Below are 56,711 nucleotides of genomic sequence, written 5' to 3'. Positions count from 1 at the left end.
GCGGTCGTGGCGGTCGCCCTGGCCGCGGGATGCGGCGGCCCTGGAACCCCGCCGGAGCCGAGCGCCGGTCCCACGAGCGCCGGGCCGGCGAGTGCGGAGCCGGGCGGCGGCGCGGTGGTCTCGCTCACCTTCGACGACGGCCTGCGGCGCCAGGAGCGGATGGCACGGGAGCTGACCGAGCGCGGCATGGCCGGCACCTTCTACGTCCACAGCACCCGCGTCCAGGCCGACGGCTACCTCGACCGGGCCCAGCTGGCGCGCATGGCGCGGGCGGGGCACGAGATCGGCGGGCACACCCGCACCCACGCCCGGCTGCCCGAGCTCCATCCCGACGAGCAGCGCAGAGAGGTGTGCGGCGACCGGGCGGGGCTGGCCGCGCTGGGCTTCACCGCGAGATCGTTCGCCTACCCGTTCCACGCCGTCGACGCGGCGGCCGGGGCCGTGGTGAAGGAGTGCGGCTACAACAGCGGCAGGGGCCGGGCGGGCGCCGCCGGGGAGCGCACCGCGCCGGCGGACCCGTACAACCTGAAGACGCCGCTGTCGGTCGGCGCGCGCACCACGCTCGCGCAGGCCCAGGAGTACGTGATCGCGGCCGAGCGGCGCAAGGGGTGGGCGATCCTCGTCTTCCACGACTACTGCGCCGGCTGCGGCCCGCTGGGGGTCGACCCCGCGTTGTTCACCGGGCTCCTCGACTGGCTGAAGGGCCGCGCGGTCGCCGTGCGCACCGTCGGCGACGTCATCGGCGGCGACGCGCGGCCCGTGCCGCCGGTCAGGGCCCCGTCGATCGTGCTGAACGCCTCGCTGGAGAACTATTTCGGCAAGGAGGGGCTCCCCGACTGCTGGCAGCTCTACGGGAGATCCGCGACGGCCGCGTTCGGCCGCGTGGCGGACGCGCGCAGCGGGCGCTGGGCCGGCCGCATCGAGGTGACCGGGAGCGACCCGGCACGGCTCAGGCTGGCGATCAAGCAGGACGACGGCTCGTGCGCGCCCCGGCCGGGCGGCCAGGCCCCGGCCCGGCCGCCCGGCCTGTCCGTCTGGTACACCTCGACCGCCCCCGTACGGTTCGCGGTCAGCACGCGGTCGGGCGACGGGGTGTGGTCGGGCTGGATCACCGGCCCCGAGTTCCCCGCCACGCGGACCTGGCGGCAGGCCACCTGGAAGCCCCGGCTGCCCGACGCCGCGGGGATCAGCTTCGGCCTGGTGCTGGCAGCGCCCGGTCAGGCCACCTTCGACGACTTCGCGCTGCGCTGAAGCACGTTCGCGAAGGCGGCCAGCGCGTACTCCGGGTGCGTGCGCTCGCGCACCAGCGAGGCCGTGCTCTGCAGCGCGGCGCGGAAGTCGCGGTCCGACAGCGCCTTGAGCGCCTTGGCCGCCGCGGCCGCCCAGTCGCCTGGCGGGTAGAGCGCTTCCTCGGGGAGGATCTCGGGCAGCGCCCCGACCGACGGCGCGATCACCGGGCAGCCCCGCACCAGCGCCTCGGCGACCGACATGCCGAACGACTCGTCGGTCGTCGTCGAGACGGTCAGGCCGCCGTTCGCCCCGATGGCGGAGTAGAGGGCGGGCATCTGGTCGTAGTCAACGCGCGGCAGCCAGCGGGCCGCGCCGAGGGCGGGCGAGGTGGCGAGCTTGGTGGTCAGCGCGGACACCTCGCTCGCCGGGGCGGTGTACCCGCCGACGAGCAGCGGCGTGACCCTGGGACGCGCGGAGGCGATCCGGTCGAGCAGGTCGGCGGCGGCCCGCCAGCGCTTGTGCCCGTCCAGCTTGCCGATCCAGGCCACCGGGGTGGAGCCGAGCGCGGGCGGAACGGTCTCGGCGTACCAGCGCTCGTCCAGGCAGTTGGGCACCACGCTGATCGGCGCCAACCCCAGCGCTCCCAGCTTGGCGCGCATGTACTCGCTCACGGTCACGATGTGGCCGGGGCTGACGGAGAGCTCGCCCAGGTAGGACAGGTTCGCCGTGGTGGTGTGCACCTCGAGGATCAGCGAACCGGGGGAGCCCGCGCGCTGCCACGCCGACAGGAAGCTGGGGCTGTCGATCACGACGAGCACGTCGGGCGCGGCCTGCCTGATGGCCGCCTCGCGAGCCTCGTCGGTGGCCGCCACCCTGGCCACGCCCGGCGGGAAGTGGCCGACCATGCCGTGGTCGGCCTCGTAGAGCACGCCGATCTCGAACTCGGCGGAGAAGTGCGTGTAGCGGTTGAGCAGCTGGGTCGACACACCGCCGAGCACGCCGTAGCGGTAGCAGAACAGTACCTTCACCGGCACTCCAGCAACGTCAGCAGCCCCTCGCGGCCCTTGCGCGCGACACGCTCGGCCATCTCGGAGTACGCGTCCACCCGGCACTCCCAGGTATTGACCGCGAGCCAGGCCCGGATCCCGGCGGCGTCGGGCGCCGTGCCGGCGACCTGCGGCAGCGCGGCGACGAACTCCGCCGCGGACTCGGTGACGTGGACGCCCGGATAACCGGCGCACTGCGGGAAGTAGGTCGTCAGCACCGGCAGGCCGAGATGGAGGTACTCGTACACCTTGATCGGGTCGACGGCGTCGGCCAGCGCGCCGTTCTTGAACGGGATCAGCGCCAGCGCCCAGCCGGTGCTGAGCTCGGCCAGCTCCAGGTGGCCGAGCAGCCCGAGCAGGCGTACGTTCTCCGGCAGCCGCAGGTCGGGCTGCTGGTGGCCGGCCAGCTCGAAGGTGAACTGGGGGTGGGCCCTGGCGGCGCGGAGCACCAGGTCCCAGTCGAACCACTTGTCCGTCAGATGCCCGAAGTAGCCGATCCTGGTGGCGCCGGGCCGGCGCGGCGATGGCGGCGCGGGGAAGGCCGGGTCGAGAGCGTTGGCGTTGACGCTCACTGGGCGGCCGCCCAGCGTCTCCATCTTCCTGGCCAGCGGCGCGGAGACCGCGGTGACCACGTCGGCGTGTGCGACGAGGTAACGCTCGAAGCCAGGGTGGTACCACTTCGCCATGCCGACCTTGGCGAACTCCTCCCAGTCGTCGCGCGCGTCGTAGATCGTCACCCAGCCGTGCGAGGCGGCGTGGGTCAGCGTCCGCACCATCGTCTCGTGCGGGAACGATGCGAACAGCAGCTTGCGCTTGCCGCCGAAATCCGCGCCCAGCACCTCGTCGAGCAGCTTGGGCGTGAGGTCGATCGGGCTCTGGAACAGCAGCGGATCGGGGTGCGACGGCAGCGGGTCGGTGTCGCGCCAGCGGTAGTAGTTGAAGAAGACCGGGCAGTCGCGGCCGAGGTAGACGCGGGTCAGGCGGATGGGCCGGTTGCCCCGGGCCTCCTGCACGAACGTGGTGCCCGAGAACATGAGCACCACCTCGTCGCCCGCGGCCGCCCTGGCACGGTCGATCCACTTGCCCAGCGCGATCCGTATCTCCTGCTCCTGCTGCGCCGGCGCGGTCGCCGCGGGCGGCGGCTCCGGGGCGGGGGAGGCGGAGGAGATCACGTCACGAGAGGGCGGGAGCGCGACGATCGTGCGGGTCGGCTTGGCAGAGGCGGCCGAGGCCGGCGCCTTCCTGGCCGGCTGTCCCGGATCGGGCCGTCCCGGGCGGCGCAGCTGCCGGTAGACGGAGAGCACGCGCCAGGCTCGCGAAGCACGGATCCTGCTGACCTGCTCGCGGTAGTCCGCCAGCCGGCCGGTCACGGTCTCCAGCTTGTCGCGTAATCGAGCGTTCTCCTGGCGCAGCTTCGACTCGGCGGTGACGAGCTTGTCCAGGCGGTGCTGGGTGAGGGAGTGGCGGTGCCGCTCGCCGTTGTAGACCGTACGGACCCTGGACAACTCCGCGCGCTGCGTCCGGTGCTCCTCGTCGAGCTCGGCGATGCGCGCGTGCAGGCCGCGCAGCGTCCTCGCGTGCGCGTCCTCGGCGGTCCGCGTGGCCTCACTGTGGGCCGCCTCCGCCGCCCGCAGGTCCTCGGCCTGGGCGCGGACGAGAGCGCGCAGCTCGTCGCGCTGGGCGGCGACGGCGTCGGCCGTCTCGCGGAGCGCATCCATGCCGGCGGTCAGCCCGTTGATCGACTCCAGCAGCCGGTCGCGCTCCTCCTGCGCGGCTCCGGCCGCCTCGCGCAGCAGGCCGAGCTCGGTCTCCGCCGCGCGCAGACCGGCACGGAGGCGGTCGCGGTCGTCCGCGAGCGTGTCGAGCCGCTCCTGCAGCTCGTTGCGTTCCGCGGCCGCGCTGCCGGCGAGCTCGGTGGAGAGCCGGGTGACGGTGTCCTGGAGCGCCGACAGCTGGTCGAGGACCTGCTGATTCGCGCCGCTCTCGCCGAGCCGCTCCTTCAGCTCGGCGTTGGCCGCGGTGACGTCGCGGTAGAGGCGGTTGGCCCGCGCCAGCTTGTCGCGCAGGCCGCGCGCCTGCTCCTCCAGACGCTCCTCGCGCCGGAGGAAGTCGGCCTCCTCCTGGCTGAGCTGGAAGGCGGGGACACCGAGCGGCGACTCCCGCCGTACGGCCACCGCGGCGATGTGCCGCTCCAGCAGGGTCAGCTCGCCGACCTCGAACAGGGGCTCGATCAGGCGGCGCAGGCCGGCGCGGTAGAAGGTGCGGCGATGGTCGTGGTGCGGCATCATCCCATGAGGTACGGAGACCAGCAGCGTCCCGCCGGGCGCGAGCACCCGGTGCAGCTCGGTCAGCACCGCCCCCGGGTCCGCCACGTGCTCCAGCAGCTCCCCGGCGACGGCCGCGTCGAAGCAGCCGTCGGGGAAGCCGAGGCGCTCGCCGTCGCCGCGCAGGAAGGCGAGCCGGTCGGCTGTGTCACCGGGTGTGTCGGCGCCCGTGTCACCGGCTGTGTCACCGGCTGTGTCACCGGCTGTGTCACCGGCTGTGTCGCCGGGCAGCCCGGCGGCCTGCCGGGCGGCGAAGGCGACGGCCTCCTCCTCGACGTCGACGCCGATCACGTGGTCGCCGCGGCGGGCGGCGAGAATGGACAGGGTCCCCTGGGAGCAGCCCAGGTCGAGGATCCGTCCCGAGGGAAGACGATCGAGCAGCCAGTGCAGCCGGTTCCTGGTCAGCTCCTGGGTCTCGGGGTCGACATCTATCCCGTTATAGGCAAAATGGACGCGATCGTGGTTCATGTGGGCTGGGACCCCTGAAGGATGATCAGTGAGGGCCCGACATTACCATTTTCACGAAATAGCCGTTAAGGGCGGTATGCATGGTGCCTGTGGTGCGTAAGCTCATCGTCGCGGTGATCGGCCTGGGCTGCCTGAGTGGTTGCACCACCTCGGAGCCGCCTGCGGCGCGCAAGCCGTCCTCGGTCGCGGCGACGCAGGCCCCGGTCAGCCTCCTGCGGGAGACCGTGTCCGGCCTGCGCGTGGACGACCAGCTCTACGTGCCGCTCGACGCGCTCGCCAAGCGGCTCGAACTGGCCGTCTCCACCGGCGCCGACGGAGTCGTCCGGGCCGAGTACGTCGAGGACGAGACCTCGCTGATCACGAAGCACGATCCGCGCGGCCCCTGGCTGCACTTCGCCGACGTGGACGTCACCACCTGGCGGCGCATCTCCGTCGGGCCGGACGGCATCCCGGTCAGCACGTACGACTTCGGCACCTTCCAGTATCCGGTCGAGGTCGTCCAGTACGGCATGGAGAACTACAGCAAGTGGGTCGCCACCGGTGACGAGAAGTACCGGCCGAAGGCCGAGACCGTGGCCCGCTGGCTGCTGGAGCATCAGGACGACAAGGGCGGCTGGCCGGTGCCCTTCGCCTACTCCTACCGCGACGGGATGGCGGGCGAGTTACGGGCCGGCTGGTATTCGGGGATGGCCCAGGGCATCGGGGCCGCCTTCCTGGCCAAGATGTACGGCAAGACCGACGAGTCACGCTACGGCGACGCCGCGCTGCGGGCGCTCGGCCCCCTGACGACCACGGTGGAGAAGGGCGGCGTGCTGCGCAGCTTCGAGGGGCACGACTGGTACGAGGAATACCCGACGCCCACCCCCACGCACGTGCTCAACGGCTACCTGTTCGCCCTGCTCGGCGTGTACGACGTCGGCGAGCTCATGGACGACGCGGCGGCGCGCGAGATGTTCAAGGAGGGCCTCGAAACCCTGGACAGGGTCCTGCCGCTCTACGACCTGTCGTCCAGGACCAGCTACGACCTCCTCCACTACACGCGGACCCCGGCCACGGCGCCCAACCCCGCCCGGTGGAGCTACCACGCGCTGCACGTCACCCAGCTGTCGGCGCTGGACGCGATCACCGGAGGGCGCTACCACACGATCGAGGAGCGCTGGCTCGGCTACCTCCACGGCAAGGCCCTTCCCGGCAACTAGCTGTACAGTCCACTGACCGATCTTGGGAGGTATCGAGGGATGCGCCGCTCGCTTCTCGTGCTGGGGGTATCCCTGGGCGCGCTGGTGGTGCTGGGAGGGCTCGGCGCCGGCGGGTTCCTCGTCTACACGGCCAGCCTCGACAGCGGCATCACCCGCCAGCCCGCGGCCCTGCCGACCTCGAAGGAGGAGGAGAAGCAGCGCCCGCAGCCCAAGCCCGGCCACGGCGAGACGTGGCTCCTGGTGGGCACCGACCTCAGGTCGGGCGAGCCCAGCACGGGAGACGCCGCCAAGACGGGAAACCGGCGGCTCGGCCCGCAGCGGACCGACACGATCATGCTGGCCCACCTGTCCGAGGACGGCGAACACGCCGCCATCGTGTCGATCCCGCGCGACTCCTGGGTGACCATCCCCGGCCACGGCCGAGCGAAGATCAACGCGGCGTTCCCCTGGGGCGGGCCCGCCCTGCTGATCAAGACCATCGAGAAGCTCACCGGCATCAGGGTCGACCACTACGCTGCGATCGACTTCAAGGGGTTCCCCGAGGTCATCGACGCGGTCGAGGGGGTCGACGTCGAGGTGGCCAAGACCGTGCGCGACACGCACAGCGGCGTCACCTGGACGGCCGGCCGCCACCACCTCGACGGCGAGCAGGCCCTCGCGTTCGTCCGGCAGCGCCACAACCTGCCCGGCGGCGACTTCGACCGGATCAAACGCCAGCAGGCGGTGCTGAACGCCCTGTCCGACCGGGTGCTGAGCGCCGGCACCCTGGCCAACCCGCTGAAGGTCGACGGGTTCCTGCGCGCGATCACCAGGTCGATCACCGTGGACGAGGGCGTGACGGCGTCGATGCTCAGGAGCCGGCTCGGCGACCTGACGGGGCTGGAGGACTCCGCCTTCTTCACGATGCCCACCCGAGGCACCGGCACGGAGGCCGGGCAGAGCGTCGTCTACCTGGACGATCGCAAGACCCGCGCGCTGAGCGACGCGATCAAGGCCGACCGGGCCCGCGACTACGTCAAGCGCAACGGCCAGGGCAACCGGGTGAAGCAGGTCCGCTAGCCGGCGGTCACTCGTCGCGGATGTTCCAGACGCGCACGGTCCAGTCCGAACTCGCCGAGACCGCGACAGGAACGCCGCCGGCCTCGCGGCCATCCGTGCCGCCATCGGTTTCGCCATCCCCGCCGCCGATCGGGCCGCTGACTCTGCCGGTGGCCAGCGCGTACACCGGGCCGGCATGCCCGCGGACCACCCTGCCCGCCGCCTCGCCGGTGCGCAGGTCCCACACGCGCAGCGACCGGTCGTCGCCCGCCGAGACCACCCGCTCGCCGTCGGCCGCCAGCGCCCGCACCCAGTCGGTGTGCCCGGTGAGCGGCCCGCCGACGGCGGTGCCCGTGATCAGGTCCCAGCGGCGCAGCGTACGGTCCTCGCCCGCCGACACCGCGACGGGACGGCCGCCGACCACGGTGGCGGCCACCGCGAGAACGGCGCCGTCGTGGCCGGTCAGCGGGTCGCCGATCTGCTCGCCCGCGGTGAGGTCCCACAACCGCAGCTCGTGGTCCTCGCTCGCGGAGATCACCACGGTTCTGCCGTCGACGGCGGCGGCCGCCAGCGCCCTGATCGGCTTGCCGTGCCCGGGCAGGGGCGGCCCCGCGGGCGCGCCCGCGGCGGCGTTCCACCGGTGCAGGCGCCCGTCGGCGCCCCCGGAGACGATCAGCTCGCCGGCGAACGTGACGGCGTTGACGCTGCCCCGGTGGCCGGTGAGCGGCTTGCCGAGCGCCGCCCCGGTGTCCAGCCGCCACCTGCGCAGCGACCCGCCCGCGTCGCCGCTGACGGCCACCGGCTCGCCGTCGAGCGTGCCCGTGGCCAGCGCCTTGATCTCGTCGGTGTGGCCGAGCAGCGGCGTGCCGACGGGCGCGCCCGTCGCGGGGTCGGACATCCTGACGGTCTTGTCGGAACCGCCGGAGACCGCCACCGGCCGGCCGCCCACGGTGGCCAGCGCGACCGCCCTGACCTCGTCGGCATGCCCGGGGTTGCCCGCGGCCACGGCCGAGGCGGTCCACGTGGCCAGGTCCCACGTCCGCATGGACTTGTCGGCGCCGCCGGAGAACGCGCGCGGGGCGCCGTCGACGACGGCTGCCGTCACCGCGGTGACGAACCCCGTATGCCCGGTGAGCGGGGTGCCCACCGGCTCGCCCGCGGTGTCCCAGCCGCGGATCACTCCGTCGCGGCCGGCGCCCAGCAGCGTCCACGACGTGCCCGACCGGACCGCCGCGAGCGAGATCACCACCTCGGGCAGGTCGCCGATCGTGCGGACCGAGCCGGAGCCGAGGTCCCACACCCTGACCGTCTTGTCGTCGGAGGCGGAGACGACCGCCTCCGGGGTGGCGGCCAGCGCCCGCACCCAGTCGGTGTGGCCGGAGCGGGCCGGGCCCGCGGGTTTGCCGGTGCGCAGGTCCCAGAACCGCAGCACGCGGTCCTTGCCCGCGCTCACCGCGACCGGCTCGCCGTCCACGGTGGTGGTGGCGACGGCGAGTACGGCGCCGGTGTGGCCGGTGAGGGGGCCGCCGATGGGGCGGCCGGTGGTGAGGTCCCAGATGCGTACGGTCTTGTCGTCGCTGCCGCTGACCGCGACGGGTGTGCCGTCGACCGTGGTGGTGGCGACGGCGAGTACGGCGCCGGTGTGGCCGGTGAGGGGGCCGCCCTTGGGGCGGCCGGTGGTGAGGTCCCAGATGCGTACGGTCTTGTCGTCGCTGCCGCTGACCGCGACGGGCGCGCCGCCGACCGTGGCCGTCGCCACCGCGCGCACCCAGTCGCCGTGACCGGGCATCGGCGCGCCGATCGGCCGCGCCGTGTGCCCGTCCCACCGCCGCAGGGTGCCGTCCTCGCTGGCCGTCACCGTGACCGGGCGGCCGCCGACCTCGGCCGCGCCGACGGCGGTCACGGCCGCGAAGTGCCCGGTGGGCCGCCAGCCGACCGGGCTGCCGAAGCCGGCGGCGGCCGACGACGAACCGGGCGGCGTCCCCGGGGCCTCGATCAGCCGGGGCACCAGCACCGCGCCCGCTCCGATCAGCGCCACCAGCACCGCCCCCGCCACAGTGAGCCGCCCCACGCCCCGGCGGGAGAACAGGGTCGGCGGCGCGGTGGCGGTCGGCTGCGAGACCGGGCCGGGGTGCTGCGCCTGGACCGGCCGGGCGGTGGCGGGCACCGGAGTGGGCGGCGCGAACGGCGTGTTCGGCCCCGTTGCCGGTCCTGTTGCCGGTCCAGGTGTCGGTTGGGCCGGCCACGTTTGCCCGCCCTGCTCGGGCCCCGCCGAGGGCACGATGAGGGCGTTGAGCACCTGGCGGGCGGTCGGCCGCGCTTCGGGCGGGCGTATCAGGCAGGAGGTGATGACCGAGCGCAGCGGCTCGGCGATCCCGCTGAGGTCGATCTCCTTCTGGCGCAGCGTGATGGCCATGGCCGCGATCGTGCTGCCGCTGAAGAGCGGCCGGCCCAGCGCCGCGAAGGCCATCGTCAGGCCCCAGCTGAACAGGTCGGAGGCCGGAGTGACCCGCTCGCCCGCCAGCTGCTCGGGGGACATGTAGGCCGGGGTGCCCAGGACCCCCGTGACGGTCACCGTCTTGTCGCCGAACGCGCGCGCCACGCCGAAGTCGATCACGTAGGGGCCGTCAGGGCCGAGCAGGACGTTGCTGGGCTTGAAGTCGCGGTGGACGATGCCGGCGTTGTGGATGGAGACCAGCGCCGTGGAGGTGTTGACGGCCAGCCGCATGAGCGCGGAGGCGTCCAGCGGCCCTCTGGCCAGGACGTGCTGCTGCAGCGACTCTCCGGCGATGTAGTCGCTGACCATGTAGAGGCGGCCGTCGCTGATGCCGTGACCCAGCACGCGCACCGTGCAGAACGAGGCGACCTTGGACGCGACCTCGATCTCCCGCTGGAACCGTAACCTGGACTCGACGTCGGACGCGTCGACCGAGTTCATCGTCTTGATCGCCACGAGCTGCTCGTCGTCGCCGACTCCGAGATAGACCGTGCCCTGACCGCCCTCGCCGATGCGGCCCGTGATCCGATAGTGGTCGACGGACCTGGGATCTCCGGGCCTGAGGGGCTGGATGTCCGGCACGAGTCTCCTGGGCGGGGGGCGGGCTGCGGCTGACCTCGATCATAGGGCCACAAGGTCCACCGAGGCAGGGACGATCACCATGGCACCCGCGCACCGCCCGGTGGCGCGGCGCGCGCGTGCCGCCCGCGCCCGCCGCGCCTTCCCCGGGCGCTCCCATGGGCCCTCCTACGGGCGCACCTCGTAGACCATGTTGAACGGCGTCCGCGCCGCCTCGCGGAACCGGGTGAAGCCCGCCTCCGTGACGACGTCGCGGATCGCGGCGCTCCCGGCCTGCGCGCCCAGCGCGTACCCGCCCGGCTGGGACAGGGCGCTGGGCACGCAGAGGAACGTGGACGCGCTGTAGTACAGCCGTCCCAGCGGGTGGAAGTTCTCCTCCACCCGGTCCGAGGCCAGCGGCTCCACCAGGAGCCACGTACCGTCAGGAGCCAGCGCCCCGCGCACCCGCCGGGCCGCGCCGAGCGGGTCGCCCATGTCGTGCAGGCAGTCGAACATCGCCACCAGGTCGAAGTCCGTGCCGCTGAAGTCCTGCGCGCCGGCGACCTCGAAGCCGACCCGGTCGGCCAGCCCGGCCTCCGCGGCCCGCTTGCGCGCCAGCGCGATCGACTCGGTGTGGTAGTCCGAGCCGAGAACCGTGGCGCGCGGGTACGCCTCGGCGAGCAGCAGCGACGACGAGCCCAGGCCGCAGCCGACGTCGGCGACCCTGGCCCCGGCGGTGAGCTTCGCGTCGACCCCCTCCAGCGCCGGGATCCAGTGCGGGATCAGCTCCGCCGTGTATCCGGCGCGGAAGAACGCGTCGCACCCGACGAAGACGTCCTCGGCGTGCTCGTGCCAGCCGACGCCGGCGCCCGTGCGGAACGCCTCCGTGATGCGCGGCTCCGAGCGGAGCATCCCCAGGGCGATGAGGAACGCCGCCGGCACGTTCGGGCCGCCCGGGTCGGCCAGGCAGAACGCCTGCTCCTCGCTCAGCGAGAACCGGCCGGTCTCCGGCTCGTAGCCGACGTACCCGCCGGCGGCCTGGCCCCGCAGCCACTCGGTCAGGTAGCGCGGGTGACATCCGGTGCGCTCGGCGAACTCCTCGGGTGTCGCCGGGCCTTCCGCGAGCGCGCGGTAGAGGCCCAGCCGCTGGCCGACCACGACCGAGCCGGCGGCCTCGGTGGCCGCCATGTCGGCCACGACCCGGCCCAGGAACTCGTTGACCTTCTCGCGGTCCATCCCCGTCTCCTTCCTGTCAGGCCGGCTTCCACCGGCCTCAAACCCCCAAGGTCGGCACATGCCCCGTCACGGCGGCGGCACGCGCCCACGGGCCGAGTTCCGGGTGCGGGAGGTCAGCCCGCGCGCAGGAGCGACTCGATCGGCGGGTTGACGCGGGCGAAGCCCTCCTGGCTGCGGTACGGGTAGTAGGGGTAGGCGGCCGTGGCGGTGCTCGCCGCGTCGAGCCTGGCCACCTGGTCGCCGGTGAGGCGCCAGCCGGTGGCGCCCAGGTTCTCCCGCAGTTGTTCCTCGTTGCGGGCGCCGACGATGACCGAGGCCACGGTCGGCCGCTGGAGCAGCCAGTTGAGGGCGATCTGCGGGACGCTCCTGCCGGTCTCGCCGGCGAGTTCGTCGAGGACGTCGACCACCGCGTAGAGGCGTTCGTCGTCCACCGGCGGGCCGTAGGCGGCGGTCCTGTGCAGCCTGCTGACCTCGGGGAGCGGGACGCCGCGCCGGATCCTGCCGGTGAGTCGGCCCCAGCCCAGCGGGCTCCACACCAGGGCGCCGACGCCCTGGTCGAGGCCGAGGGGCATCAGCTCCCACTCGTAGTCGCGGCCGACCAGGGAGTAGTAGACCTGGTGGGCGACGTAGCGCGGATATCCGTACCGTTCGGCCGTCGCGAGTGACTTCATGAGCTGCCAGCCGGAGAAGTTGGACACGCCGACGTACCGGAGCTTGCCGGCTCTGACGAGGTCGCCCAGAGTGGACAGCACCTCCTCGACCGGCGTGGCGGCGTCGAAGGCGTGCAGCTGGAACAGGTCGATGCGGTCCGTGCCGAGGCGGCGCAGCGCGTCGTCCACCACCTTGATCAGCCGGGGGCGCGAGGTGCCCGCGCCGTCCGGCCCTTCGTGCGTGGGCAGGCCCGCCTTGGTCGAGATGAGCGCCCGGTCCCTGCGTCCTTTCAGCGCCTGGCCGAGCACCTCCTCCGAGGCGCCGTCGGAGTAGACGTCGGCGGTGTCGAACATGGTGACGCCCGCGTCGAGGGCGATGTCCACGAGCCGCCTGGCCTGCGCCACGCCGGTGTCGCCCCACGCGCCGAACAGCTCGCCCTTGCCGCCGAAGGTGCCGGCGCCGAAGCTCAGCGCGGGGACCTTGAGGCCGGAGGCGCCCAGTTGCCGATGGTCCATGAGTCCGTCCACTTCATTAATGGGTCAATTGTTCCGTTAAGGATAGCACGCTAACGGAACTATGCGCCCATTAGTGGCGCGTGCGGATCCGGCGGAACGCCAGCCCGGCGACGACGGCCGCGGCGGCCCCCAGCAGCGCCAGCACCAGGGGCACGATCGTCGCCGGCCACGGCCAGGCGCTGCCGCTCAGCTCGACGTCGATCACCGGGTACTCCAGCGTCTTCGCCGTCCACCGGGCCGTCTGCACGTCATAGGTTCGGGCGATGTCGCGCAGAACCGGATCGAACGCGAACTCCTCCTCAGCGTGCAGGTACACCGGACGCAGACCCGCCACGGCGTCCACCGCCTGCCCCCGGGCGGCGTCCAGGCCGGGCACGAGCAGGCGGTCGAGCCCCTCCGCGGCGGCCGCGACCGTCGAGCGCGGCACGAAGGTCAGGCCGTGCCTGGACCGGAATGGCCCGTCGCCCAGCGCGACGGTGCGCCCGACCATGGCGTGCTCGGTGTACGAGATGAACGCGGAGGCCAGCTCCAGCTCCCCGATGCCATCGGCGACCCGGACACCGATGGACGAAGGCCCCGGATGGTAGGAGGCGTTGAGCGCGACCACCACGTCAGGCGGCTGGAGCCGGGACTCGGAGATCCGCGCGGGAGCGCCAGGGGAGTAGTGACGCCAGTGCACCCTGCGCGCCGCCTCCTGCGCGGCGTCGGGGTCGGCCAGCCGCTCGAGGACCCGGAGGGCGCCGTCGATGCCGGACAACACGCCGGCCGTGGTGATGAGGTTCCCCTCGTCGACGTACCGTACGCCGGTGACCCACCCGACGTCGCGGAAGTCGTCGCGCAGCCCGGCCATCCGCCACCAGTGGGAGGTCGCGGTCCTGCCGTCCAGCAGCCCGCTCGCCGCGAGCGTGCGCGCGCCGTTGCAGACGCTCATCGTCAGCGCGCCGGCGGCCGACTGCTCCCGCAGCCAGCGGGTGATCGAGCCGAGTTCGGCGGGGCTCGGGTCGTCCAGGGCGGGGACCATCACGGCGTCGAGCGTGTCGTTCCGGTCGCTCAGCAACCGTGCCAGCTCGCCGAAGGTCAGGTCGGGCACCAGATCCAGGCCGCCGGTCAGGGGCACCAGCCGGGCGCCGGAAGAGACGACGTAGGTGTTGACCCGGCCGGTGCCCGCCAGCACCTCGTACGGCCCGAGCAGGTCCGCCACGTTCGTGCCGCCGCCGCCGGCCAGCAGGGCCACCGTCGGCTTGGCCGGGTCGTGCGCCTTCGGCGCCGGCCGGGCGGCCACCGTGTCCGCCCCGGTGTCCGCCCCGGTGTCCGCCCCGGTGTCCGCCCCGGTGTCCGCTCCCGTGTCCGCGCGGGCCGTGTACAGGTCGCCGAACTTGCCGACCGTGTTCACCGCGGAGACCGCGCCGGGAAGCAGCAGCGCCGCCAGGACGATGGCCGTCCCGCGGAACCACCTGCCCCGGAACCTGAACCGGTGCCGGGGGTCCGCGTACTCCGCGCGCCGCCACACCATGGCCGCCGCCATGAGCACGAGCGGGATCACATGTCCGATGAGCGACACCAGAGCGGCCGGTAACACACCGAACCAGTAAGGGACGAGCAGCACCGGGAACGGCAGGAACACCGCCGATCCCATCTCGGCGATCCGCGGCCAGGTGTGCCGGCGCACCAGCATCCAGATCGCCACACCGGCGGCCATGCCGGCCGCCATGAGCAGGATGTAGACGTCGAACCGGCCGACCTTCAGCACCGAGACCCACAGGGGGTCGAGCAGCATCATCCCGAGGGCCGCCGCGATGACCAGTTCGAGGTAGTGCCAGACGAGGCGAGCGGCGGTGCGCGCCCCGCCGGGACGGCGTTCATGGTTCGTCATGCCGAACTCCTGACGTGAAGGACGTTGAGGCCCCTCACGCTAGGAAGCCCGGCGCACCGCCGAATCAGTGAAGTCGCCGGTCCGTACGCCGGTCCGCACGCCGGTCCTCGCGTCGGTCCTCGCGTCGGTCCTACGCTGGGCGTTCGGCGAGCACCATGCGCATGAGCTCGGCCCGCGAGGTGAGGCCGGCCTTCTGGAAGACCTTGCGCAGGTGGTAGTCCACGGTGCGCGGGCTGAGGAACAGCTGGGCGGCGATCTCCCGGTTGGTCAGCCCCTCGCCGACGGCCAGCGCGATGCGCAGCTCCTGCGGGGTGAGCGTGGTCAGCGCCCCCGCCTCGGGGGTTCGCGCCGACTCGCCGGTGGCGCGCAGCTCGCCCAGCGCGCGATCGGCCCAGGCGACCGCGCCGATGCGGCGGAAGGTCTCCGCCGCGCCGCGCAGGTGCTGCTGCGCCTGGGAGCGCCGCCGGTCGCGCCGCAACTGCTCGCCCAGCAGCAACTCGGTACGGGCCTGCTCCAGCGGGGCGTCGGCCAGCGCGTGCAGGCGCAGGCTCTCCGCGTAATGGGCCGCGCCGTCCTCGCAGACCAGCGCCCGGCAGCGCGCCGTGAGCGCGCCCAGTTCCGGAGAGGCGGTGTGCTCCGTCCACCGCGCGTAGCGGGTGGCGGCCACGGCGGCGCGGTCGTGCTCGCCGGCCCTGACCAGAGCCTCGACGAGATCGGGCACCAGGCCCATCGCCAGGTCGGAAGGCTGGTCGGCGTCCCACCCGCCGACCGCCTCGAAATGCCGCGCGGCCTCGCCGTGCCTGCCCGCGGCCAGCTCCACCAGCCCGAGGGCCCGCCTGGCGTACGCCGTCGCATCCGCCAGTCGGCGCTCGCTTGCCTCGGCCAGCACCTCCGCGGCCAGCTCACCTGCCTCGGGACGGCCGCGGATCGCGGCGCACAAGGCCAGCAGCCCACGGTTGCGGCAGGCCGTGTTCGGCTGGCCGACCTCGGCGGCGAACGCGCAGCCCTCCTCGGCGTGGGCCTCCGCCAGCCCGAGCCTGCCGCGGGAGATCTCGTCGGTCGCCTGGTATTCGAGGTTCCACGCGAGCGCGCCCAGCGAGCCGCCGGCGCGGGCCAGCCGCCCGGCGTTCTGGTACAGGCGCCTGCTCAGCTCACGGTCGCCGAGCCCTCGGGCGATCGCCCCTGCCAAAGTCATCGTGATCGGATCGGTGAGCGCGTCCACGCCGGCGGCGTCCCGTGCGGCGGGGCCCGGATCGTGGCCGGCGCGGACCAGGCAGGCGGCGCGCAGCAGCCGCAACACCGCGTCCTCAGGACTGTCCCGGCTGTCCATGCTGTCCCGGCCGTCCCAGCCCCGGCTGTCACGCTGGGCCCGGTCCCGGTCGTCCCAGCCCTGGTCCCGGTCGTCCCGGTTGTCCTGCTGGTGGTCCCGGATGTCCTGCTGGTGGTCCCGGTGGTTCTGGTCGTGGTCCTGTTGGTCCCGCTGGTCCTGTTGGTCCCGGTGGTGGTTTCGATCGGCCTCGCTGTCCTGGGTGTCCTGGGCGTTCTGGCCGTCCTGTTCCGGCATGCCCGCGTCGAGCCAGTCGGCGAGTTCGGACCAGGCCCTTGGCCGGTTGGTGCGGATTCCGAGGTCGCCGTACATCGCGATGGTCGGGGTGAAACGGCGCCGGTCGACCCGCAGCGCTCGCGGGATCCATGGCCCGATGAGGTCCATCGCGTCCTCGGGAGAGCCGGTGAATTCGGCCACCACGGCACGCATCGCGGCAACGGAGATCCGGTCCACCTCATCCAGATGGGGCTCGCGCTCGGCCCGGTCGAGCAACTCCCCGGCCGTGGCGGTGAACCCCCCGCGAAGGGCGGCGCGCGCCGCGGTCCACAACCGCCGCCCCCGGTGCGGGCCGGCTGCGGTGAGCTCGGCGGCCCGCGACAGCGCGGCCATGGCCGCCGCCGGGCCACCGCGCAGCGCGGCCTGCTCAGCCGAGCGTTCGAGCAGCTCCGCGGCCTCCTCGTCGTGGCCGGTCGCGGCCTGACCGCGGTGCCAGGCCCGCCGGTGCTGGTCGGCCGGGGCGTCGAAGGCCGCCGCGAGGGCCCGATGGATCGCCGCGCGCCGCCCCGGCGTGGCGCTGTGATAAATCGCCGACCGCATCAGCGGATGCCGGAACATCAGCCTCGGCCCGTCGTACGTCAGCAGCTCGTCGAGCTCCGCCCGGTGCAGCGGCCCGGTGCCGACGCACAGCTCGACGGCCGCCTTCTCGATCGTCTCGACGCTGCCGGAACCGTCGGCGGCGACCAGCTGCAGCAGCGGCAACGCCTCAGCGTGCCGGGCGCGGACCCGGGTCAGGAACGAGCGCCGCAACTCGTCGGTCAACGCCGGCGGCTCCTGCGCTCCTTCCGGCGGCAGCTCCTTCCCCGCCAGCTCCAGCAGGGCCAGCGGGTTGCCGCCGGTGGCGGCCAGCAGGTGGCAGTGCTCGCCGTCGGTCAGTCGCCGCCCGCCCGCGCGCTCCGCCAGCAGCGCTGTGGCCGCCTCCCCGCCGAGGCCCATGAGCGGGACCCTGCGCAGGTGAGGCAGGTCGGTGCCGTGGCCCTCGTCGGCCCGCGCGGCCAGCATCAGCGCGACGGGCTCGTTGTCCAGCCGGCGAGCGACGAACGCCAGTGTCTTGAGCGTCGGCTGGTCCGCCCAGTGCGCGTCGTCGACGACGCACAACACCGGCCGCTCCCCGGCCAGCAACGACAGCAGCGACAGGCCCGCCAGACCCACCAGGAACGGATCGGGCGGGCCGCCGTGCGCCCGCCCGAACAGGATGTTCAATGCCTGAGCCTGCGGCCCCGGCAACTCGCCGACCGAACCGAGCACGGGCATCAGGAGCTGGTGCAGGGTCGCGTACGCGAGATCCGCCTCGGGCTCGACGCCGACCGCGCGGAGCACCTGGAAACCGGCCGCCCGCTCCTCCGCGTACGACAGCAGCGCCGTCTTGCCGATGCCCGGCTCGCCGTGCAGCACGACCCCGCCGCCGTGCCCCTCCGCGGCGCGCCGCAACAACGAGTCCAGCAACTCGGTCTCGTCGGCTCGCCCCAGCACACGCCGAGCATAGAAAGCACCGGCACCCATGACAATCATCCCAAGCCGGGACCTTCTGGAACGTGGTGGCTCCCAGGGCGAGCAACCCTCCGGACCGCCCGGCGGCTTGGTGGGATGTGTCCTTAGTGGTGCGGTGGCTTTGTGGGGTGGTGGGTCGTTCGTGGTGCGGTGGCTTTGTGGGGGTGGTTAGTCGTTCGTGGTCAGGTGTTTGGCGTGGGCGGGGGTACCTCGGTGGGTCGGCGTCCCTGCGGGACGTGGTGTGGACGCTTCGAGGCGGTTGTTCTGTGCGGGCGTGGCGGGTTGCGCGAGACGGCGGGTGACGAGACCGGCGATCTCGCCGATGCGGAGTGAGGCGATGGGCTCCTAGCGTCGGTTGCGTATCGGACCTGCGAGACGCACCGGGGGCGAGGCCACCATGACGCGCGGAGCCTTGAGCGGCCGTACCGCCATCGTCGCCAGTGCCGGGCGCGGCATCGGTCGCGGCGCCGCCGCTACGTCATGCGCACTGAGCAGGGCGGGCGCCAGCGTGGTGCTCGCCGCCCGCGACGGCCAGGCCCTCGCCGCACTGGCCGCCGACCTCGGCGCGGCGGGCGGCCAAGCGGTCGCCGTCCCGACGGACCTGGCCAGCCCGGTGTCGGTGCGGCGGCTGGTCGAGCAGACGCTCGGCGCGTTCGGCCGCCTCGACGCCGCCTGCAACGACATCGCTGGATGCGATGCCGCCGCTTCTTGTGCCGCTGCCAGGTGTGGTGCCGGTTCCTGTGGTGCCGCCGGACGTGACTGTGCCGTTCAGGTGCGGGGTCTGTCCCTGGTGTTGAAGTACGAGATCCAGGCGATGCGCCGGAGCGGCGGCTGCATCGTCAACCTGGTGCCGTCCAGTGGCCCGCAGGCCGCCCTGATCGAGTTGACCCGCGAGGCGGCGCTGGACCTGGCCGGCTCGGGTGTCCGGATCAACGCCGTGGCAACCGGTCCGCCCGCCGGCCCGCGCGTTGGTCCGCCCGCCGGTTCGGTCGCTGGTCTGCCCGCTGGTGCGGGCGTCGGCTTGGGCGGCGGCGCTGAGGGCGTCGCTCGAGCAGTTCTGTGGCTGTGCTCGGACGCCGCGTCCCCCATCACCGGCAAGGCGCTGTACGTCCGCTCCGGACCCTGCTGCGACTCCGGCAGGCTCCCCTGCGGTAGTAGCGACCACGCAGGAGGAACGCTGGGCAGAAGGGGCGGTGTCCCAGGCCGGTGACCTGCTCTGGGTTTCCGCATCAGTGCGCCAGGAGGTGAGAGCCGTGTGAGCGTTCCGATGCGGAAAGTGACTGGAGGCGGAGGCGGCTCGTACGCTCGACAGCGGAAACACCGTCCGCTCGCTCGGGGAGCCGTCGAATGCCGCAGCACGTCCCGGTTCGTGTACGCCGTCATGCCGCAGCCGTCATAGCCGTCTCGCTCGTCACCCCCGTCCTCTGCCCCGCTCATGCGGCCGCCACGGTCCCGCACGCGCCGCTCGCCCTCAGCCACGAGGCAAACCCTGTCCGGCACACGTCGTTGGGCTCGGGCCTGTCCGGGCTGGTGGAGCTGGTGGTGGAACGGCTCCTGCTGGCCGACGCGGTGGCGGCGGCGAAGTTCGGTGGGACGAGCCCGGTCGCCGATCCTGAGCGGGAGCGCGCCCTGCTCGGCAAGGTCGCCACGCTGTCGGCCAGGACCGGCCTCCCGGCGGAGACAGGGGTGCGGTTCTTCCGGGCTCAGATCGAGGCGTCCAAGGTGGTGCAGCGCGGGCTGCACGCGCGCTGGCGGGCCCACCCCGAGCTGCGTCCCCGCGAGCGCCCCGACCTGGCCTCCGAGGTGCGCCCGCGGCTCGACCGGCTCACTCCCCGGTTGTTGCGCCAGCTGAAGGAGGCCGAGCCCGGCCGGAGCGGCCCCGGCCGCTGCCAGGCCCGGCTGACCGCCGCGCGGCTCGCCGCGCAGACCCGAGCCCGCCTCGACAAGCTGCACCGCGACGCCCTGCGCTCGGCCCTGACCCCCGTCTGCCGGGTCGGTGCCGTTGATCACCGGTCCGGTGCCGTGAAGGGATCGGGGCCGGTCGGATGAGGTGACGCGGAGGCGTCAGAGGGTTCTCGTCATGAACGCGCTGTGCGGGTCGGGCTTGTAGTCCGCGAACGGCTCGCAGTACGCGAAGCCGAACTTCTCGTACAACCGCCGGGCGGGCAGGAAGAACTCGGCCGAGCCGGTCTCCAGGCTCAACCGGGTGAAACCCATGCGGCGGGCCTCGGCGATGATGTGATCCAGCAGCAGGGACGCGATCCCGCTCTGCCGTCGCGCCTGCGAGGTGCGCATCGACTTCACCTCGGCATGGCCGGCGTCCAGCCTCTTGATCGCCCCGCAACCGACGACCGTGTCACCGTCCATGACCGACCAGAACGTGACGTCGGGCTCGCGGAGCCCGTCGAGGTCAAGCGCGTGCTTGCTCTCCAGGGGCGTGATGGATCGCATCTGCTGGACGTGTTCGTCGAGGAACCCGGCGATCTCCGGGCTGGACAGGTCGTCGACAACGATCTTCATAGGCGTCTCCTTCCGGCGGCCGTCAGGCATAGCGTGCCAGGCCGCCGCCGGCCGGGTTCCGGAGGGTGGCGGCTGCGAACCCCGGTCATCGCCTATAATTTAGACATATGTCGAAGCAGGGAGTGCTCTCGTGACCGTCGCCACCGGGCAGCCGTGCTGCGCGCCGATCGCCCGCGAGCCGCTGTCGGAAAGCGCCGCGGCGGACCTCGCCGCACTGCTCAAAGCGGTCGCCGATCCGGTACGCCTGCGCCTGCTGTCGCTGATCGCCTCCCACCCCGGCGGCGAGGTGTGCGTGTGCGACCTCACTGACGCGTTCGACCTGACCGCGCCGACGATCTCCCACCATCTGAAGGTGCTGCGCACCGCGGGACTGATCGGCGGCGAGCGGCGCGGCACCTGGGTCTACTACTGGGTTGTGCCCGCGCAGGTGGCCCGGCTGGGGGAGCTGTTCACCCCGCTGGCGCAGCCCGCCGGCGAATGACGGAACGGGCGGGCGTCCTGTTCACGCGGGCGCCGTCGTCCCGGTAGGGGCTCGGCGTACTCCGCCGCGCCGCCAGGACGAACCCCCCGCGGCCAGCAGCGCCCACCTTCATGGGCCACGCCTCGCGGTCAGCAGCCCACCCTTCATGCCCGCACCTCACCCGACGGCGGCGGTAACGCGCAGGAAACGCCTCCCCGTGTTGGATCGCAGGCCAAGGGAAACCGCGCCGGTCGTCTTTGGAGGAGGCATGGTCGTGGAACGTCGATCACCCGTGGCATCGCGACGGTCCTTGCTGGGAGTGATGGGAGCCGCGCCGTTCGCGGTCGCCGGTGGCATGGTGGCGGGACCCGCGCCGGCCGCCCCGTCCCGGCGCGGCCGGATACCGAAGGAGTTGCGCTCCGGCGGCGAGTACGACCGGTACGTCGCCGCCCGGGCCAAGGCCGGCGAGTTCTCCGGCACGGTCCTGCTGGCCCACCGCGGCAGACCCGTGCTGGAGCGCGCGTACGGCATGGCCGACAAGGCCGGGAAGGTTCCCAATCGTATGGACACCCTTTTCAACCTCGGCTCGATCGGCAAGTGCTTCACCGCCACGGCCCTGCTGCAGCTGGTGCAGCAGCGCAAGGTGGCGCTCCACGAGAAGCTGGGCACCTACCTGGACGGGTTCCCCGCCGAGGTGGCCGGGAACGTGACCGTCCACCACCTGCTGACGCACACCTCCGGCGTGGGCAGGCCGCCGAAGACGAGCGAACCGCCGGACCCGGAGGAGCAGGCGTGGGACTCGGTCGAGGAGGTGTGGGAGGGCACCCTGAAGGCCATCCGTCGCCTGCCGACGCAGTTCACGCCGGGCACCAAGTACCAGTACAGCAACGACGGGTTCGTCGTGCTCGGCGCCATCGTGGCCGAGGTGTCGGGGCAGGACTACTACGACTACGTACGCAAGCACGTGTTCGCTCCCGCCGGCATGAAGCGTACGGACTTCTACACCAGGCCGCAGATCCTGGCCGCGGACGACATCGCGCACTCCTACACGACCGACCGCCGGACCGGTGAGCGTTACGACTTCACGGCGAGTGAGAGGGCCCCGTTCGTCGGCCTGCCCGCCGGCGGCTCCTACTCGACCACAGGAGAGCTGCTGACGTTCGTGCGGGCTCTGCGGGAGGACGGCAAGCTGCTCGAGCACGCGACCGTCGAGATGGCGACCAGCGGCAAGACCGTCGTGCCTCCCGAGGAGGGCCAGGACCCGCTGCTGCTGTGCTCCCACTACGGCTACGGGTTCGCGGCGAACATCTTCGACGGCCGGCGCCTCTTCGGCCACACCGGCGGTGGCCCGGGCGTGGGCGACACCTACAACGTCTATCCCGACCTGGACTGGGTGTCGGTGACGCTCGGCAACTACGACAGCGCGGGCACCAAGCCCATCCTCCACCTGGAACGCCGGCTCATCACGGGCAACTAGTGCCGCGTCAGCCACGTTCGCCCTCGATCCTGCGTTGCCGCTCGTCGTCGGTGTCGCCCGTCGCGCCAGACGATGTCCAGGGTGGCAAGTGATCACGCCCGACGGCCTGGGAGGCCGGCAGGCGTGGCTGCGGCGCCTCGGCTCAGTCGACAACGGCGGTGGCCTCGACCTCGACCAGCAGATCGGGTTCTCCCAGCGCCGCAACGCCCAGCAGGGTGATCGGCTTGACCGGGTCGACCCCCAGCTTCGCCGCCGCCCGGGCGACCCCCTCGCCCAGCAGCGGCATCTTGTCGGGTGTCCAGTCGACGACGTAGATGGTCAGCTTGGCCACGTCGTCGAAGGATCCGCCGACCCCGGCCAGGGCGGTGCCGATATTGAGGTACGCCTGCTCGACCTGAGCGGCCAGATCCCCCTCACCGACTCGCCGGCCCGCGGCATCGCGGGCCACCTGGCCCGCCAGGAACACCAGCTTCGATCCGGTGGCGATCGACACCTGGCGGTAGACGTCGGGTTTCGGCAGCCCGTCGGGGTTGACCAGCGTCACGGTCATGTCCGCTCCTTACGCATCGGCACACCATGTTCGGCGCTCCCCGATAACATAGCAAAGCTATGTATTGTGGGCGTCATGGTGAGGATGAAGGACCCGGTCGTCCGCTCCCTGCTCATCGACCGGGCCGCGCAGATGCTGGCCGCCCGGCAGCCGGTCACGCTCCGCTCCCTGGTGGCCGGAACCGGCGTGTCGACCATGGCCGTCTACACCTACTTCGGCGGCATGGACGGCCTGTGGACAGCGATGCGACAGGAAGGCTTCACCCGCCTGGCCGCCCGCCTCGCCGCGGTCGCACCGTCGGAGGATCCGGTACGGGATCTGGCTGCTCTCGGCGCCGCGTACCTGTCCAACGCGCTGGCAAGTCCCGATCTCTACCGGGTCATGTTCGACGCCGGGTTCGAGCTCGAGAACGCCGAGGCCGCGGACGACACGCTGCACTGTCTGGTCCGGGCCGTCGAGCGGGCCACGGCCACCGGCCGCTTTCGCGACGACATCGACCCGCTGGGGCTGGCCACCCAGAGCTGGATCATCGGACACGGACTGGCGTCGCTGGTCGCCACCGGCCCTCTGCCCCATCAAGCGCTAGCCCATGGTGTGCCGCTGCTGACCGCCCTGTTCACCAGCGCGGGCGACAATCCCGAACGATGCCGTCGGTCCGTTGAACGCGGCTGGCGCACTCCTGACGCCGATCGCCGCTTCGAATCCTCCGATCCGGCGCCGGCGGACGTCTCGCCTCCATGACAACGCCTCGGAAACGGAGAGGAGGTCACCACGAGGCCCAGGCGGGGACGAACGCCGCCTGATGCGGCACGAGACGGCGGACGCACCGGGCCGGATGGTGGTTGAACCCCGGCGGGGGAGGGGGCCGTACCAGGCCGAGAGACCATCGAAAGGGCAATCATGAACATGCGCACCCTCAGCGTCCCCGGCCTGCCGGTCGCCGTCGTGCTGATCGTCACCTCGCTCGGCCCGGTGCCCGCAGGCGCCGCCACGCCCGTCTACCTGGCGGCGGCGCTCGAAGGCGCCAACGAGGTGCCCGTCAAGGGGACGAAGGCCGGCGACCAGGACGGCGGCGCGATCGCCGTGTTCCGTGTCCACGGCCGCCGGGTCGACTACGCCGTCCGATGGCACAAGATCGCCGCGCCCAGCGGGTTCCACATCCACCGCGGCCTGGCCGGGGAGAACGGCGACGTCAAGATCCCGTTCTTCGGCCAGGCGCTGCCCGCCGCCCTGCACGCCGTCAAGGGCACGGTCACGGTCAAGGACCTCAACCTGCTCGGCCGCATCCTCAACAATCCCGGCAACTGGTACGCCAACCTGCACAACGCGAAGTTCGCCACCGGAGCCGTGCGCGCCCAGCTGCACCGGATCCGCCCGGTGGCGCTGGAGTCGGTGCTGGCGCACGGGTTCAGCACCACACTCACCACGCGGGCCGACGGGCGGCAGGAGATCCCGGCGGCCGGCACGAAGGTCGGCGACCGCGACGGCCGCGCCGGATGGCTGGTGCAGCCGCAGGGCGAACGGGTGTGGTTCGCCGCCGCGTGGAAACGGATCGGCGCACCGGTGGGCGCGCACCTCCACCGCGCGCCGAAGGGCAAGAACGGGCCGGTGGCCGTGCCCTTCTTCGCCGCGAAGAAGGGCCTGCCCGCCGGGGTCAACGGCGTCGCCGGCAGCGCCGCAACCTCCGCCGCGCTGGTCCGTCGCATCCGGGACAACCCGCAGAACTGGTACGCGAACCTGCACACCGCCCGGTTCCCCGGCGGAGCGATCCGCGGCCAGCTCTATCCGGGCGACTGGTAGGCCGGTGCCGCCACCGCACGCGCCCCTGCCTGCGCCAGCGCACGCCCCCCTGCCTGCCCCACCGCATGCGCCCCGGGGCTCCGACAGCGCCGCCTCGCCGGCCGCGCGCGGAGAGCGCTCACTGTCATGAAATGTCCCGTAATAGGTGAATGGTGATGGGGGAGGTCGCTGGGTAGAGGTCGCGAGCACGGGGGAAGGGAGCCGGCCATGAACGTTCCAGCGGGGGACGCCGGACGGTCCTCGGCGGAGGGCGGAAGCTCCTTCCGGCTGCGGGACCTCTCCGACGCCGGGACGTACGTGGTGGACGACGCGGGGCGCATCGTCGGCGTCAACCCCCGGGCCGAGCAGATGCTCGACCGCGCCGCCTCGACCCTGCTGGGCCTGGACGCCCACGACATGCTGCACCGCGGGAAATACGGAGAACCCCTGCCGCGGAGCCGGTGCGTGATGCGGCAGGCCCTCATCGCCGGCGAGACCAGGCAGAGCCACCATGAATGGGTGGAGCGCGGGGACGGCTCGCTGATGGCGGTCTCCCTGATGGTGACCCCCTGCCGGATCGGCGAGGGAGGGGAGGGCGCGCTGGTGCTCTTCCACGAGGACTCCTCACCCGCGCCCGTCGAGGGGGAACGGGGACCGTCCGCGTCGTCGATGCCGGAGCTGGACCGGCTGGCCCTGCTGGCGGAGACGACCGCGACCCTCACCTCGAGCCTGGACGTCGACGAGACCGTGCGCCAGCTCATCCGCCTGGTGGTGCCCCTGCTGGCGGACTGGGCGGTGGTGGACCTGCTCACCGAGGAGGGCGGGGTGTCGCGTGCCGCCGTGGTGCACTACGAGAACGGCGTCCGGGTGCACCGGCGGAATCTGGAGGGACCGATGCCGCCGGTGCCGCAGGAGTCGTCGATGCCCCTGTCGCGGGCGCTGCGCGGAGTCACCCCCGCGCTGGTGGGGCCGCAGGACTACCAGGGGCCTCCCGACTCGGACATCGCGGTGGCGCAGCGGGAGCTGTTCGAGGAGACTGGCATGCACTCCGCGAGCATCGCGCCGATCCGCGGCGTACGGGAGGTGGTGGGCGCCCTGACCCTGGGACGCTCCGAGCGGTCCTCGGCGTTCACGCCGGCCGATCTCCTGCTGGTCGAGGATATCGCCCGCCGTGCCGGGCTCGCGCTCGACAACGCCCGCCTGTACGAGCGGCAGCGACGGGTCGCGGAGACCATGCAGCGTCACCTGCTGCCGACGTTGCCCCGGGTGCCGGGGTTGCAGATGAGCGCACGATACCTGCCCGCGCCGGACGCCTCCCAGGTCGGCGGCGACTGGTACGACGCCTTCATCCTGTCGGGCGGGGTGACGGGCCTGGTGATCGGCGACGTCGTCGGCCACGACCTCGACGCCGCGGCGGGCATGGCCCAGGTCTGCAACATGCTGCGCGCGTACGCAGGGGAGGTGGAGGAGCCTCCCAGCATGATCGTGAACCGGCTCGACGAGGCGGTGGTGCGGATGGCCGAGACGACGATGGCAACCGTCATCTTCGCCCGGGTGGAGCAGCCGGACGACACCTGGCGGCTGCGCTGGACCAACGCGGGACACCCGCCGCCCCTCCTGGTCGAACGCGACGGGCGGACCCGCTTCCTGGAAGACGGCAGCGGCCTGCTGCTGGGCACGGGGCTGTCTCCCGTGCGCGAGGACGCCGCCGCCGAGCTGCCGCCGGGCTCGCTCCTGCTGCTCTACACGGACGGGCTGATCGAGTCTCCAGGCCACTCCCTCGACGACGGGCTGGCCAGGCTTGCCCGGTACGCCGCGTCCCTGGTCGACCGGCCCTTCAGCGCGATCTGTGACGCGCTCCTCACCGGCGTGCGCCCCTCAGACAACGACGACGACGTCGCCATGCTCGCCCTCCGCATCCCCGGCTGACCCGTGCGGGCCGCCGAGGGCCGGCGAGGGCTGGCGAGGGCCGGCGAGAGGCGCTGTGGCGGGTCAGGCCACCTTGGCGGCCGGGGCGGCCCAGGTGTTGCACGAGCCCGGGTCTCCGGCGGCGAAACCGCGCTCCACCCAGGAACGGACCGTGGCGGTCGTGCCGTACCAGCTGTTCCTGCCGTCCTGGTCACCGACGGGGAGGGACTTGAAGCGGCGCCAGTCTTTCGCGGAGCGCCCCTTCATGGGCCAGACGCTCTTCATGAAGGCGCTGCCCAGGCAGGACGACTGGAGGAAGTAGCGCCGGGACTGCTCGCGGGACTCCGCCTTTCCGCCGGCGGACAACTCGCCGAGGGCGGCCGAGATGCCGGTCAGGTACTGCACGTGATATCCGTACATGGAGGCGGCCGTGTGGAACAGCCACAGGTCGGAGGGGTTGGCGGCCCACTCCTCGCCGATCTGGAAGATCAGCGTGCGGGACTTCTCGCAGTACCAGGCCTGGGAGTCGGCGCCGTCCACCGCCAGGCCGCAGTGGTTCCTGGGGATCCGGTTCATGTGCCGCACTTTGACCGGTTCGTACGGCAGGCCGGCGCCGGTGAGGTGCCGTTTCCAGGCGCGCTCCAGGCAGGCGACGACCGCGTTGACGTAGGCGCGTGCCAGCTCGCGGTCGCCACGCCTGACCGAGGGCTCCCTGCAGGTGGTCTTGGGGAGCGGACCTGCCTGGTAGAGCGGGTTGGCGGTCAGCTCGGAGCGGTCGACGGGGTGGACCGTCGTGCCCATGGCGGCCGTGCCCATCGATGACCCGGTAAATGGCCCGGTAAATGGCCCGGTCAACGACGCGGTGAGGGTGCCCGCCAGCGCCGTGATCATGAAAAGTCTCACGTGGCGTGACTCTAGGGCCCGGCCTGACCGCCGACAAATCGGTGCCGGCCGGTCGACGCGGCGTAGGACCGGATCGTCTCCAGGAACAACACGATCACGGCGATCCCGAGGAGCCCGTGGTGCCACTGCCAGCCCACGCCGATGCCGATGAACCCGTCCACGGCCATGATGATGCCGCCGCCGACGACGGCCGCGGCCATCCCGGCGAGAACGAGCAACATCAGCCGTCCGGGCACCCGCCGGCCCAGCGGCAGGACCGTGAGGAGGACCACCCCCGCTCCCGCCACCCCGGACGCGGCCGCGAGCCACTGCGCCGTGGCCGCGTCCATGAAGTAGCTCGCGGCCTCGGAGGCCGGCACCGGCGGGCCGCCAGGGAACCCGAGCCGGTCCTGCGCGGCGAAGACGGCCTTCCCCGCGGCGTAACCGAGGAACAACCCCGCCACCGCGTACGCGGGCCAGCATCGTGGCCGATCAGAACGCCTCATGCCCGGTCACCGTAGACGCCGCCCGCCGGGTCTCCTTCCCCGCGGCAGGGGAGGAGCGTCCCCCGTGAGAGGGAGAAACCAGGGATGCGGCAGCGGCTACGTCATTTGTCCACCAGCCGCCCGGTCATTTGGGCGGTGTCGCCCGGATCAGGTCCGTGCCTACCATGTGGCGCGGAGGGCGCCGACACGTTCCGCCCGGGGACGAGAAGGGAGACTGAACCATGGACGTCTCCATCGGCACGATCTGGGAGGCCGTCGCCCGCCGCCTACCCGACGCGGTGGCCATCTCCGAGCCGGGGCGCGACCACACCTACGCCGAGTTCGACGACCGGGCGGCCCGCCTGGCCGCGGCGCTGGAGCGGGCCGGGGTGGGGCCGGGTGATACGGTGGCCTGCTACCTCTACAACGGCGCGGCCTACCTCGAGACCGTGTTCGCGGCGTTCAAGCTCGGCGCCGTGCCGGTCAACGCGAACTACCGCTACACCGGTGAGGAACTGTCCGCCGTGCTCCGGGACGCCGACGCGGCGGCGATCGTCTTCAGCGGTGAGCTGGCCGCCCACGTCGGCCACGCCGCGCGTACGGTGTCCACGCTGCGCCTGCTCGTACGGGCCGGCACGCCCGCGGACGGAGCCGCCGGCCCTCCTGCGGCCGGCCTGGACGATCTCCTCGCCGGCACGGAGCCCAGGCCGGCCGCGTCACGGCCGAGCTCGGACCGGCTGTTCATGTACACCGGAGGCACCACGGGCCGGCCGAAGGGCGTCATCTGGCGGCAGGGGGATCTGCTGCACTCGCTGTCGGTGCCGATCTTCCGGCCGCTGGGCGTGTCCGAGCTGCCCTCGACGCTCGGCGAGGCGGCGCGGATCGCGGAGAGCGCGCATGCGCGGGGCAGGGCGCCCGCGACGATGCCGGTGGTCCCGCTCGTGCACGCCACCGGACTGTTCAACTCGATGGGCGCCCTGCTCACCGGCGGCCGGGTCATCACCACGCGCAAGGGCGGGCTCGACGCGCGGCACGTCTGGGAGACGGCCGCCGCGCAGCGGGCGGGCACGATCATCGTGGCGGGCAACGCGGTCTGCCGGCCGCTCGTCGACGAGCTCGTCGCGGCGGAGGACGCCGGGAGGCCGCACGACCTCACGTCGCTCACGTCGGTGATCAGCTCGGGTACGGTCCTCAGCGACGGCCTCAAGCGGGCCCTGCACGAGCGCGCCGACGTCACGATCATCGACGCGCTCGCCTCCAGCGAGGGCGGGCCGTTCGCCTTCGCCATCACCTCCTCCGCCGCCGACCTGCCGAGCCGTTTCCTGCCGGTCCCCGCGACCAAGGTCATCTCTCACGAGGGCGCCGAGGTCGCCCCCGGCAGCGGGGAGACGGGTGCGCTCGCCTACGCCGGCCCGCTGCCGCTCGGCTACTACAAGGACCCGGCCAGGACCGCGGCCACGTTCCGCGTCATCGACGGCGTCCGCCACTCCATCCCCGGCGACCTCGTGCAGGTCGAGGCGGACGGCGCGATCCGGTTCCTCGGCCGGGGCTCGGGTGTGATCAACACGGGCGGGGAGAAGGTGTTCCCCCAGGAGGTCGAGAACGCGCTGCTCGCCCACCCGGGCGTGACGGACTGCGTCGTGGTGGGCGTCCAGGACGAGACGTGGGGCGAGCGCGTCTCTGCGGTGGTCGCCACCTCGGACGACACCCTGACGGAGCAGGAGCTCCAGGCCTGGGTCCGCCGCGGCCTGGCCGGGTACAAGGTGCCGCGCGCCGTCGTGCTCCTCCCGGCTCTGCGCAGGACACCCACGGGGAAGCTCGAAGTGGCGTGGGCCCGGCGCGTGATCGAGGAGATGAGCGCCGGCACAGGCGGGCGGCGGGGCTGACACCCTGGCGCCGGGTGGTCTCAGATCCGGTTGCTGAGAGCGCTCAGCAGACGCCCGAACCCCCGGGTGGCCAGTCGTGGGGGTGCGGCGCCGTTCAAGCGCATGAGGCGCTCGCTCTGCACCAGCGTCCGCGGGCCGGACACGGCGAGGGTGTTGGAGGCGACGGTGGAGGCCAGGGCCGCCCGCCGCCTTCGCCTGGCGGAGTACACGCCGACGACCTCGGCCGGATCGGGCACCGTGGCCAGGCAGTCCACCAGCGTCGCCACATCCTCCAGTGCCTGGTTGGTGCCCTGCGCCCCGACAGGTGGCATGCCGTGCGCCGCGTCCCCCAGCAACACGCACCGCCCGTCGCCCCAGCGGCACGGCACCTTGCGCCGGGTGTGCGGGAACAACTCGGCATCGCCGTCGCGCAGCGAATCCAGCACCTCCTCGACCGGGGAGGCCCACCCCGCGAATCGCCGGCGCAACATCTCCAGCGGCTTGTCCTCCCGCGGCGCGTCGGGTGACCACGGCACGTCGAAGAACCACTGCATGAGCCCGTCGCCCGCGCTCGCGTAACCGAAGTCGCCCTGCCGGCCGACCATCAGCGTCGTGACCGGCCCCAGGTCGAACGGGGCCGGCGTCAGACCCTGCCAGATCGCCGCGCCGGTCAGCGCCGCCGGGGCGTCACCCAGGACGTGGGCCCGCACCCGCGAGTGCACGCCGTCGGCACCCACCAGGAAGTCGCCGCTGTGCTCCTCGCCCGTCCGCGTCCGCGTCCGCACCCGTACGCCGTCGCCGTCCGCCCGCACCTCCGTGACCCGCGCGCCGAACCGTACGGTGCCCTCCGGCAGCCCGTCGTCCAGCAGAGTGATCAACGACCCGCGCGGGAGCACACCGGGCCGCCGACCCGAACCGCTCCGCCAGCGCCTCCAGGTCGAGCTCCAGCACCGGGTGGCCGCCCGCGGTCTGCAGGCGCATCGCCGTCAGTCGCTGCCCCGTGCCTTCCAGGCCGACGCCGACGTCCCCGAGGATGGCCGTGCCGTTGCACCACAAGGTGATGGCCCCGCCCCCCAGCCGCAGCCCCGGAGCCTGCCCCAGCACCACCACCTCGTGCCCGGCGATCAGTCCGTCTTCGCGAGCTCGTCGAGGGCGGCGCGGGTGACCTGGAGCCGGTTGCCGGGAAGCGGGGTGTACGTGTCGCCCGCCTTCGCGGACGTCGCCGCCCTGCCGTCCGGGCCCGTCGCGACGTACTGCCCCTGTTCCGGACTCACCATGGTGTGGTCCCCGGTGTCGTCCCAGGCGTGCAGGAACAGCAGATAGCTCTTGTCCTGGCCGAGCTTGACCTCGTCGAGCGCGGTCAGCTTCTCGCCGTTGAGCTCTCCGCCGAGCTGCCGGACCTCGACGGAGCGCACGTCGGCGGGATCGCCCTTGAAGACGTGGGTGATGTTCGCCGTGGCGATGGTGACGATGTCGCCGACCTCCTGCTCGGCCAGCTTCCTGGCCTCGGCCAGCTCGTCGGGGCTGAGCCCGTACAAGGGGTTGGCCCTGGGATCGTCGTACCCCTCGTCGCCGGGTTCGAGGATCTTCGAGGGCTTGTCCCTCGCGGTTCGCATGCCGGTGACGTTGGCCTGCACCACGAGGTCCGCGTCGTCCCACATCTCCTTCACGGAGGCGAAAGCCGGGTAGTCGGCCGACACGACCGCATCCTGCGTGCCGGTCCCGTCCATGGAGGTCGCCGTCGTCGTGGCGGCTCCGCCCCCGCATCCCGCCACGACAAAGACGAGGCCCGCGCTGATGGCGAGCGTGGCAAGGTGTCGCTTCGCCATCAGAACTTCCTCGTGTAGCCGGTGGTGTAGTAATCCGTCACGTCGCTGTTGTCGTGGGACTGGCGGCGCGTCATGGTGTTCCGGTTGCGGCACTTGCACATGATCGAATCGCCCCGCTCGTTGTGTCCCAGGCTCAGCGCATGGCCGAGCTCGTGCGTGAAGACGCTGTGCACGAAATTCTGGAACCGGCTGGCCTCGGCGGCGATCGTGCGGGCGTTGAGAGTGATGTAGCAGCCCGTGGACCCGCCGTTGACGTGGTAGCTGTAGTAGTGCCCGTACCCTGACGAGCTGTAGCGTCCCACCTTGACGTTGCAGTTGGCGCCCGATGCGTTGCGCAGGGCCACCCTGGCGTGCTCCGACCAGCGTTGTGGCGCCCTGGTCATGGGTTGTTGCCACTGATCGTTGTAGCCGGTCACGTGGTGATAGCTGAAGTTCGACCACTTCTGCCCGTAGTCCTTCCTGTGCGCCGACACAGGGGTGGCGGTCAGCGGCACAACGGCGGCGACCAGCCCTACGACGACCACGCCCGTGGCCGCGCGGTAGTGACGGGGGCTATACCTCAACAGGAAACCTCCTTGATCGCTGCACTACGGATCGCGATCATTCTAGCGAGGCCGTTGTTTCCTTTCTGTTTCCGTTCGCGAGCCCACCGTCTTCCGGTGCCGGCATCGTGAGCATGACCCGCCTCCCGGGCGGCCTTGCTGCGCATGCGGTCCCCGTGCGAAATTTCATGGGGCGCTAGGACGGAGCAGGGAACCATCGATCGACGTGAGCCGCCCGGCCGGAGCCCGATGGGAGGCGCTCGTGACCGGGAGTCGGCTCGGAGGCGGAAACGACGGGGGCGCCGTGCGCGTGGGATCCCAGGTCCGGCGGCCGGTGCGGGCATGGACGGCGTCCGTGCACCGGCTGCTGCGGCACCTGGAGAGCAAGGGATTCGCCGGGGCTCCCCGCGTGCTCGGCATCGACGCGGACGGATACGAGATCCTCACCTATCTCGAGGGCGACACCGTCGGCGACGCCCTGGTGTGGCCGTGGTGGACCCGCACCGAGGACACGCTCGTGCAGGTGGCGTCGTGGCTGAGGTCGTACCACGAGATGGTGGCCGACTTCGTGCCGCCCGCGTACGCTCACTGGCGCACCGGCCGGTCGTGGGAACCCGGGCTGGTCATCGGGCACAACGACGCCAGCCCGTTCAACGCCGCCTACCACGCCGGGCGGCTGGCCGGCTTCTTCGACTGGGATTTCGCCGGCCCGACCACGGTGGACTCCGACGTGGCGTCGGTGGCGCTGAGCTGGGTGCCGCTGCACGCCCGTCACGTGGCCGCCGCGGAGGGGTTCACCGAGTTCGACGCGCGGCCCGCGCGATTGCGCCGGTTCCTGGACGCGTACGGATGGGAGGGCCGGGCGGAGGCCCTCATCGAGGACGCCCAGGCGCAGATGTGCGCGAGGGCGGCCCTGATCCGCCGGCTGGGCGCCACCGGCGACGGGCTCTACGCCCGGCTGCTGCTCCGCGGCGTCGCCGACGACCTCGACCAGGCCGTTCGCGAACTCGACGGTTTCCCGCGCTAGCGCACCTTGCTCATGGCCCGCCGTACGGCCCCGCTCGCGGACCCGCCCGTCATGCGGCGGCGTTCCGCCTCGTCCTCCGCGCCGGCAGGCCGCTGAGGTGGCACCCGCCGATCACCGTCGTCACGACGCCCACCGGCGGCGCGACCGGCGCCAGGAGGAGCTGCGCGGCCAGGCCGGCGGCCGGCGTCGACCGCCCCCTGCCCGCGGGCCAGGCGGGCGCACGGTGATCAACCTGACGGACGCCGACGTCTCCCGCGCGTGCGGGTGCCGCCGACGTTCACCGACGAAGGGCTCAAGGCCGCCATCGAGGCCCGTGGGGAGATTTCCGGGCTACCGGTGTTGTCGCAGCACGTCGCCCAGGCCTTCGCCCGCGAGCTGCTCTCCGACGGCGCCGACGCGGTCGGATACCTGCCCAAGGACCCCGGAGCCGTTCACCGGCGGTCCGGCGCCGCGAGCGGACCGCCGGTGATCGTGCCGGTGGCACCCGGTGAGACCTCGTCCTTCAGGCGACGGCCAGCTTCTCCAGGTCGGCGACGAGGTCACCGGGTGTAGGCAGCAGGGCGCTCTCGCCGCGGAGCCGGATGGCGGCCGTGCCGTACGCGGGGTCGCCGAGCACGGTGGCGGCGGCGCGCTCGATGGCGGCTGCGTCGGCCTGACGGTAGTCCACGCTCACCGCGGCGCCCGCGCCGCCCAGTCGTTCGGCGTAGTGGTACTCGTCGGCGTGCGACGGCACCATGATCATGGGTACGGCCGACGCCAGCGCCGTCATCATCGTGCCCGCGCCACCTCCGTTGACCACGGCGTCACAGGTGGGCAGCAGCAGGTTCAGCGGCATCGACTCGACGACCCGCACCCCGGGCGGGACCTCGCCCAGCAGGGCCCGCTGGCTGGGCGTGATCGCGGCCACCACCTCGACGGGCAGGCGCCGCAGGGCCGCGACGGCCATCTCCAGGCCGTGCAGGGTGCCGGTGCGCTGGGCGAACATGTGCCCCCAGGTGACGCACACCCGGGGACGCTCGACGGGCCGGAGCAGCCACGACGGCATGACGCCCGGCCCGTTGTAGGGCACGTAGCGGATGTGCTTCCTGGGCAGCTCGCCGGGCTCCGCCAGGCTGGGCGGGCACGGGGCCACCGTGAGGTCGCCGAGCGGGTCCACGCCCGCCAGGCCGTACCGCGACCACAACTCTTCCAGGAACGGCCCGTCGAAGTCGCGGCGCCCGTAGGTGGTGTCCAGACCCCACAGGTGCCGCACGGCGGGCACGCCCAGGCGGCGGGCGGCGATGAGCCCCGCGTAGGCGCGTGCCTCGAAAACGACCAGGTCGGGGCGCCAGCTCTCGGCGAAGGCGATGAGGTCGTCGGCGGCAGCGGCCGCGATGCCGGAGAACATCCCGATGGCGCGGGTCAGGCGCAGCCGCTGGTGCTCCTTTGCGGTCATGTCCTCCCGCGGGCCGAGGTCGTGGCCCTGCCAGAAGGTGCGCAGGTCGACGTCCTGTCCCACGGCGAGCGCCGGCAGCCCCGACTGGGTCACGGTGGCGGTGAAACCGGGCTCGCAGGCCACCCGCACCTCGTGTCCCGCGGCGCGGAGTGCCCAGGCGAGGGGGACGGTCGGGTGGAAGTGGGCCGCCGCTGCGATGGTGGTGAAGAGTATGCGCATGGGAGCGACCGTGCGCAGGGCCGGTGGAGGTGCGGTGGAGGCCCGATGGAGAGCCCGTGGAGGCCCGATGGAGAGCCCGTGGAGCCCGTGGGGAGAGCGTGGAGCCCGTGGGAGCCGGTGATCAGGCGGTCGAGTGCGACGACAGCACGCCGGCGGGCGCGCCCGCGGCCTCCCACATGGCCCGCACCGACTCCAGGTGAGGGCGGCGTGGCCGCCAGCCGAGCAGGCGCGTCGCATGCGCGATGTCCACCTGGGTCCAGTCGCCGCCCCTGGCCTGGACGGCGCCCGCGCGCTCGCGTACCGACTCCGGTGACCGTCCCGCCGCGGTCAGGAGGTCCTCGACGATGGTGCGGATGTTGATCGCCTGGCCGCTCCCGACGTTGATGAGCGGGTCGGCGGCGCGGTCGGCCGTCACCTCCACCACGAGGTCGGCGACGTCCCTGACGTCGACGAAGTCGCGCCATGCGTCCACGATCGTCAGGTCGAGCTCCGCACCGTCGCGCAGCTTGCCGACGAGGCCGCCGAGGAAGCTGGCCTCGGCCGGGTGCGGGCCGTAGACGTTGGCCACCCTCAGCACCACGGCGTCGAGCTCTCCGGCGCGGACCGCGTCGAGGATGCGGCGGGAGCCGGCCAGCTTCGTGCGCGCGTAGACGCTCTGCGGCGCGGGGCGCAGCTCCTCCGTGATGGTCAGTCCGTGCGGCGTCGGGCCGTACTCGTGCACGCTGCCCACGTGCACCAGACGGGCCGGGCCCGGCAGCATCGCCATGGCCTCGATGAGCTGATCGACGAGCCGGACGTAGGTGCGGTGCATCTCCTCGTCGCCCGCGACCCAGCCGCCGGTGGCGTTGACGACCGCCTCCACGCCCTCACCGGCCAGCACCTTCGCCAGCTCCCCGCCGGAGAGCGCGGCGACGTCCAGCGGCAGGAACCGGTACGCGCCCAGATGGGCGGCGCGGCGGCGGGCCACCGCCACCAGCGGCCACCCCTGGCGGGCGAAGGCGGCGCACACCTGCCGCCCCACGCAGCCGCTCGCGCCCAGCACCGCCACACGTCCGGTCACAGAACCTTCGTTGAAAGAACCCATGGCCCGACGCTCGCCCCAGCCGGACGACGGCCCGTCGAGCGTCGCTGGACCGGGCCCGCCGGCCCGCTCCAGCGATGCTCGAGCCGCACACGGGCGGCCCGGCCCTCTGCCTGTCCGGCGAACCGACGCGTGCGTGAAGCGACGTGAAATGCCGATGTGCCGATGGATATCGCTGCCGCCCGGAACGCCGGGCCCGGGTCTGACCGCGCTCGGGAGTTCGGTCGTTGAATGCAACATTTCCGCGCCGTTTCGGCCCGGTGGGGCGGGGATGAATATTATCGTCGCCGTCCGGGCGATGAGTGCTTCATGACACATGTCAAGTGGGCGTACGCAATTGTTCGGGTGCGATTGCAGGGGTTGACCGTGTTCGGGGCGCGCCTTTACCATGCGATCATGGAAATCCGATATCCGGTTGAAAACGACGATTTTCAGCGTGACGACGTTAAGGTTTTCACTGTCAGTCAGGGCGAAGTCGGCGTCTCCCGGTCGGGCACCATAGATATCTATACCACGGGATTCGCTGGCTGCACGGGTGTGATCATCACCTCGAAGGAGGGAAGGGGAGCTCTTGTCGCCCACGTTTCCCAGCTCGGGCACGGGATCGGGCGGGGAGTCGCCGATGATGAGGAGAAGCGGCAGGCGAGAAAGAAAAACTATCTGATCGAGGCCACCCAGGGCGCTCTCAACCTGGCGAAAAACCACTTCGCGGACGGTGACGCGCTCTCCCTGGCGCTCGTCCATGGCATGAAATCGGACCCCGACTTCGCTGACGAGCTCACGACCGAAAACCCGGCCCTGGTGCATGTCCAGGATATCCGGGCCGATCGGAGCAGAGCGGCGTTGCTCTATCTGGACACGCGGGAGAAGGCGCTGTACCTGTGGGGCACCACCCAGGACGACCATTTCGACAAAATCGTGAGCGGGGTGGAGCAGTTTGAGGAGGACCCACCGAAATGCTCCGCACAGGGGACGCTCGCGCTGGTGCACGCCACCAACGGAATGTCCTGGCATCTCTACGATTGAGCGATCCGGGCGCCGCCACCGGATCGAGGGCGCCGGGCTATCCGCAGGCGCCGGTGAGCCAGGCGCGATATTCCCTCGTGAAGTTCGTCATCACACTCGTCGGCGACTGGGCCAGCACCTCCTGCCAGCGGCTCACGTTGCCGCTCCAGGCGGGTGGCGGCTCCTCCCAGCTCACGCCGTCGGTCCAGCGGGCCTCGGAGCCCTTGAGGAGGCCGGGTGGCGCTTGGCGAGCTCGGTGTGGATCCAGGAGTCCAGGGAGTAGACCAGGATGCGTTGAGAGGCCTGGCGTTCCTTGATCGGGTCGGAGATCTCCTTCCAGGCGCCCGCCGCGTAGGCGGGGTCGGAGAGGACTGCTCTGGCCTCGGGCTTGACCTCCAGCAGAGCGATCAGGCCGGTTGAGCGCACGTGGTCGAGCCACTGCCGCAGCGTGTAGACCTGCTCTCCCGTGTACGGGCCGCGTGCGATGCGGCGGTCGCGCAGGTTGTCGTCTCCCGCCGCCCACCAGGTGTTGGTGATGTTATTCCGGGTGCCCGTGAGTCCGTTGGTGGAGGTGTTGTGCCACATGACGGCCTTGGTGCCGTGCTGGGTGAGCTGGACGTCGCCTTCCACCCCGTCGGCGCCTCTGGCCTTCTGGTCGTTCAGGGCACGGACGTTGTTGGGCTGGCGGATCTGGTCGCGTTCCCAGGAGTTCGGCCCTGAAGGATAGCCGCCGTGCCCGAAGACGAGCGGGCCGTCGTCGCCTGGGAGTGCGCCACGGGCGGCGTGACCGCCAGGGCGATCGCGGCCAGCGAGGTCACGAACGCAGCCTTCGTCCTGATCAGGATGGGTGTCGCGACTCCGCCCGTGGGGGCCGGGCGAGGAATGATGCGCACGGGCAGACTATGTGCGGGGCCTCAGACGATCAAGAGCGAGCGGCGTGGCGGTGTTCGTGCCCAGGCTGGGGGTAAAAACCCGGTCAGAAGCTGCCCGAATGGGCAGACCCGGGACACGTGGGGTGTTGTCGCTGGGTGCGGGGACATCACGGTCCCATGAACGGCACGAGCACCACGGAGGACACCATGTCTCTTCTGCACTACTTCGGCATTGCACGTCGACCAGAACCCAATCCGGATCTCTATCCGGACAGCTCCGGCGCGAGTGCGCGCCGCCGCCGCCGGCGTCGCCGGTGAGCTGACCGCCGACCTCAGAAACATCCGGCCGAGAATCGTCCCGGTCGGATGTTTCGCTGCCGCATCGCGCCGTCCACGGTCCGTGAGCTCAAGAAAGCGGCCCCGCTCGGCGCGGCGACGGCAGCACGGGCAGCTCGCTGGGGTAGGCGTCCGCCGGCGCGCCCAGCACCCAGCACATAACGGTCGCCCTTCTCCCGAGCCCTCCCCGCCGGTGCCGGCGGGCTGCCACCGCCCCCACGCAGGCCTACGACGCGATCTTCAGCCGTTCGGTGGGGTGGATCAGCCGTCCGGCGGGGCGGAGGGTTCAGCCGCCGATTCATGGCATGGGTTGATGTGCGCCTCGCTGCCGGATTGGGAGGCTGACGACCTCCAGTCGGAAGGAGCGAGACACATGTCGGAAATGAGCGGTGGGAGCACGAGCCCGCCTGGCCGCATGGCGATGAGTCGTCGTGGGCTGCTCGCCGGTGCGGGCGCCGGAGCGGTCACGGGGGCGATCGCCGGGGCGGCCGGCACGTGGGGTGTCGATGCCGCGTCGGCGGAATCGGACGCGGCGGCGTTCGGGCCGGTGACGGTACGTCCTGGTGACTCCCGTTACGACACCCTGTTGCGGGGCAACAACTTCCGGTTCGCGGGCCGGCCGGACGAGATCCGCGTGGTCGGGTCGACCGATCAGGTGGTGCGCGCCGTGTCGGACGCGGTGCGGTCCGGCAGGCGGGTCGCGGTACGCAGTGGCGGGCACTGCTTCGAGAACCTCACCGCCGATCCGGCGGTACGCATGCTGCTGGACCTCTCGCCGATGGACGAGGTCACCTATGACGCAGGTCGGCGGGCGTTCGCCGTGCAACCCGGAGCGACGCTCGGACAGGTGTACCGGACGCTGTTCAAGGGCTGGGGCGTGACGGTCCCCGCGGGCGGTTGCCCGGGAGTGGGCGCCGGTGGGCACTTCGCAGGCGGCGGGTACGGTGCCCTGTCGCGGCGGTACGGCTCGGTGGTGGATCACCTGTACGGCGTGGAGGTCGTGGTGGTCGGCCGTGACGGCACCGCCCGCGCGGTGGTGGCCACCCGCGAGCCGGACGACCCGAACCGCGACCTGTGGTGGGCGCACACCGGCGGTGGCGGCGGCAACTTCGGCGTGGTCACCCGGTACTGGCTGCGCTCGTCCGGAGCCACCGGCACCGACCCGGCCAAGCTGCTGCCGGCGTCGCCGCAGCGGATGACCCAGCACGCGATCTTCTGGTCGTGGGAGCACATGACCGAACGGGCGCTCACCGGGCTGCTGCGCAACTTCGGGACCTGGCATGAGCGCAACAGCGCGCCCGGCTCCCCGTACACCGGGTTGTACGGGATCCTCCAGCCGTCGCACCGCGCCGGCGGAACCGTCATGCTGGTCGCCCAGATCGACGCGGACCTCCCCAGGGCCGACACGATGGTGACCGACTTCGTGTCGGCGGTGACCGCCGGCGTCGACCTGACACCGGTGCTCGACATCCGGCGGACGGTGCCGTGGTTGCACCCGATGACCTGGCCGGGCACCGGCGAGGCCGGCGACGTGCTCACCCGCCGCTACAAGATCAAGGCCGGCTATCTGCGACGCTCGTTCACCGAGACCCAGCTCGCGGCCGTCTACCGCAACCTGACGAACTCCACCGGCGGGCCGGAGTCCGGCATGTTGCTCATCGGCTACGGCGGCCAGGTCGGCGCGGTGGCGCCAGGGGCCACGGCGGTCGCCCAGCGGGACGTGATCATGAAGGCGGTCTACCAGACGATCTGGGGCGACAAGAAGGACGACGCGGCCAACCTCGCCTGGGTACGCGGTTTCTACCGCGACGTGTACGCCGACACCGGCGGCGTGCCCGTGCCCGGCAAGGTCAACGACGGCTCCTACATCAACTACGCCGACGCCGACCTGGCCGACCCGAAGTGGAACACGTCGGGTGTGTCCGCGCACACGCTCTACTACAAGGACAACTACCCGCGCCTGCAGCGGGTGAAGGCCCGGTGGGACCCGCGCAACGTCTTCAGGCACGCCCTTGCCATCGAGCCTGCCCGGGCCGGCTGACCGGCGCGGACGTGCCGGTGTGGAGGTTAGATTGGCCGCTGGGAGCGGGCGCGAGGGAGGGGGCGCGGATGAGCGATCCAGCGACACGGTGGTCTGCATGGTGGCCTGTGTTGACGGCCGTCGGGCCGTACGCGTTGCTGGCGTTCCTGACCGTGGTCACCGTGGCCGACAGGCGCGCGGCAGGCACGCCCTTGCTCATGGACCTGGTCACGTGCACGCTGCTGGCGGTGTGGATGCTGGGATACCAGACGCTCCGTCCCGCCTCGCGCGAGCGAATGCCGGTGATGGCGGTCTTCTTCACCGTGCTGGTCCTGCTCTGGGCGGCTCTGGTCGTCAGGGCGCCGTGGTTCGGCTTCTTCACCCCCGCCGTCTACATCTACGCCTTCCGCATCCTGCCCTGGCCGTGGCAGCCGGTCGGCGTCGCCGCGGTGGGGTTGGTGGCGGGCACGGCGCAGGCGTACGGCGTCGACAAGAGCACGGCTGTCGGCCTGGCCGCCTACGGCGCCGTCGTCGCCGCGAACGTCATCCCCATGTGCGCCTTCGCCTGGGTCGTCCGGCGCGACGACCAGCGGAACGAGGAGCGGGACCGTGCGCTCCACGAGGCACGCGAGGCGAACCGCAAACTGGCGGCGTCGCTCGCGGAGAACGCGGCCCTGCACGAGCAGCTGCTGGTGCAGGCACGCAACGCCGGCGTGCAGGACGAGCGGCAGCGGATGGCGCGGGAGATCCACGACACGCTGGCGCAGGGTTTCACCGGCGTCATCAGCCAGTTGCGCGCGGCCGAGCACGCCGGCGACGATCCGCCGGGATGGCGCCGGCACGTCGCGGCCGCGACCGAGCTGGCCAGGGAGAGCCTGTCGGAGGCGCGGCGGTCCGTGCACGCGCTGCGTCCGGAGCCGCTGCGCTCGGCGCGGCTGGGCGAGGCGCTGGCGGGCGTCGCCGAGCGCTGGTCGGCGCTGCACGAGATCACCGTTGAGGTCACGACGACCGGTACGGCGCGGCCGATCCGGCCCGAAGCCGAGGCGGCGCTGCTCAGAATCGCGCAGGAGGCCCTGGCCAACGTGGCCAAGCACGCGCGGGCGACCAAGGTGGGGGTGACGCTGTCGTATCTGGAGCACGAGGCGGCTCTGGACGTTCGCGACGACGGCGGCGGCTTCGACCCGGCCAGGCTCGTCACCGCCGCCGAAGGCCTGAGGGCCGATCGCGGCGGGTTCGGCCTGATCGCGATGCGGCAACGGATCGAGAGCGTGTCCGGCACCCTGCAGGTCGAGTCGGAGCCGGGCGCCGGCACGGGCATCTCGGCCCGCGTCCCCTCCGAGCGGGCGGAGGCATGCGCGTGAGCGGCCCCGCCGGCCCGATCGGGCTGCTGATCGTGGACGATCATCCGGTGGTCAGAGACGGGCTGAGCAGCATGTTCGCCCGCGACCCGGAGTTCGAGGTGCTCGGCGAGGCCGCTGACGGAGCGGAGGCGGTCCGGCTGGCCCAGGCCCTGCGTCCGGATGTGATCCTCATGGACCTGCGGATGCCCGGCATGGACGGCGTGAGCGCGATCAGGGAGCTCGCCGAGCGGGGGAGCGAGGCCCGCGTGCTGGTGCTGACCACGTACGACACCGACAGCCACGTGCTTCCGGCGATCGAGGCGGGCGCGACCGGATACCTCCTCAAGGACGCTCCCCGCGACGAGTTGTCGCGTGCGGTCCGGGCGGCGGCCCGCGGCGAGGCGGTGCTCGCGCCGTCGGTGGCGGCCCTGCTGATGAACCGCGTGCGCGCGCCCGTTCCCGGGCCGCTCAGCCCGCGCGAGGTCGAGGTGCTCCAGCTGGTGGCGTCCGGGGCCACGAACCGGGAGGCGGCGGCCCGGCTGTTCCTCACCGAGGCGACCATCAAGTCGCACATGCTCAACATTTACGCCAAGCTCGGGGTGAACGACCGCGCCGCCGCCGTCACCGAGGCGTTCAACCGAGGGTTGCTCGTCCCGCGACCGCCCGAGCAACCCTGACGGCGGCCGATGCGCCTTTTAGTTTGTGGAACGAACGGAAAATTCAGCGCGGTTCCAAGAACACGGTGGGAACCTTGTTGTCCATCACGACCCGGGTGAGCAGGGCGGCGAGCGTGTCGCGCTCGGCCGGGATCAGGCCCGTCGTGAGCTCCTCGATGCGGCGGCAGGTCTCGACGTAGAACGCGTCGGCGAGCTTGGCGCCCCGTCGGGTGAGCGCCACGATGACCGCCCTGGAGTCATGCGGGTCGGGGTCGCGCTGGACCAGGCCGTTGCGCTCGGTGCGGTCCACCAGCCCTGTCAGGCTCGACTTGGCCAGGCCGAGTGTCGCGCCCAGCTCGCTCATGCCGTACGGCTGCGCCATCAGGACGCACAGGAGCTGGCCCTGCTGCTGGGTGAGGCCGTATTCGCGGGCGGAATCCACGTACACGGCATTCACCAGGAACGTGGACCGCACCAGTGCGGCGACCGCACCGAGCTGACCGTCGACACTGTTGCTCACCGGGCAAGAATAACAACTTCGTGGGACGAACATACCGCCTGCGCAGATCGTCCCGCCCGCGGGAGCCCTGCAGGCGGGCGATCGGCCATCCCCTACGAAAGTCGCAGGGGCCGTGTGACTTTCGCCGGGGACGGTTCACCGCCGCCGCGCGGCACGGTTGAGCGCATGAAGAAGACCGTGGCCGCGAGCGTTCTCGCGCTCTCCGCATCACTGACCACCCTGGGCGCGATCCCGGCCGAGGCCGCCGCGCCCGTTACCGCCCGGCCCGTTACCGCCCTGCCGGCGCCGACCGGCGACCATCCGGTCGGCAAGACCGACCTGCACCTGATCGATTCCAGCCGCCCCGACCCCTGGGTCACCGACCGGGACGTGCGCGAGCTGATGGTCTCGATCTGGTACCCGGCGCGCAAGGCGGCGGGCAGGCGCGCGCCGTACGTCACGCCGCAGGAATCCGAGCTGATCATCAGGAGCGAGCCGCGGCTCGAGGACGTGCCGGCGGACACGCTCGCCAAGACCGTGACGCACGCCCGCGCCGGCGCTCCCGCGCTGCGGCGGAAAGGCGGATGGCCTCTGGTGGTCCTGTCACCCGGCATGACGCTGCCCCGGGCGACCATGACCTCGCTGGCCGAGGAGTTCGCCAGCCGCGGCTACCTGGTGGCGGGGATCGAACACACCTACGAGTCGCTGGCCACCACCTTCCCTGACGGCAGGACCGTCACCTTCGAGGCGGGAAAGGCCGGTCAGACCCCTGAGACGGGCGAGAAGGTGGCCCGGGTGCGGGCCGCGGACACCGAGTTCGTCCTCAAGCGGCTGAAAGCGGACAAGCGCTGGAACCGGCTGATCGACGAGAGGAGGATCGCCATGGTGGGTCACTCGGTCGGCGGCCAGAGCGCGGCGCACCTTCTGCCGGTGTCCGGGCGGATCAAGGCCGCGGTCAATCTCGACGGCACCTACAACCCCAAAACGCTGGCCAAGCCGCTGGTCAAGCCCTTCATGATGATCGGCAATCCCCGGCACCAGCCGGAGTCCGGCGGCAAGGACGGCTCGTGGGAGCTGTTCTGGCCGCATGTGAAGGGTGACGGGAAACGCTGGCTGACCGTGACCGGCGCCGAACACATGAGCTTCGTCGACTATGCGGTGTTGCAGCCGCAGCTCGGGCTGCCCAGGACGCCGATCGACGGCAAGCGCGCCCTCACGATCACTCGTTCGTACGTCACCGCCTTCCTCGACACGCACCTCAAGGGCGAGCGCCGGCCTCTCCTGGACAAGCCGTCAGGAACGTTTCCCGAGGTGAGGTTCTGGTAGCCCGCGCGCGGGGCGCGTCCACCGGTCAGGCGAGACCGGCGGGGGAGGAGCCGCGCGGCCGGGTGGACCCGTGGCGCTCGACGAGCGACCGGCGGAAGGTTCTCGCTGACGGTGACGAACGTCTCGATGCTTTTGGGCCCCGCCCGGCACGATGAGCCGGGCGGGCCGGTGTTCACCAGTCGTGGACGGTGCCGTCCTTGAGCCGGTTGAACGGCAGGTACGCCGCCTGGTACGGGAAGCGCGCCGCGGCCTCCTCGTCGAGCTCCACACCGAGCCCCGGCAGCTCGCCGGGGTGCAGGTAGCCGTCGGCGAAGGTGAACGACTGCCGGAACACCTCGTTGGTGGCGGCGCCGTGCTGCATGTACTCCTGGATGCCGAAGTTGTGGATCGCGAGATCCAGGTGCAGGGCGGCGGCCATGCCGACCGGCGAGATGTCGGTCGGGCCGTGGATCCCGGACTTGATCTGGTACTGGGCGGCGTAGTCGAGCAGTTTCCGCATGGCCGTGATCCCGCCGGTGTGGGTGACGGCGGACCGGACGTAGTCGATGAGCTGTTCGCGGATCAGCGTCTGGTAGTCCCACACGGTGTTGAAGACCTCGCCGATGGCCAGCGGGGTGGTGGTGTGCCGGCGGACCAGGCGCAGCGCCTCCTGGTTCTCCGCCGGCGTGCAGTCCTCCAGCCAGAACAGGTCGTACGGTTCGAGGGCCTTGCCGAGCTTGGCGGCCTGGATGGGGGTCATCCGGTGATGGCCGTCGTGCAGCAGCGGCAGCTCGGGCCCGAACTCGCCGCGCACCGCCTCGAACACGCCGGGCAGGTGGCGCAGGTAGGCGCGGGTGTCCCAGTCCTCCTCCGCGGGGAGCGCGGTGCGCTGGGCCGGCTCGTAGTCGTAGCGCTTGCCGTCGATGCTCGGCTGGGCGGCCACGCCGTACACGGCGTTGATGCCCGGCACGGAGGTCTGCACCCGGATCGAGCGGTACCCCAGCTCCAGGTGCCGGCGGATCGAGTCGAACAGTTCGGGCAGGTCCCGGCCCGAGGCGTGCCCGTACGCCATGATCCCGTTCCTGGAGGCGCCGCCGAGCAGCTGGTAGAGGGGCATCCCGGCGGCCTTGGCCTTGATGTCCCAGAGCGCCACGTCGACGGCCGCGATGGCGGCCATGGTGACGGGCCCCCGCCGCCAGTACGCCGAGCGGTAGAGGAACTGCCAGGTGTCCTCGATGCGGTGCGGGTCGCGCCCGATCAGCAGGGGGACGACGTGGTCGGCCAGGTATGACGCGACCGACAGCTCCCGGCCGTTGAGGGTGCCGTCGCCCAGCCCGGTGATCCCGTCTTCCGTCGTGATCTTGAGGGTGACGAAGTTGCGGTCGGGGCTGGTGACGACGACGTCCGCAGCGGTGATCTTCACGTGGTGCCTTTCTCACGGGTGGTGCGAGCGGGGGACGGGCCGGCCGTGTACGCGCGGCGGCCCCCGCTGGTCATGCCGGGGCATGTCACCATTCCGCGTAGGAGCCGTCCCGGTGCCGCCAGACGGGGCTGCGCCAGGCGTGCCCCTTCTTGTCGGCGGCGCGGACCTGCGCATCGTCGATCTCGACGCCCAGGCCGGGCGCGGTGAGCCGCTCGACGTGCCCGTCCACGAAGGTCAACGGGGTCTTGTCGGCGCAGTAGTCGAGCACGTCGGCGCCGCGGTTGTAGTGGATGCCGAGGCTCTGTTCCTGGATCAGGTAGTTCGGCGTGGCGAAGCCGACCTGCAGGCAGGCCGCGAGTGCGATCGGGCCGAGCGGGCAGTGCGGCGCTAGTTGCACGTCGTACACGTCGGCGAGCGCGGCGATCTTGCGGACCTCGGTGATGCCTCCGGCGTGCGAGAGGTCCGGCTGGGCGACCGCGATGCCGGCCTGGAAGACGGGCAGGAACTCCTGCCGGCTGTAGAGCCGCTCTCCGGTCGACACCGGGACGGTGGTCGAGCGGACGAACTCGCCGATGAGGTGGGAGTTCTCCGGGACGACGGGCTCCTCCATGAACAGCGGCCGGTACGGCTCCAGCAGCGGCGCCAGCCGGCGGGCGTTGGCCAGGGTGAAACGCCCGTGCAGGTCGACGGCGACGTCGCGGTGGTCGCCGAGCACCTCGCGGGCGGCGGCCACCCGGGCGACCACGCCGTCCAGCTCGGCGACCGACGCGACCGGGCTCATCCTGCCGGAGGCGTTCATCTTCACCGCGGTGAGCCCGGCCTCCACCTGGGCGGCGATGTGGTCGCGCACCTCGCCGGGCTCGTCGCCGCCGACCCAGCCGTACACCCGGATGCGGTCCCTGACCGGGCCGCCGAGCAACTGGTGCACGGGGGCGCCGAAATGTTTGCCCGCGATGTCCCAGAGCGCCTGGTCAAGGCCCGCCACGGCGCTGGCCAGGATCGGGCCGCCCCGGTAGAACGAGCCCTTGGTCATCACCTGCCAGTGGTCCTCGATGCGCAGCGCGTCCCGGCCGATCAGCAGCTCGGCGAGCTGGTGCACGGCGACGCGGACGGTTTCGGACCGCCCCTCGCAGGTGGCCTCGCCCCAGCCGACGATCCCCGAGCCGGTCTCCACCCGGACGAAGAGCCAGCGGGGGGCGACCAGGAAGGTCTCGATGCGCGCGATGGTCGTCATGCCGGTCAGCCCTTCGTCGCGCCGGCCGTGAGGCCGGAGACCACGTACTTCTGCACGAACAGGGCGATCACCATGATCGGCAGGGTCACCACGGTGGTCGCGGCCATCAGGCCGCCCCAGTCGATGCTGGCGTAGCCGACGAAGTCGAAGATCGCCACGGGCAGGGTCTTGGTGCCGGCGTCGGAGAGCACGAGCGCGAACATGAAGTTGTTCCACGAGAAGATGAAGGACAGGATGCCGGCGGTGGCGACCCCCGGCATGGACAGCGGCAGCGTGATGCGCCGGAACGCGCCGATGTGGGTCAGCCCGTCGACCAGCGCCGCCTCCTCCAGCTCCGTCGGCAGGCTGTCGAAATAGCCCATCATGATGTAGACCACCAGCGGCAGCGAGACGAACATGTGGCTGATGATCAGCACCCCGAAGCCCCCGACCATCTTCAGGTTGGAGAAGACGTAGAACCAGGGCACCAGGAGCGAGACGCCGGGGATGACCCGGGCCATCAGCACCACCAGAGCGGACTTCTTCATGGCGAACCGGCTCATCGAGTACGCCGCCGGCAGGCCGAGGATCAGCGACGCCACGGTGGCGGCGAACGCCACCCAGAGGCTGTTGAGGATGAACTCGATGTAGTTCGCCTGCTGGAGCACCTTGGCGTAGTTGGCCACGGTGGGGGAGAAGACCAGCGCCTTGGCCGGATCGTAGATGTCGACGTTGGTCTTGAACGACGCGGCGACCATCCAGATCAGGGGCGCGATCAGCGTGAGCACCACGACGGTGAGCGCCACCACCCGGAACACCCGGTACGCGGGCCGTGGCTTCATCGCTGGGCCTCCTTGCGCCGGGCGGTCAGGGCCCACATGGCCCCGATGATGATCAGGAAGAAGAGGATGAGGACGGTGGAGGAGACGCCGTACTCGTTGTAGTCGAAGCTGAGGCCGTAGGCGTACACGTTGAGGGTCTCCACCTCGTGGAACGAACCGCCGCCTCGCCCCTTGGTGGCGTAGAGGATGTCGAAGGTCTTCAGCGCGTCGATGCCGCGCAGCAGGATCGCCACGGTCAGCGTGGGCGCCAGCAGCGGCAGGGTGACGTGCCGGAAACGTTGCCAGGTGCTGGCGCCGTCGATGCGCGCCGCCTCCTGCGGCTCCTCCGACAGCGATGTCAGCCCGGCCAGCAGGATCAGTGTCACCATCGGCGTCCACTGCCACACGTCGATGAAGATCGTGGTGGGCAGGGCCGTGTGCTGGCCGGCGAGCCACGGCTGCGGCCCGATGCCGAACCAGCCGAGCAACTGGTTGGCCAGGCCGATGTTCGGGTCGAAGATGAGCCGCCACATCATGCCGACCGCGACGGGGGTGGCGACGAGCGGCAGCAGGATGGCGACGCGTACCCACTTCTGGGCCTTGAACGGCCGCCAGAGCAGCAGGGCGATCGCCATTCCGAGAACCACCTCGAACAGCAGCGCGACGCCGGTGAACGCGGCCGTCCTGCCGACGGCGGGCCAGAACCGTTCGGTGTCGGAGAGCACGTCGAGGTAGTTCTGCAGGCCCACGAACTCGCTCTCCGCGCGGACGGACCCCTCGGCGTCGGTCAGGCTGAGGTAGCCGGTCCAGGCCAGGGGGAAGACGAGCAGCGCGGCGACGAAGGTCATCGCGGGCGCGGCGAAGAGCCATTTGCGGTGGTCGTTGACCCAGCGCACCCAGCCGGGCGTGCCGGGGGCGGCGGGGGTGCCGCGCGGCGCCTTGGTCGTGATCGTTGCCATGAGGTCTCCAGGGACGGGCGGGGTGCGCGGGCGACGGGCGCTCGCTCCCGCCGCCCGCGTGTGCCGCTTACTTGGCCTCGTCGTCCAGGAACTTCTGGAACGCGGCGTTGGCCGTGTCGGCGGACGCGGCGGCGTCCTTGCCGGTGATCGCGTCCACGATCGGCTGGCCGACGATCTCGCGGGCCTCGGCGACCTGGACGACCAGCGGCCGGTCATGGCCCACCCCGTCCTTGGTGCTGGCCGCGATGGCCTCCGCCAGGTCCTTCGGGAAGGTCGAGGTGCCTTCGGGGTCGTCCCAGACGGAGGTGCGGGCGCCTGGCACGCCGGACTTCTGCTGGGCGAGCGTCTGCTCCTTGCTGGTGGCCCACTCGATGAACTTCCAAGCGTTGTCCGTGTTCTCGGAGCTGTCGTTGACGCCCAGCGCCCACGACGGGATGTTGTACGGCCTGGAACCGCCGGGGCCGGCCGGGAACGGGGCGAAGCCCACCTGGTCCGAGATCTTGGACTTGGCCGGGTCGGTGGCGTTCTTGTAGAGCGAGTTCGCCTCGGTGTAGAAGGCGGCCTTGCCCTGGGTGAAGATGGCCATCGCCTCGGGCCAGCCCATGTCGGTGCTGACGTTCGCCGGGCCGGAGTCCTTGATCAGCCCACCGTAGTAGGCGTACGCCTGCTTGGCCGCCTCGCTGTTGACCGCGGCCTTGCCGCCGCCGTCGACGAAGTCGCCGCCGAAGCTGTAGAGGAAGCTGGAGAACTGGGTGACCGCCGTCGACTTGCCGGTGCGGGAGACGAAGCCGGCGACGTCCGGCTCGGCCGCCTTGATCTTGGCGGCCGCGGCCTTCAGCTCGTCGAGGGTCTTCGGCGGGGCGCTCAGACCGGCCTTGTCGAGCAGGTCCTTGCGGTAGTAGAGGACCTCCTGCTCGGTGATGATCGGGATCCCGACCGGCTTGCCCTCGTACGTGGTGGCCTCCACCGGGCCGGACTGGAAGTCGCCGAAGTCCCAGGTCTCGGATTTCACCTGGGCGGACAGGTCGGCGAGGTACTTGTTCTTGGCGAAGAGCTTGCCCTCCTGCAGCGGGCGGTACATCATCACGTCGATGTCGGCCGAGCCGGCGTTCAGCTTGACGTTGTACTGGTCGGAGAGCTGGTCCTCGCCGAGCTGGGTGACCTCGACCTTGAGCCCGGACTGCTTCTCGAACCCGGGCAGCGCCTTCTTGATGTTCTCGGTCCACACGTGGTTGGCCAGGGTGACCCGGATCGTCTTGGACGCGCCGGCGTCGTCGCCGCCACCGCCGCAGGCGGACAGGCTCATGGCCACGACCGCGGCCAGAGATGTACCGATTATCGATCGACGTCGTCGCACGTCATCGCGCCTTTCTGTCATGACCGCCGCCCCCCGGAACAGCGCCATGCACTCCTAGCATCCGCTTAATGCCGGGATGCTAGGACAAATAAGCTGATTTATTCAAGTGCTGACTTCTAACTGATATGCTTTATCCCGTGGATCAGTCTTCAGCCCCGGGGGGCGCACCCACCCAGCGCGCCCCTGCGGAGGCTGGGCTGCACGCACGCGTTCTGGACGATCTCGGCACCGCCGTCTGCAGCGGCGAGATGGCCGCCGGTTCCGTCCTGAGCATCGACGACCTGGTCGACCGCTGCCAGGTCTCCCGCTCGGTGATCCGCGAGGTGCTGCGGGTGCTCGCCTCCATGGGGCTCATCGAGTCCCGGCGCCGGGTCGGTGTCATGATCCAGCCGGCCAAGGCGTGGAAGGTCTTCGATCCGCGGGTGATCCGCTGGCGGCTCGCCTCAGACGCCCGGATGGCGCAGATGCGCTCGATCACCGAGCTGCGCACCGCGATCGAGCCGCACGCCGCCTGGCTGGCCGCCGAGCGGATCGGCGACGACGACGCGAGCGAGTTAGTGGGGGTCGCGGCCAAGTTGTGGGCCGCCGGCAAGGCCGGTGACGAGGCGCGCTTCCTCGTCCTGGACATCGACTTCCACCGGCGGGTGCTGGCCGCCTCGGGCAACGAGATGTTCGAGGAGCTGCAGCTGATCGTCGCCGAGGTGCTCGCCGGCCGTCACCACTATCACCTGATGCCCCACTACCCGGACGAGGAGGCGCTGCAGCTGCACACCGACGTGGCCCACGCGATCCAGCGGCGCGACGGCGAGCGGGCCAGGCAGGCCATGGTGAGGATCATGGAGCAGGGTTTCGCCGAGATGAGGTCGATGTGGGAGCGCACCGCCGAACCGGGCGGTGCGTGACCCGGGTCAGCCCGTCGCGGAGTCGCGCACGCGCCCGTGGGCGTCGTGCGGGAGGTCGGCGTAGTGCCACTGGTGATCGCGGGCCTGCCGGCACGCCGCCTCCAGGTCGCCGCCCTCGATCGCGGCCAGCAGCTCGGCGTGGTCGCGGACTATGTCGTGCAGATCGACCTCGGTCGCGACCATCGTGACCGACGTGCGCGCCTCGATCTGCAGGCCCTCCCAGGTGAGCTTGAGCAGCTCGTTGTGCGCGGCCTCGACGATGTGCCGGTGGAAGGACACGCTCGCCCGCGTCGCCGCCTCGCTGTCGCCGCGTTCGGCGGCGCCCCGCATCGCCTCCACGTCGGCTCGCAGCGACTCCAGCGGCACGGTCCCGGCCAGCAGGGCCAGCCGGGTGGCCGTCTCCTCCAGCGCGGCACGCACGACATAGCTCTCGCGCAGCGTCTCCTGGACGAAGGGGCGCACGAAGGTGCCCCGGCGCGGCTGGGTCTCCACCAGCCGCATGGCCTCCAGCTCGCGCAGCGCCTCGCGCACGGGTGCCTGGCTGGTGCCGTAGGTGGCCGCGAGCCGCGTCTCCACCAGCCGCTCACCGGGCCTGACCTGGCCGGAGACGATTCTGCCGACCAGTGAGTCGCGGATCTGCCGCGCCAGCGTGAGACGCGGCAGCTTGGAGGGCTCTTCGGTCACGGGAACGATCCTACCGATCATCGATCAAGATGATCTCTTGACGCATCAATGTCGATAATCAATTATCGATAATTAGACCACAAGGAGGCGCGCATGGCGATCCAGGCGGTGCACGTACCGGAGTCCCTCGATGGCGTGGTCGCCTGCTCGGCGCGGGGCGGTCAGGTCATGGGCGGAGGCACGGTCGTCATGCCCCTGGTCAACAGCGGGTCCGCGGCCGTGACCGAGCTGGTCAGCCTGCGCCGCGCGGGGCTCGGCGGCGTCGAGGTGAGCGACGGGGTGGCCACGATCGGGGCGGCGGCCACGCTTACCGCCGTCGGCGAGCATCCCGGCCTCGCCTTCCTGCGGCCGGCGCTGCGCACGATCGCCTCGCCGACCATCAGGAACCAGGCCACCGTGGGCGGCAACCTGTTCGTCGCGCAGCCGTACGGCGACCTGGCCGTCTGCCTGCTCGCCCTCGACGCGACCTGCGAGATCGCCGGCCCGGCCGGCCGGAGAGACGCACCGGTGGCCGACGTCCTGGCCGCCGGGATCGCCACGGGCGAGGTCGTCGTCGCCGTACGGGTCACGCTGCCGGAGCCGGGCGCCTGGCACTACCACAAGGCCATGCGCCGCCGCCTGAACTCGGCGGCCATCGTCACCGTCGCCTCCGTCACCTCGGCCGGTGTCTGCAGGATCGCGCTGGGCGGGCTCGCTCCGCGTCCCGTGCGCGCGGTTTCCGCGGAACGCCTGCTGAGCGGCCGGCCGCTGACACCGGAGAGCCTCGCCGAGGCGAGCGAGGCCGCCCGCGCCGACATCGACCCCTTCGACGACGCCTACGCCAGCGCGTGGTACCGGGCGCGAGTCCTGCCCGTGCACCTGCGCCGTGCCCTTCTCCCGTGAAGCGCCCGCACCAGAAGAGGTGGGATCGTGCCATCACAGATCGTCTCGCTCGTCGTCAACGGTGAGCGGCGGGAGTTCATCGCCGCGCCGGGGGCCACGCTGCTCGCCTGCCTGCGCGAATCGCTGGGGCTCATCGCGGCCAAGCGAGGCTGCGCGCAGGGCGCCTGCGGCACCTGCACGGTCCTCGTCGACGGCCGGCCCGAGGCCGCCTGCCTGGTCGCGGTCGAGACCGTCGCGGGCGGTTCCGTCCGCACGCTGGAGGGCGTCACCGCCGGAGGCGAGCTGGACGAGGTGCAGAGCGCCTTCATCGACTGCTTCGCCACCCAGTGCGGCTTCTGCACCTCCGGCATGATCATGGTCGCCGAGGCGCTGCTCGACCAGAACCCCGACCCGAGCGAGGACGACGTCATCGAGGCGATCTCGGGAAACGTCTGCCGGTGCACCGGCTACCGGCCCATCGTGATCGCCATCATGGAGGCGGCCAGGCGGCGCCGGGAACAGGCGGTGCTGCGATGACGTACCGGCTCGCCCCCATCGACACCGCCGCCTTCGCGGCCGAGCGGGACGGCGGCCACCTCGCCGTCATCGGCTCGGTGGTGCAGCGCTCCGACGCGCTCGGGCACGTCACGGGACGCACCGAGTTCTTCGAGGACGTGACCGCGCCGCGGCTCGCGCACCTCAAGATGCACCGCTCGGCCCGGCACCACGCGAGGATCGCCGACGTGGACGTGACCGGGGCGCTGGCCGTGCCCGGCGTGCTGCGCGTCCTCACCCACGCCGACGTCCCGAACAACGTCTACACCGTGCTCAAGCTGATCGGCGTCGAGCCGGACGACGAGCCCGTCCTCGCCATGGACAAGGTGCGCTACCTCGGCGAGCCCATCTGCGCCGTGGTCGCCGAGACCGAGGCGGCAGCGCTGGAGGGCGCGGCCAGGATCGAGGTTCGCTACGAGGACCTGACGCCCGTCTTCGACGTCGAGGAGGCGCTGAAGGAGGATGCGCCGCTGGTCAACGAGTACCAGGGGCAGAACCACTTCGTCTACGAGGGCCACCACTGCCGGCGGATCCGGTTCGGCGACGTGGAGGAGGCGTTCGGCCGTGCCGACCACGTCTTCGAGTGGCGCTACCAGTCGTCGCCGATCGAGCAGGCTCCCGTCGAGACCACCGGCTGCGTCGTCGTCCCGCAGGCCGACGGGCGGCTGCGCATCCACTCCGACACCCAGGCGTGCTTCTTCACCCTGGACAACACCGCGCTGATCCTGGGCGTGCCGTTCAACAGGCTGCGCATCGTGGGCGGAACGGTCGGCGGCGGGTTCGGCGGCAAGGTGGACGTGGTGGTCGAGCCGATCGCGTGCGTCGCCGCGATGGCGGTCGATCGCCCCGTCAAGTTCGTCTACGACCGGGCCGAGGAGATGCAGGTCTCCTCCCCGCGCGCGGCCGAGCGGATCTTCATCAAGGACGCCGTGATGGACGACGGCCGGATCATCGGCCGCAAGGTCACCCTGTACGTCGACGCCGGCGCGTACGCCCGCCACAGCCCGTACGGCACCACCAAGGCCGCCGCGCACCTGCCCGGCCCCTACGCGATCCCCAACGTGTGGGCCGACTGCCACTGCGTGTTCACCAACCGCACCCCGTCCAGCGCCATGCGCGGGTTCGGCGTGACCATCGCCGACTTCGCGCTGGAGTCGCAGATGGACCGGATCGCCCGCGCCCTTGGCATGGACCCGCTCCGGCTCCGGCTGATCAACGCCTACCGCGACGGCGACCTCAAGGCCCACCGCAAGATCGCCGAGGGCACGGCCCTGGTCGAGGTGATCCAGAAGGCGGCGGAGCTGGCCGGGCACGAGCTGCCGGAGGCCTACCGCAGGATGTCCTCCACGACCCGAGAGGGGCTGTAGCGATGGCGAAGCTGCGCGGCCGGGGGTACGCGTCGGTGAACTACCCCACCGGCATGAACCTGGGCGGCGACCCCTCGCAGGCGCTGATCCATGCCACGACCACCGGCACGTTCGTGGTCTCGCTCTCCTCGGTGGACCTGGGCCAGGGCATCAAGACGATCGCCGCCCAGTGCGCCGCGGAGACGCTCGGCCTGCCGATCGGGAACGTGCTCGTCGACACCGCCGACACCGACACCGGCCCCCACTGCATGGGCACCTTCGCCAGCCGCGGCAGCCACCGCGTCGGCAACGCCGTCATCATGGCCGCGGCCGAGGCGCGTGGCGTGCTGCTGGAGGTGGCCGCCGAGGAGCTGGAGACCGACGCCGCGGATCTGGAGACCGACGGCACCGGCTTCATCATGGTCAAGGGCGCGCAGGACAAGCGCATCCACGTCACCGACCTGGCGCTGGCCGCGCACTTCAAGCACGGGCGGACGATCTCCGGCCGCGGCGTCTACCTCAAGGAGCCGAGCGCGCCCGTGCCCGAGACGGGGGAGATGGACCCCGACTCCTGCCAGGCGCACGCGTGCACGGTCGCCGTCGTCGAGGTCGACGACGAGACCGGGGTGGTCGAGGTGCTGGAGCTGTTCAACGCGTACGAGGTGGGCAGGGCGCTCAACCCGGCCATGGCGACGCAGCAGGTGGAGGGCGGGGCGTGGATGGGCGTGTCGCACGCGCTGTTCGAGACCACCGAGCCGTACTACCCGGTCCGCGACCACGGTCCGCGCGACTTCGCCGGCTACCTGATGCCGGGCCCCGCCGACCTCCCGATCCAGCACAGCCTGCTCCTGGAGCGCCCGGCCGCGAACGGGCCGTACGGCGCCAAGGGGATCGGCGAGATGACGGCCAACGCCCCGATCCCGGCCATCGCCAACGCGATCTTCGACGCCTGCGGTGTGCGCCTGACGTCGATGCCGTTCACCCCGGAACGCGTCCTGCGAGGGCTGGACGCCTTGAGGATGGAGGAACCATGGTGAAGGTCATATCGCTGCTCAAGCGCGCCGAGGGCCTGTCCCACGAGGAGTACGCCAAGTGGGCGGTGGAGGAGCACGCCGAGTTCGCCAGGAAGTTGCCCGGCCTGCGCAAGTACACGGTCAACGTGAGCAACGGCGGCGACGCGGCGTACGACTCGGTGCACGAGTTGTACTTCGACGACGAGGACGCCCGCGCCGCGGCGTTCGGCTCCGAGCATGGTAAGGCGGCGGCGGCCGACGCGTCCGCGCACACCTCCTCGCGCGTCCACGTGCTGACCACCGAGCACGCACAGCTGTGACCCTCGGCCCCGGTGAGCTGGCCGCGGCGCTGGAGAGGGAGGGGTATTTCGCGGACGAAGGGCTGTCCACGGCCGTCCACCTGGCGCTGCGCCTGAGGCGGCCGCTGCTGCTGGAGGGCGAGCCGGGCGTCGGGAAGACCGAGGTGGCCTCGGTGCTGTCGCGGATCACCGGCCTGGAGCTGATCCGCCTGCAGTGCTTCGAGGGGCTGGACTCCGGCCAGGCCCTCTACGAGTGGGACCACCCCAAGCAGCTTCTGCACGTCCGGGTGGCCGAGAGCCGCGGCGAGGACGTCGGCGACCTGTACCGCGAGGAGTTCCTGCTGCGCCGTCCGCTGCTGCGCGCCGTGCAGGCCGAGCGGGGCGCGGTGCTGCTGATCGACGAGATCGACCGCGCCGACAGCGAGTTCGAGGCGTTTCTGCTGGAGTTTCTCGGCGACTACCAGATCACGATCCCGGAGCTGGGCACCGTGCGGGCGGGCACGCCGCCGATCGTGGTGCTGACCTCCAACCGTACGCGCGAGCTGCACGACGCGCTCAAACGGCGCTGCCTCTACCACTGGATCGCCTTCCCGGAGCCGGGACGCGAGCGGGCGATCCTCCGTGCGTCCGTGCCCGGGCTGGAGGAGCGGGCGGCCGACGGGCTCGTACGTGCGGTCCAGCGCGTACGGGGGCTGCCGCTGCTCAAGCGGCCCGGCATCGCCGAGTCGGTGGAGTGGGCCCGTGGCGCCATGGCGCTGGCGGAGGGCGGCGACCCGTGGCCGCTGGCCCTGCGCCGTGCCCTCGGCCTGCTGATCAAGGACGAGGAGGACACCCGGCTCCTCCTCGGCCACGCCGAGGACGTGTTCAGCGATGCCTGACGCCCGCTCGGGGGCCGATCCGGCCGGGCTCGCCGCGGACCACCTGTGGGGGTTCCTGGTCGCGCTGCGCGCGGCCGGGCTCCGCACCGCGCCGGCCAAACGGGCCGACCTGCTGCGGGCGGTCGCGGAATCCCCGCCGTCCGGCATGGCCGCGCTGTACTGGTCCGCCCGGATCACCCTGCTCCAGGACGTGGCCGACCTGCCCGCCTTCGACCGCGTCTTCGCCGCCTGGTTCCGGCACGGAGCCCCCGACGACCCGCCGATCCTGACGGACGACGGCGCACCGTCCCCCGGCGGTCACGGCGAGGACGACCCGCCGGCCCAGGAGGCGCGGCCGGGCGACGGGACCGAGGCCAGCACCACGAGCACCTTCGGCACGCGGGACTTCGGCCGGACCCGTGAGCGCGAGCGCACGCTCATGCGCGCCCTCGAAGCCGCCTGGCCCGCCGCGCTGCCCGCCACCGCGTCACGGCGCCGCCGCCCGGCCCGGTCGGGCGGCCGGCTGGACGTGCGGCACGCGTGGCGGCGCGCCCACCGTCACGACGGGGAGATCATCGAACTGCGCCACCTCGCCCGCCC

At 71.8% G+C, this 56,711-nt stretch carries 49 protein-coding genes and 2 pseudogenes (1 of these 51 running past the window's edge); 26 read left to right on the top strand and 25 right to left on the bottom strand.

Translation table 11 applies throughout. The annotated features are described in order from the left end of the window. Nucleotides 1-1,251, top strand: partial view of a polysaccharide deacetylase family protein gene (locus E1294_RS15790; protein WP_165977313.1) — the 3' portion only. The gene continues 21 nt to the left of window position 1, outside the view; only the last 1,251 of its 1,272 coding nucleotides appear in the window; its start codon lies beyond the left edge, outside the window; it ends in the stop codon at nt 1,249-1,251. Here the strand turns inward: E1294_RS15790 and E1294_RS15785 are convergent. Continuing rightward, nucleotides 1,218-2,258, bottom strand: a complete 1,041-nt coding sequence (locus E1294_RS15785; protein ID WP_132509200.1) for a glycosyltransferase family 4 protein — start codon at nt 2,256-2,258, stop codon at nt 1,218-1,220. The two genes, E1294_RS15790 and E1294_RS15785, sit on opposite strands and share 34 nt — an antisense overlap. Beyond that, nucleotides 2,255-5,068 carry a methyltransferase domain-containing protein gene (locus E1294_RS15780; protein ID WP_132509198.1) on the bottom strand — a complete coding sequence of 938 codons (2,814 nt, stop codon included), beginning with the start codon at nt 5,066-5,068 and terminating at the stop codon, nt 2,255-2,257. Before E1294_RS15780 ends, E1294_RS15785 begins: the two co-directional genes overlap by 4 nt. Before the next feature lie 92 nt (nt 5,069-5,160). Between E1294_RS15780 and E1294_RS15775 the strand changes: the two genes are divergently transcribed. Both E1294_RS15775 and E1294_RS15770 read left to right on the top strand, forming a co-directional pair. After that, a complete protein-coding gene (locus E1294_RS15775) occupies nt 5,161-6,267 on the top strand; it encodes a D-glucuronyl C5-epimerase family protein (protein ID WP_165977312.1) in 1,107 nt (368 codons plus the stop codon). Nucleotides 6,268-6,306: 39 nt separating this feature from the next. Then, nucleotides 6,307-7,326: an LCP family protein gene (locus tag E1294_RS15770; RefSeq protein ID WP_132509194.1), complete on the top strand. Its 1,020-nt coding sequence runs from the start codon at nt 6,307-6,309 to the stop codon at nt 7,324-7,326. Between the two features lie 7 nt (nt 7,327-7,333). Here the strand turns inward: E1294_RS15770 and E1294_RS15765 are convergent, their stop codons facing one another. The 5 genes from E1294_RS15765 to E1294_RS15745 all read right to left on the bottom strand — a co-directional run bounded on the left by E1294_RS15765 (nt 7,334) and on the right by E1294_RS15745 (nt 17,711). Then, nucleotides 7,334-10,384 carry a WD40 repeat domain-containing serine/threonine protein kinase gene (locus tag E1294_RS15765; RefSeq protein WP_132509192.1) on the bottom strand — a complete coding sequence of 1,017 codons (3,051 nt, stop codon included), beginning with the start codon at nt 10,382-10,384 and terminating at the stop codon, nt 7,334-7,336. Between the two features lie 165 nt (nt 10,385-10,549). After that, on the bottom strand, nt 10,550-11,596 hold the full coding sequence (locus E1294_RS15760; RefSeq protein WP_132509190.1) for a class I SAM-dependent methyltransferase: 1,047 nt from the start codon (nt 11,594-11,596) through the stop codon (nt 10,550-10,552). Between the two features lie 113 nt (nt 11,597-11,709). Continuing rightward, nucleotides 11,710-12,762, bottom strand: a complete 1,053-nt coding sequence (locus E1294_RS15755) for an aldo/keto reductase (RefSeq protein WP_132509187.1) — start codon at nt 12,760-12,762, stop codon at nt 11,710-11,712. A 70-nt stretch (nt 12,763-12,832) separates the two neighbouring features. Further along, entirely contained in the window at nt 12,833-14,635 is a 1,803-nt protein-coding gene (locus tag E1294_RS15750) for a DJ-1/PfpI family protein (RefSeq protein ID WP_132509185.1), read from the bottom strand. Nucleotides 14,636-14,765: 130 nt separating this feature from the next. Further along, nucleotides 14,766-17,711: a helix-turn-helix transcriptional regulator gene (locus E1294_RS15745; protein ID WP_165977311.1), complete on the bottom strand. Its 2,946-nt coding sequence runs from the start codon at nt 17,709-17,711 to the stop codon at nt 14,766-14,768. A gap of 415 nt (nt 17,712-18,126) precedes the next feature. On the opposite strand from E1294_RS15745, the gene E1294_RS15740 reads away from it, so the two are divergent. Both E1294_RS15740 and aroQ read left to right on the top strand, forming a co-directional pair. Further along, the gene (locus E1294_RS15740) at nt 18,127-18,939 is read left to right on the top strand and encodes an SDR family NAD(P)-dependent oxidoreductase (protein WP_132509181.1); all 813 of its coding nucleotides are present in this window, start codon (nt 18,127-18,129) and stop codon (nt 18,937-18,939) included. A 137-nt stretch (nt 18,940-19,076) separates the two neighbouring features. Beyond that, nucleotides 19,077-19,778 (top strand): gamma subclass chorismate mutase AroQ, encoded by a 702-nt coding sequence (gene aroQ, locus E1294_RS15735; RefSeq protein ID WP_132509179.1) that lies wholly within the window; start codon nt 19,077-19,079, stop codon nt 19,776-19,778. A 15-nt stretch (nt 19,779-19,793) separates the two neighbouring features. Here the strand turns inward: aroQ and E1294_RS15730 are convergent, their stop codons facing one another. Next, nucleotides 19,794-20,249, bottom strand: coding sequence for a GNAT family N-acetyltransferase (locus tag E1294_RS15730; RefSeq protein WP_132509177.1), 456 nt, complete (start codon nt 20,247-20,249; stop codon nt 19,794-19,796). A gap of 130 nt (nt 20,250-20,379) precedes the next feature. Here E1294_RS15730 and E1294_RS15725 point away from each other — a divergent pair, with 130 nt between their 5' ends. After that, entirely contained in the window at nt 20,380-20,730 is a 351-nt protein-coding gene (locus tag E1294_RS15725) for an ArsR/SmtB family transcription factor (protein WP_132509175.1), read from the top strand. 301 nt (nt 20,731-21,031) lie between these two features. After that, a complete protein-coding gene (locus E1294_RS15720) occupies nt 21,032-22,186 on the top strand; it encodes a serine hydrolase domain-containing protein (protein WP_220447762.1) in 1,155 nt (384 codons plus the stop codon). Between the two features lie 142 nt (nt 22,187-22,328). Here E1294_RS15720 and E1294_RS15715 read toward each other — a convergent pair whose 3' ends face one another. After that, nucleotides 22,329-22,736, bottom strand: coding sequence for a RidA family protein (locus E1294_RS15715; RefSeq protein ID WP_132509173.1), 408 nt, complete (start codon nt 22,734-22,736; stop codon nt 22,329-22,331). 75 nt (nt 22,737-22,811) lie between these two features. Here E1294_RS15715 and E1294_RS15710 point away from each other — a divergent pair, with 75 nt between their 5' ends. From E1294_RS15710 to E1294_RS15700, 3 genes are all read left to right on the top strand, one after another. Then, entirely contained in the window at nt 22,812-23,477 is a 666-nt protein-coding gene (locus E1294_RS15710; protein WP_181958501.1) for a TetR/AcrR family transcriptional regulator, read from the top strand. A gap of 159 nt (nt 23,478-23,636) precedes the next feature. After that, a complete protein-coding gene (locus E1294_RS15705) occupies nt 23,637-24,536 on the top strand; it encodes a CHRD domain-containing protein (protein ID WP_132509171.1) in 900 nt (299 codons plus the stop codon). 207 nt (nt 24,537-24,743) lie between these two features. Then, nucleotides 24,744-26,444, top strand: coding sequence for a SpoIIE family protein phosphatase (locus tag E1294_RS15700; protein WP_132509169.1), 1,701 nt, complete (start codon nt 24,744-24,746; stop codon nt 26,442-26,444). A gap of 63 nt (nt 26,445-26,507) precedes the next feature. On the opposite strand, the gene E1294_RS15695 is transcribed toward E1294_RS15700, so the two are convergent. Both E1294_RS15695 and E1294_RS15690 read right to left on the bottom strand, forming a co-directional pair. Beyond that, complete coding sequence (locus E1294_RS15695; protein ID WP_132509167.1) at nt 26,508-27,326, bottom strand: neutral zinc metallopeptidase; 819 nt, start codon at nt 27,324-27,326, stop codon at nt 26,508-26,510. 11 nt (nt 27,327-27,337) lie between these two features. Beyond that, on the bottom strand, nt 27,338-27,811 hold the full coding sequence (locus E1294_RS15690; protein WP_132509165.1) for a hypothetical protein: 474 nt from the start codon (nt 27,809-27,811) through the stop codon (nt 27,338-27,340). A 221-nt stretch (nt 27,812-28,032) separates the two neighbouring features. Between E1294_RS15690 and E1294_RS15685 the strand changes: the two genes are divergently transcribed. After that, on the top strand, nt 28,033-29,676 hold the full coding sequence (locus E1294_RS15685; protein WP_132509163.1) for an AMP-binding protein: 1,644 nt from the start codon (nt 28,033-28,035) through the stop codon (nt 29,674-29,676). Between the two features lie 20 nt (nt 29,677-29,696). Here E1294_RS15685 and E1294_RS55800 read toward each other — a convergent pair whose 3' ends face one another. The 3 genes from E1294_RS55800 to E1294_RS15675 form a co-directional block, all read right to left on the bottom strand. After that, nucleotides 29,697-30,533, bottom strand: coding sequence for an FAD-dependent monooxygenase (locus E1294_RS55800; protein WP_246083041.1), 837 nt, complete (start codon nt 30,531-30,533; stop codon nt 29,697-29,699). A gap of 246 nt (nt 30,534-30,779) precedes the next feature. Continuing rightward, the gene (locus tag E1294_RS55795; protein WP_246083040.1) at nt 30,780-31,484 is read right to left on the bottom strand and encodes a hypothetical protein; all 705 of its coding nucleotides are present in this window, start codon (nt 31,482-31,484) and stop codon (nt 30,780-30,782) included. After that, nucleotides 31,484-32,047, bottom strand: coding sequence for a matrixin family metalloprotease (locus E1294_RS15675; RefSeq protein WP_132509161.1), 564 nt, complete (start codon nt 32,045-32,047; stop codon nt 31,484-31,486). Before E1294_RS15675 ends, E1294_RS55795 begins: the two co-directional genes overlap by 1 nt. A gap of 283 nt (nt 32,048-32,330) precedes the next feature. Here E1294_RS15675 and E1294_RS15670 point away from each other — a divergent pair, with 283 nt between their 5' ends. Together E1294_RS15670 and E1294_RS15660 are read left to right on the top strand one after the other, a co-directional pair. Continuing rightward, nucleotides 32,331-33,053: a phosphotransferase gene (locus E1294_RS15670; protein WP_220447761.1), complete on the top strand. Its 723-nt coding sequence runs from the start codon at nt 32,331-32,333 to the stop codon at nt 33,051-33,053. Between the two features lie 258 nt (nt 33,054-33,311). Continuing rightward, nucleotides 33,312-33,473, top strand: a pseudogene (locus tag E1294_RS15660) (response regulator); the annotation flags it as partial. Nucleotides 33,474-33,555: 82 nt separating this feature from the next. Here the strand turns inward: E1294_RS15660 and E1294_RS15655 are convergent. Together E1294_RS15655 and E1294_RS52735 are read right to left on the bottom strand one after the other, a co-directional pair. Continuing rightward, on the bottom strand, nt 33,556-34,707 hold the full coding sequence (locus E1294_RS15655; protein ID WP_165977310.1) for a nucleotide disphospho-sugar-binding domain-containing protein: 1,152 nt from the start codon (nt 34,705-34,707) through the stop codon (nt 33,556-33,558). Between the two features lie 121 nt (nt 34,708-34,828). After that, a complete protein-coding gene (locus tag E1294_RS52735; RefSeq protein WP_165977309.1) occupies nt 34,829-35,767 on the bottom strand; it encodes an NAD-dependent epimerase/dehydratase family protein in 939 nt (312 codons plus the stop codon). Nucleotides 35,768-36,097: 330 nt separating this feature from the next. On the opposite strand from E1294_RS52735, the gene E1294_RS52730 reads away from it, so the two are divergent. Next, nucleotides 36,098-36,814: a hypothetical protein gene (locus E1294_RS52730; protein ID WP_165977308.1), complete on the top strand. Its 717-nt coding sequence runs from the start codon at nt 36,098-36,100 to the stop codon at nt 36,812-36,814. Nucleotides 36,815-36,851: 37 nt separating this feature from the next. Here the strand turns inward: E1294_RS52730 and E1294_RS52725 are convergent, their stop codons facing one another. Further along, entirely contained in the window at nt 36,852-36,989 is a 138-nt protein-coding gene (locus tag E1294_RS52725; protein ID WP_165977307.1) for a hypothetical protein, read from the bottom strand. Then, a complete protein-coding gene (locus E1294_RS15645) occupies nt 36,986-37,423 on the bottom strand; it encodes a hypothetical protein (RefSeq protein WP_132509153.1) in 438 nt (145 codons plus the stop codon). Before E1294_RS15645 ends, E1294_RS52725 begins: the two co-directional genes overlap by 4 nt. 951 nt (nt 37,424-38,374) lie before the next feature. Between E1294_RS15645 and E1294_RS15640 the strand changes: the two genes are divergently transcribed. The 3 genes from E1294_RS15640 to E1294_RS15630 all read left to right on the top strand — a co-directional run bounded on the left by E1294_RS15640 (nt 38,375) and on the right by E1294_RS15630 (nt 42,038). After that, nucleotides 38,375-40,042 carry an FAD-binding oxidoreductase gene (locus E1294_RS15640; protein WP_132509151.1) on the top strand — a complete coding sequence of 556 codons (1,668 nt, stop codon included), beginning with the start codon at nt 38,375-38,377 and terminating at the stop codon, nt 40,040-40,042. 107 nt (nt 40,043-40,149) lie between these two features. Beyond that, nucleotides 40,150-41,382, top strand: coding sequence for a sensor histidine kinase (locus E1294_RS15635; RefSeq protein WP_246083039.1), 1,233 nt, complete (start codon nt 40,150-40,152; stop codon nt 41,380-41,382). Next, complete coding sequence (locus E1294_RS15630) at nt 41,373-42,038, top strand: response regulator (RefSeq protein ID WP_132509147.1); 666 nt, start codon at nt 41,373-41,375, stop codon at nt 42,036-42,038. The genes E1294_RS15635 and E1294_RS15630 overlap by 10 nt, the downstream gene beginning before the upstream one ends. 43 nt (nt 42,039-42,081) lie before the next feature. Here E1294_RS15630 and E1294_RS15625 read toward each other — a convergent pair whose 3' ends face one another. Next, the gene (locus E1294_RS15625) at nt 42,082-42,537 is read right to left on the bottom strand and encodes a MarR family winged helix-turn-helix transcriptional regulator (RefSeq protein WP_220447760.1); all 456 of its coding nucleotides are present in this window, start codon (nt 42,535-42,537) and stop codon (nt 42,082-42,084) included. A 165-nt stretch (nt 42,538-42,702) separates the two neighbouring features. Between E1294_RS15625 and E1294_RS15620 the strand changes: the two genes are divergently transcribed. Then, nucleotides 42,703-43,842, top strand: coding sequence for an alpha/beta hydrolase family protein (locus tag E1294_RS15620; protein WP_132509143.1), 1,140 nt, complete (start codon nt 42,703-42,705; stop codon nt 43,840-43,842). 172 nt (nt 43,843-44,014) lie between these two features. Here E1294_RS15620 and manD read toward each other — a convergent pair whose 3' ends face one another. The 5 genes from manD to E1294_RS15595 form a co-directional block, all read right to left on the bottom strand. Next, nucleotides 44,015-45,244 (bottom strand): D-mannonate dehydratase ManD, encoded by a 1,230-nt coding sequence (gene manD / locus E1294_RS15615; RefSeq protein ID WP_132509141.1) that lies wholly within the window; start codon nt 45,242-45,244, stop codon nt 44,015-44,017. An 85-nt stretch (nt 45,245-45,329) separates the two neighbouring features. Then, entirely contained in the window at nt 45,330-46,478 is a 1,149-nt protein-coding gene (gene dgoD / locus E1294_RS15610; protein ID WP_132509139.1) for a galactonate dehydratase, read from the bottom strand. Between the two features lie 5 nt (nt 46,479-46,483). Beyond that, on the bottom strand, nt 46,484-47,299 hold the full coding sequence (locus E1294_RS15605; protein WP_132509137.1) for a carbohydrate ABC transporter permease: 816 nt from the start codon (nt 47,297-47,299) through the stop codon (nt 46,484-46,486). Then, nucleotides 47,296-48,237, bottom strand: a complete 942-nt coding sequence (locus E1294_RS15600) for a carbohydrate ABC transporter permease (RefSeq protein WP_220447759.1) — start codon at nt 48,235-48,237, stop codon at nt 47,296-47,298. The genes E1294_RS15605 and E1294_RS15600 overlap by 4 nt, the downstream gene beginning before the upstream one ends. Nucleotides 48,238-48,304: 67 nt before the next feature. Then, entirely contained in the window at nt 48,305-49,543 is a 1,239-nt protein-coding gene (locus tag E1294_RS15595) for an ABC transporter substrate-binding protein (RefSeq protein ID WP_220447758.1), read from the bottom strand. 188 nt (nt 49,544-49,731) lie between these two features. Between E1294_RS15595 and E1294_RS15590 the strand changes: the two genes are divergently transcribed. Beyond that, a complete protein-coding gene (locus E1294_RS15590) occupies nt 49,732-50,496 on the top strand; it encodes a FadR/GntR family transcriptional regulator (RefSeq protein WP_220447757.1) in 765 nt (254 codons plus the stop codon). Nucleotides 50,497-50,502: 6 nt separating this feature from the next. On the opposite strand, the gene E1294_RS15585 is transcribed toward E1294_RS15590, so the two are convergent. Further along, complete coding sequence (locus E1294_RS15585; protein WP_165977306.1) at nt 50,503-51,180, bottom strand: GntR family transcriptional regulator; 678 nt, start codon at nt 51,178-51,180, stop codon at nt 50,503-50,505. A 93-nt stretch (nt 51,181-51,273) separates the two neighbouring features. Here E1294_RS15585 and E1294_RS15580 point away from each other — a divergent pair, with 93 nt between their 5' ends. The 7 genes and pseudogenes from E1294_RS15580 to E1294_RS15550 all read left to right on the top strand — a co-directional run. Beyond that, on the top strand, nt 51,274-52,062 hold the full coding sequence (locus E1294_RS15580; protein ID WP_132509131.1) for an FAD binding domain-containing protein: 789 nt from the start codon (nt 51,274-51,276) through the stop codon (nt 52,060-52,062). A gap of 27 nt (nt 52,063-52,089) precedes the next feature. Then, entirely contained in the window at nt 52,090-52,578 is a 489-nt protein-coding gene (locus E1294_RS15575; protein WP_132509129.1) for a (2Fe-2S)-binding protein, read from the top strand. Then, entirely contained in the window at nt 52,575-53,963 is a 1,389-nt protein-coding gene (locus E1294_RS57185) for a xanthine dehydrogenase family protein molybdopterin-binding subunit (RefSeq protein ID WP_132509126.1), read from the top strand. Before E1294_RS15575 ends, E1294_RS57185 begins: the two co-directional genes overlap by 4 nt. A 2-nt stretch (nt 53,964-53,965) precedes the next feature. Continuing rightward, complete coding sequence (locus E1294_RS57180) at nt 53,966-54,979, top strand: xanthine dehydrogenase family protein molybdopterin-binding subunit (protein WP_132509124.1); 1,014 nt, start codon at nt 53,966-53,968, stop codon at nt 54,977-54,979. Further along, nucleotides 54,973-55,275: an EthD family reductase gene (locus E1294_RS15560; protein ID WP_132509122.1), complete on the top strand. Its 303-nt coding sequence runs from the start codon at nt 54,973-54,975 to the stop codon at nt 55,273-55,275. The genes E1294_RS57180 and E1294_RS15560 overlap by 7 nt, the downstream gene beginning before the upstream one ends. Continuing rightward, a complete protein-coding gene (locus tag E1294_RS15555) occupies nt 55,272-56,132 on the top strand; it encodes an AAA family ATPase (protein WP_132509120.1) in 861 nt (286 codons plus the stop codon). The genes E1294_RS15560 and E1294_RS15555 overlap by 4 nt, the downstream gene beginning before the upstream one ends. Further along, nucleotides 56,125-56,711, top strand: a pseudogene (locus E1294_RS15550) (hypothetical protein); the annotation flags it as partial. The gene E1294_RS15555 and the pseudogene E1294_RS15550, both read left to right, overlap by 8 nt.

Source organism: Nonomuraea diastatica, from assembly GCF_004349015.1.
Taxonomy (GTDB): domain Bacteria; phylum Actinomycetota; class Actinomycetes; order Streptosporangiales; family Streptosporangiaceae; genus Nonomuraea; species Nonomuraea diastatica.
This window is presented reverse-complemented; position numbering and strand designations above follow the sequence as displayed.

What these genes read in the sequence shown, in the direction of transcription:
- E1294_RS15780 (WP_132509198.1), bottom strand. Translation starts at nt 5,068, where the DNA reads ATGAACCACGATCGCGTCCATTTTGCCTATAACGGGATAGATGTCGAC.
- E1294_RS15770 (WP_132509194.1), top strand. Translation starts at nt 6,307, where the DNA reads ATGCGCCGCTCGCTTCTCGTGCTGGGGGTATCCCTGGGCGCGCTGGTG.
- E1294_RS15760 (WP_132509190.1), bottom strand. Translation starts at nt 11,596, where the DNA reads ATGGACCGCGAGAAGGTCAACGAGTTCCTGGGCCGGGTCGTGGCCGAC.
- E1294_RS15755 (WP_132509187.1), bottom strand. Translation starts at nt 12,762, where the DNA reads ATGGACCATCGGCAACTGGGCGCCTCCGGCCTCAAGGTCCCCGCGCTG.
- E1294_RS15750 (WP_132509185.1), bottom strand. Translation starts at nt 14,635, where the DNA reads ATGACGAACCATGAACGCCGTCCCGGCGGGGCGCGCACCGCCGCTCGC.
- E1294_RS15740 (WP_132509181.1), top strand. Translation starts at nt 18,127, where the DNA reads ATGACGCGCGGAGCCTTGAGCGGCCGTACCGCCATCGTCGCCAGTGCC.
- aroQ (WP_132509179.1), top strand. Translation starts at nt 19,077, where the DNA reads ATGCCGCAGCACGTCCCGGTTCGTGTACGCCGTCATGCCGCAGCCGTC.
- E1294_RS15730 (WP_132509177.1), bottom strand. Translation starts at nt 20,249, where the DNA reads ATGAAGATCGTTGTCGACGACCTGTCCAGCCCGGAGATCGCCGGGTTC.
- E1294_RS15720 (WP_220447762.1), top strand. Translation starts at nt 21,032, where the DNA reads ATGGGAGCCGCGCCGTTCGCGGTCGCCGGTGGCATGGTGGCGGGACCC.
- E1294_RS15715 (WP_132509173.1), bottom strand. Translation starts at nt 22,736, where the DNA reads ATGACCGTGACGCTGGTCAACCCCGACGGGCTGCCGAAACCCGACGTC.
- E1294_RS15710 (WP_181958501.1), top strand. Translation starts at nt 22,812, where the DNA reads ATGGTGAGGATGAAGGACCCGGTCGTCCGCTCCCTGCTCATCGACCGG.
- E1294_RS15705 (WP_132509171.1), top strand. Translation starts at nt 23,637, where the DNA reads ATGAACATGCGCACCCTCAGCGTCCCCGGCCTGCCGGTCGCCGTCGTG.
- E1294_RS15700 (WP_132509169.1), top strand. Translation starts at nt 24,744, where the DNA reads ATGAACGTTCCAGCGGGGGACGCCGGACGGTCCTCGGCGGAGGGCGGA.
- E1294_RS15690 (WP_132509165.1), bottom strand. Translation starts at nt 27,811, where the DNA reads ATGAGGCGTTCTGATCGGCCACGATGCTGGCCCGCGTACGCGGTGGCG.
- E1294_RS15685 (WP_132509163.1), top strand. Translation starts at nt 28,033, where the DNA reads ATGGACGTCTCCATCGGCACGATCTGGGAGGCCGTCGCCCGCCGCCTA.
- E1294_RS55795 (WP_246083040.1), bottom strand. Translation starts at nt 31,484, where the DNA reads ATGGCGAAGCGACACCTTGCCACGCTCGCCATCAGCGCGGGCCTCGTC.
- E1294_RS15655 (WP_165977310.1), bottom strand. Translation starts at nt 34,707, where the DNA reads ATGCGCATACTCTTCACCACCATCGCAGCGGCGGCCCACTTCCACCCG.
- E1294_RS52730 (WP_165977308.1), top strand. Translation starts at nt 36,098, where the DNA reads ATGACACATGTCAAGTGGGCGTACGCAATTGTTCGGGTGCGATTGCAG.
- E1294_RS15640 (WP_132509151.1), top strand. Translation starts at nt 38,375, where the DNA reads ATGTCGGAAATGAGCGGTGGGAGCACGAGCCCGCCTGGCCGCATGGCG.
- E1294_RS15630 (WP_132509147.1), top strand. Translation starts at nt 41,373, where the DNA reads ATGCGCGTGAGCGGCCCCGCCGGCCCGATCGGGCTGCTGATCGTGGAC.
- E1294_RS15620 (WP_132509143.1), top strand. Translation starts at nt 42,703, where the DNA reads ATGAAGAAGACCGTGGCCGCGAGCGTTCTCGCGCTCTCCGCATCACTG.
- dgoD (WP_132509139.1), bottom strand. Translation starts at nt 46,478, where the DNA reads ATGACGACCATCGCGCGCATCGAGACCTTCCTGGTCGCCCCCCGCTGG.
- E1294_RS15605 (WP_132509137.1), bottom strand. Translation starts at nt 47,299, where the DNA reads ATGAAGCCACGGCCCGCGTACCGGGTGTTCCGGGTGGTGGCGCTCACC.
- E1294_RS15600 (WP_220447759.1), bottom strand. Translation starts at nt 48,237, where the DNA reads ATGGCAACGATCACGACCAAGGCGCCGCGCGGCACCCCCGCCGCCCCC.
- E1294_RS15595 (WP_220447758.1), bottom strand. Translation starts at nt 49,543, where the DNA reads ATGAGCCTGTCCGCCTGCGGCGGTGGCGGCGACGACGCCGGCGCGTCC.
- E1294_RS15580 (WP_132509131.1), top strand. Translation starts at nt 51,274, where the DNA reads ATGGCGATCCAGGCGGTGCACGTACCGGAGTCCCTCGATGGCGTGGTC.
- E1294_RS57185 (WP_132509126.1), top strand. Translation starts at nt 52,575, where the DNA reads ATGACGTACCGGCTCGCCCCCATCGACACCGCCGCCTTCGCGGCCGAG.
- E1294_RS57180 (WP_132509124.1), top strand. Translation starts at nt 53,966, where the DNA reads ATGGCGAAGCTGCGCGGCCGGGGGTACGCGTCGGTGAACTACCCCACC.
- E1294_RS15560 (WP_132509122.1), top strand. Translation starts at nt 54,973, where the DNA reads ATGGTGAAGGTCATATCGCTGCTCAAGCGCGCCGAGGGCCTGTCCCAC.